Source organism: Vitiosangium sp. GDMCC 1.1324 (genome assembly GCF_003044305.1).
Classification (GTDB): domain Bacteria; phylum Myxococcota; class Myxococcia; order Myxococcales; family Myxococcaceae; genus Archangium.
In genome coordinates this window covers 1-57671 of record NZ_PZOX01000003.1, presented here as the reverse complement: position 1 = coordinate 57671, position 57671 = coordinate 1, and the positions used below count along the sequence as shown (strand labels likewise).

36 protein-coding genes, 1 pseudogene and 1 riboswitch (1 of these 38 running past the window's edge) are annotated in these 57671 nt (G+C 69.5%); of the genes and pseudogenes, 13 read left to right on the top strand and 24 right to left on the bottom strand.

Annotated features, from left to right (window positions below):
- The 4 genes in view from DAT35_RS08765 to DAT35_RS08750 are tightly spaced (each overlapping or abutting the next) and all read right to left on the bottom strand, a layout consistent with a single transcriptional unit that may run on beyond the window.
- Nucleotides 1-1678, bottom strand: the 5' end (the start) of a protein-coding gene (locus tag DAT35_RS08765) for a condensation domain-containing protein (RefSeq protein WP_108066492.1). Its footprint begins 1805 nt before the window's first position; the window shows 1678 of its 3483 coding nt (coding positions 1-1678); the start codon lies at nt 1676-1678; the stop codon falls past the left edge of the window.
- Nucleotides 1671-12221, bottom strand: coding sequence for a hybrid non-ribosomal peptide synthetase/type I polyketide synthase (locus tag DAT35_RS08760; protein WP_108066491.1), 10551 nt, complete (start codon nt 12219-12221; stop codon nt 1671-1673). The genes DAT35_RS08765 and DAT35_RS08760 overlap by 8 nt, the downstream gene beginning before the upstream one ends.
- The gene (locus DAT35_RS08755) at nt 12211-20085 is read right to left on the bottom strand and encodes a non-ribosomal peptide synthetase (RefSeq protein ID WP_146209640.1); all 7875 of its coding nucleotides are present in this window, start codon (nt 20083-20085) and stop codon (nt 12211-12213) included. The genes DAT35_RS08760 and DAT35_RS08755 overlap by 11 nt, the downstream gene beginning before the upstream one ends.
- Nucleotides 20082-24578: an amino acid adenylation domain-containing protein gene (locus DAT35_RS08750; protein WP_255415174.1), complete on the bottom strand. Its 4497-nt coding sequence runs from the start codon at nt 24576-24578 to the stop codon at nt 20082-20084. The genes DAT35_RS08755 and DAT35_RS08750 overlap by 4 nt, the downstream gene beginning before the upstream one ends.
- Before the next feature lie 227 nt (nt 24579-24805).
- Between DAT35_RS08750 and DAT35_RS08745 the strand changes: the two genes are divergently transcribed.
- Genes DAT35_RS08745 through DAT35_RS08735 form a run of 3 tightly spaced genes read left to right on the top strand, consistent with a single transcriptional unit; the run spans nt 24806 to nt 27764 of the window.
- On the top strand, nt 24806-25993 hold the full coding sequence (locus DAT35_RS08745; RefSeq protein ID WP_108066488.1) for an ArsA family ATPase: 1188 nt from the start codon (nt 24806-24808) through the stop codon (nt 25991-25993).
- Nucleotides 25994-26013: 20 nt separating this feature from the next.
- Nucleotides 26014-27117 carry an ornithine cyclodeaminase family protein gene (locus DAT35_RS08740; protein WP_108066487.1) on the top strand — a complete coding sequence of 368 codons (1104 nt, stop codon included), beginning with the start codon at nt 26014-26016 and terminating at the stop codon, nt 27115-27117.
- Nucleotides 27105-27764 carry a hypothetical protein gene (locus tag DAT35_RS08735; protein ID WP_108066486.1) on the top strand — a complete coding sequence of 220 codons (660 nt, stop codon included), beginning with the start codon at nt 27105-27107 and terminating at the stop codon, nt 27762-27764. The genes DAT35_RS08740 and DAT35_RS08735 overlap by 13 nt, the downstream gene beginning before the upstream one ends.
- Before the next feature lie 4 nt (nt 27765-27768).
- On the opposite strand, the gene DAT35_RS08730 is transcribed toward DAT35_RS08735, so the two are convergent.
- Entirely contained in the window at nt 27769-29067 is a 1299-nt protein-coding gene (locus DAT35_RS08730; RefSeq protein WP_108066485.1) for a tuba protein, read from the bottom strand.
- 143 nt (nt 29068-29210) lie between these two features.
- A complete protein-coding gene (locus DAT35_RS08725) occupies nt 29211-29996 on the bottom strand; it encodes an alpha/beta fold hydrolase (protein WP_108066484.1) in 786 nt (261 codons plus the stop codon).
- A gap of 172 nt (nt 29997-30168) precedes the next feature.
- Between DAT35_RS08725 and DAT35_RS58860 the strand changes: the two genes are divergently transcribed.
- Nucleotides 30169-31359, top strand: a complete 1191-nt coding sequence (locus DAT35_RS58860) for a hypothetical protein (protein ID WP_158501617.1) — start codon at nt 30169-30171, stop codon at nt 31357-31359.
- On the opposite strand, the gene DAT35_RS08720 is transcribed toward DAT35_RS58860, so the two are convergent.
- A complete protein-coding gene (locus DAT35_RS08720; RefSeq protein WP_158501616.1) occupies nt 31252-32178 on the bottom strand; it encodes a DUF2381 family protein in 927 nt (308 codons plus the stop codon). The two genes, DAT35_RS58860 and DAT35_RS08720, sit on opposite strands and share 108 nt — an antisense overlap.
- Before the next feature lie 241 nt (nt 32179-32419).
- Between DAT35_RS08720 and DAT35_RS08715 the strand changes: the two genes are divergently transcribed.
- Complete coding sequence (locus tag DAT35_RS08715; RefSeq protein WP_146209639.1) at nt 32420-33031, top strand: hypothetical protein; 612 nt, start codon at nt 32420-32422, stop codon at nt 33029-33031.
- A 124-nt stretch (nt 33032-33155) separates the two neighbouring features.
- Here DAT35_RS08715 and DAT35_RS08710 read toward each other — a convergent pair whose 3' ends face one another.
- Nucleotides 33156-33899, bottom strand: coding sequence for an AAA family ATPase (locus tag DAT35_RS08710; RefSeq protein ID WP_108066481.1), 744 nt, complete (start codon nt 33897-33899; stop codon nt 33156-33158).
- Between the two features lie 593 nt (nt 33900-34492).
- On the opposite strand from DAT35_RS08710, the gene DAT35_RS08705 reads away from it, so the two are divergent.
- The gene (locus DAT35_RS08705; protein ID WP_108066480.1) at nt 34493-35005 is read left to right on the top strand and encodes a hypothetical protein; all 513 of its coding nucleotides are present in this window, start codon (nt 34493-34495) and stop codon (nt 35003-35005) included.
- Between the two features lie 10 nt (nt 35006-35015).
- On the opposite strand, the gene DAT35_RS08700 is transcribed toward DAT35_RS08705, so the two are convergent.
- Nucleotides 35016-36671, bottom strand: coding sequence for a hypothetical protein (locus DAT35_RS08700; protein WP_108066479.1), 1656 nt, complete (start codon nt 36669-36671; stop codon nt 35016-35018).
- Nucleotides 36668-37489, bottom strand: coding sequence for an ABC transporter ATP-binding protein (locus tag DAT35_RS08695; RefSeq protein WP_108066478.1), 822 nt, complete (start codon nt 37487-37489; stop codon nt 36668-36670). The genes DAT35_RS08700 and DAT35_RS08695 overlap by 4 nt, the downstream gene beginning before the upstream one ends.
- Before the next feature lie 101 nt (nt 37490-37590).
- Here DAT35_RS08695 and purU point away from each other — a divergent pair, with 101 nt between their 5' ends.
- Nucleotides 37591-38466, top strand: coding sequence for a formyltetrahydrofolate deformylase (purU, locus tag DAT35_RS08690; protein ID WP_199242848.1), 876 nt, complete (start codon nt 37591-37593; stop codon nt 38464-38466).
- 5 nt (nt 38467-38471) lie between these two features.
- Here purU and DAT35_RS08685 read toward each other — a convergent pair whose 3' ends face one another.
- From DAT35_RS08685 to DAT35_RS08675, 3 genes are all read right to left on the bottom strand, one after another.
- Nucleotides 38472-38849, bottom strand: coding sequence for a response regulator (locus DAT35_RS08685; protein WP_108066476.1), 378 nt, complete (start codon nt 38847-38849; stop codon nt 38472-38474).
- A 97-nt stretch (nt 38850-38946) separates the two neighbouring features.
- A complete protein-coding gene (locus DAT35_RS08680) occupies nt 38947-39891 on the bottom strand; it encodes an amidohydrolase family protein (protein ID WP_108066475.1) in 945 nt (314 codons plus the stop codon).
- Nucleotides 39892-39905: 14 nt separating this feature from the next.
- Nucleotides 39906-40136, bottom strand: coding sequence for a hypothetical protein (locus tag DAT35_RS08675; protein ID WP_108066474.1), 231 nt, complete (start codon nt 40134-40136; stop codon nt 39906-39908).
- A gap of 344 nt (nt 40137-40480) precedes the next feature.
- Between DAT35_RS08675 and DAT35_RS08670 the strand changes: the two genes are divergently transcribed.
- Nucleotides 40481-40753 carry a hypothetical protein gene (locus tag DAT35_RS08670; RefSeq protein WP_108066473.1) on the top strand — a complete coding sequence of 91 codons (273 nt, stop codon included), beginning with the start codon at nt 40481-40483 and terminating at the stop codon, nt 40751-40753.
- Here the strand turns inward: DAT35_RS08670 and DAT35_RS08665 are convergent, their stop codons facing one another.
- The 3 genes from DAT35_RS08665 to DAT35_RS58855 form a co-directional block, all read right to left on the bottom strand.
- The gene (locus DAT35_RS08665) at nt 40754-41536 is read right to left on the bottom strand and encodes a TatD family hydrolase (protein ID WP_108066472.1); all 783 of its coding nucleotides are present in this window, start codon (nt 41534-41536) and stop codon (nt 40754-40756) included.
- A 21-nt stretch (nt 41537-41557) separates the two neighbouring features.
- Complete coding sequence (gene ggt, locus DAT35_RS08660) at nt 41558-43324, bottom strand: gamma-glutamyltransferase (protein ID WP_108066471.1); 1767 nt, start codon at nt 43322-43324, stop codon at nt 41558-41560.
- A gap of 200 nt (nt 43325-43524) precedes the next feature.
- Nucleotides 43525-43749, bottom strand: coding sequence for a hypothetical protein (locus DAT35_RS58855; RefSeq protein WP_158501615.1), 225 nt, complete (start codon nt 43747-43749; stop codon nt 43525-43527).
- Between DAT35_RS58855 and glmU the strand changes: the two genes are divergently transcribed.
- Nucleotides 43739-45184 (top strand): bifunctional UDP-N-acetylglucosamine diphosphorylase/glucosamine-1-phosphate N-acetyltransferase GlmU, encoded by a 1446-nt coding sequence (gene glmU / locus DAT35_RS08650; protein WP_369945538.1) that lies wholly within the window; start codon nt 43739-43741, stop codon nt 45182-45184. The genes DAT35_RS58855 and glmU overlap by 11 nt on opposite strands.
- 106 nt (nt 45185-45290) lie before the next feature.
- Nucleotides 45291-47126: a glutamine--fructose-6-phosphate transaminase (isomerizing) gene (gene glmS / locus DAT35_RS08645; protein ID WP_108066468.1), complete on the top strand. Its 1836-nt coding sequence runs from the start codon at nt 45291-45293 to the stop codon at nt 47124-47126.
- An 82-nt stretch (nt 47127-47208) separates the two neighbouring features.
- On the opposite strand, the gene DAT35_RS08640 is transcribed toward glmS, so the two are convergent.
- The 7 genes from DAT35_RS08640 to DAT35_RS08610 form a co-directional block, all read right to left on the bottom strand.
- On the bottom strand, nt 47209-48168 hold the full coding sequence (locus DAT35_RS08640) for a ribonucleotide-diphosphate reductase subunit beta (protein WP_233261438.1): 960 nt from the start codon (nt 48166-48168) through the stop codon (nt 47209-47211).
- A 146-nt stretch (nt 48169-48314) separates the two neighbouring features.
- Nucleotides 48315-50753 carry a ribonucleoside-diphosphate reductase subunit alpha gene (locus DAT35_RS08635; RefSeq protein ID WP_108067193.1) on the bottom strand — a complete coding sequence of 813 codons (2439 nt, stop codon included), beginning with the start codon at nt 50751-50753 and terminating at the stop codon, nt 48315-48317.
- Nucleotides 50754-51023: 270 nt separating this feature from the next.
- Nucleotides 51024-51230, bottom strand: a riboswitch (cobalamin riboswitch).
- 82 nt (nt 51231-51312) lie between these two features.
- Nucleotides 51313-52281, bottom strand: coding sequence for a serine/threonine-protein kinase (locus tag DAT35_RS08630; protein WP_233261371.1), 969 nt, complete (start codon nt 52279-52281; stop codon nt 51313-51315).
- A gap of 20 nt (nt 52282-52301) precedes the next feature.
- A complete protein-coding gene (locus tag DAT35_RS08625) occupies nt 52302-52583 on the bottom strand; it encodes a hypothetical protein (RefSeq protein ID WP_108066467.1) in 282 nt (93 codons plus the stop codon).
- On the bottom strand, nt 52580-53140 hold the full coding sequence (locus DAT35_RS08620; RefSeq protein WP_233261370.1) for a DUF3106 domain-containing protein: 561 nt from the start codon (nt 53138-53140) through the stop codon (nt 52580-52582). Before DAT35_RS08620 ends, DAT35_RS08625 begins: the two co-directional genes overlap by 4 nt.
- On the bottom strand, nt 53140-53610 hold the full coding sequence (locus tag DAT35_RS08615; protein ID WP_108066466.1) for an anti-sigma factor: 471 nt from the start codon (nt 53608-53610) through the stop codon (nt 53140-53142). Before DAT35_RS08615 ends, DAT35_RS08620 begins: the two co-directional genes overlap by 1 nt.
- The gene (locus DAT35_RS08610) at nt 53607-54206 is read right to left on the bottom strand and encodes an RNA polymerase sigma factor (protein WP_233261369.1); all 600 of its coding nucleotides are present in this window, start codon (nt 54204-54206) and stop codon (nt 53607-53609) included. Before DAT35_RS08610 ends, DAT35_RS08615 begins: the two co-directional genes overlap by 4 nt.
- Nucleotides 54207-54420: 214 nt before the next feature.
- Between DAT35_RS08610 and DAT35_RS08605 the strand changes: the two genes are divergently transcribed.
- Nucleotides 54421-55206 carry a hypothetical protein gene (locus DAT35_RS08605; protein ID WP_158501614.1) on the top strand — a complete coding sequence of 262 codons (786 nt, stop codon included), beginning with the start codon at nt 54421-54423 and terminating at the stop codon, nt 55204-55206.
- Nucleotides 55207-55315: 109 nt separating this feature from the next.
- Nucleotides 55316-56407: a recombinase RecA gene (recA, locus tag DAT35_RS08600; protein WP_108066463.1), complete on the top strand. Its 1092-nt coding sequence runs from the start codon at nt 55316-55318 to the stop codon at nt 56405-56407.
- 106 nt (nt 56408-56513) lie between these two features.
- On the opposite strand, the gene DAT35_RS08595 is transcribed toward recA, so the two are convergent.
- Entirely contained in the window at nt 56514-56888 is a 375-nt protein-coding gene (locus DAT35_RS08595; RefSeq protein ID WP_108066462.1) for a hypothetical protein, read from the bottom strand.
- Between the two features lie 436 nt (nt 56889-57324).
- Here DAT35_RS08595 and DAT35_RS08590 point away from each other — a divergent pair.
- Nucleotides 57325-57671: pseudogene (locus DAT35_RS08590) on the top strand (DUF2380 domain-containing protein); the annotation flags it as partial.

Genomic DNA, 57671 nt, shown 5'->3' with positions numbered 1-57671 from the left:
CCAGCACGAGCCGGTCGCCCGGCACGAGCCCCCAGCCCCGCATACCGGCCCCGAGGCGCCGCGCCCGCTCCACCAACTCTGGAAGGGACCAGGCCGTGTGGCCTCCCTGCGCGTCCAGGAAGCGCACGCCCGAGCCGGGAAAGCGCTGGGCCGTCTGGAGCAGGGCCTCGGCCAGGGTGCGAGGGGCGTCCCCGGCGCGCACGAGCGCGGGTGTCTCCACGAGCGCGGGCGGCGCCGCGGGCCCTCGCGCCAGTGCTTCCCACGTGAGCTCGGGGTCCTCCGTCACGCGCTCCAGCAGCCGCTCGTAGTCGCGCAGGAAGCGCGCCACGGTGGCCTCGTCATACAGGCCCACGTCATAGATGAGCGTGCCCTCCAGTCCCTGGGCGGACTCCCAGACGTGCAGCTCCAGATCGAACCGCGCGACGCGGCTGCGGAAGGGGAACTCCGACACCGCCAGGCCCGGCGGCGGGGCGCGCCGCAGCGGATGCTGCTGCATGGCGAAGAAGACCTGGAAGAGCGGATGACGATCCATCCGGCGCTCGGGCTGGAGCACGTCCACCAGACGCTCGAAGGGCACCTCCTGGTGCTCGAATGCGCCGTGCAGCTCCTCGGCCACGTGGAGGAGCCAGGTGGAGAACGACGCCGCTTCGGAGAGACGGGCGCGCACCACCAGGGTGTTGGCGAAACAGCCGATGAGCCCTTCCAGCTCCGCGTGGTTCCGGTTCGCGATGGGGATGCCCACCGCCACCTCGGACTGACCGGCGCGGCGGGCCAGCAACCACTCGAAGGCCCCCAGCAGCACGGTGAAGAGGGAGACCCGGTGCTTCTGCGCGAGCGCACGCACCACGCCCACCAGCCGCGGTGGCAGCGAGAAGTCCAGCAGCGCGCCCTCCAGCCGGGACAGGGGCGGCCGGGGACGATCCGGTGGGAGGGTGCTCGACTCGGGCAGTCCCTCGAGCCGCCGCCGCCAGTACTCCAACAGCTCGCGCTCGCGCCCTCCCTCCAGCCGGCCGCGCTCCCACTGCGCGAAGTCCACGTACTGCACCCGCAGCTCGGGCAGCGCGGGCGGCTCCGAGCGCAGGAAGGCCGAGTACAGCGCCGTCAACTCCTGCACGAAGATGCCGAGCGACCAGCCATCCGCCACGATGTGGTGCGTGGCGAAGGTGAGCACGTGCTCCTCGGGCCCCAGGCGCACCAACTGGAAGCGGCAGGGCGGCTCGTGCTCCAGGTCGAACGCGCCGAGGCTCGCGCGCTCCACCGCTGCGTGCACCTCGGCCTCGCGCGCCTCGGCGGGCAGGGCGCTCAGGTCCAACCGCTCGAGCACCGCCGGCGCGGGCGCGAGGATGCGCTGGCGGGGCTGTCCCTCGTGGGAGGGAAACACGGTGCGCAGGGGCTCGTGGCGCTGGACGAAGGCGTCCAGGGCGCGCACGAGACAGGCCGTGTCCAGCGCTCCGGTGAGCCGCAGGGCCGCGTAGACGTTGTAGAAGGGACTGCCGGGCCGCAGCTGCTGCAGGAACCACATGCGCTGCTGGGCCGACGACAGCGGCAGCCCCTCGGGTCGGCGCGCCACTGGCACCAGGAGCGCACCCTCGTCCAGGCCCCGCTCGCGCAGGAGCACGGAGAGCAGCTCCCGCTGCTCGGGTGACAGGTCCGCCAGCTCGTCGTGCAACTCACTCATCTCGATCTCCGGAAGGCCCGCGGCGCGCGTCGAGCAGCTTCCGGGCCGCCTCGGGGCTGAGCGCCTTCACCTGTCGCAAGAGGTCCGCCACCTGCCGCGACGGCGCACCGGGTCCCTGCGTGGGTGCTTCTCCCTGCGTTCGTTGGGGCGGAAGCCCTCCGCCCACCAGGCTGTGCAGCAGCACATGGTCCTCGTCCAGGTGCAGCAGCGGGCGCACGGGGGCGAAGTCCAGCTCGCCGATCTGGCACAGCCCGAGCCCGTGAGTGGCCGCTTCCAGCTCCATCCACTGCGTCATCAACCCCGCCTCCAGGGTCGCGAAGTGCAGCGAGTGCTCGGCGTAGATGGGTTCGATCGCGCTCATGCGGCCCACCAGGAAGATGGAGAAGGCGGCCGCGTCGAAGGTGGGACGGTTCTGGTACGCGTCGTGGATGCGGCGATCCAACTCGGCGCCCATGGAGAGCGGGACGAGCCGGTGCGTGCTCGGATCGTGGTACCAGGTGCCCGCCACGAGCCCCTCCACCCGGCCGGGCTTGACGTGCAGATAGGTCTGCACCGGGTAGAGCCCGCCCGCGGAGCCATAGAGGTAGCGCATGGCGTCCCCCTCGCGCAGCTCGCGCAGTGGCGCCAGCAGGCGGCCCAGCTGCTCCCGCTTCACCGGCTCGAGCCCGTAGGCGCGGATGCTGCGGCGCCGGGGCGGGGTGGACGTGCCCGCGTCCAACGCCACCGCGGCGGTGTTCTCGGGGAAGCGGCGCAGGCCGGGACGGCTGGCCTTGAAGGCCTCGCGATCCTCGACGAGGCGAGGGGCGGCGCGTGGCGCCTCACTCCGGACGGGCGCCCTCGGTGTCTCTCCCGCCATGCGGCCGTGCAGCGCGAGCAGTCCCTTCACGGAGGCATGGGAGTAGAGCTCGGCGAGCCTCGGCCGGAAGCGCAGCTCCGTGTCCAGGCGGTTGATGAGCCGGATGAGCGCCACGGAGTCGGCACCCAGGTCCAACAGGTTGTCGTCGGGCTCGAGGCGCTCCAGCCGCAGGGCTTCCATGACCAGGGCCGTCATCCGCTGAGAGAGCGCGTCCTGGCGCGTCGAGGGGGCCGGAGCCGTCGGCGTGGCGGTCTGCTCCCGAGGCTCGGGCAACTGGTCCCGGGCGATCTTCCCGTTGCGGCTGCGGGGCAGGGACTCCAGCGTCACGAAGGTGGAGGGCACCATGTAGGCCGGGAGCCGTTCCGCCAGGAAACGTCTCAGCTCGCCCACCGAGGGGCCGTGGCCCGGACGGGGAACCACGTAGGCCACCAACCGCCGCTCTCCTCGGGGCTGGCCCCTCGCCGCTACCACGCTCGCCGACAGCGCCGGGTGCTGCGCCAGGGCGGACTCGATCTCCCCCAGCTCCACCCGGAAGCCCTGCACCTTGACCTGCGAGTCCTCCCGGCCAAGGAATTCGATGACCCCCTCGGGCAGCATCCTCCCGTGGTCTCCGGTGCGGTAGAGCCGCTCGCCCGTGACGGGGTGGTGGATGAAGCGCTCCGAGGTGAGCGTGGGAGCCGCCCAGTACTCGCGCGCCAGACCCACGCCGCCGATGTACAGCTCGCCCGGCACGCCCACCGGCCGGGGCATGAGCCGTGCGTCCAGCACGTGGAAGCGCTGATTCGCCAGCGGGGTGCCATACGGAATGCTCTTCCAGGAGGGGGACACCTCGCCGATGGGATGGAAGATGGACCAGATGGAGGCCTCGGTGGCTCCGCCCAGACTCACCACCTGGACGTGCGCGCCGAGCGCCCGGATGCGTCCGGGCAGATCCACGGGAATCCAATCCCCGCTGAGCAGGACCAGGCGCAGCGCTGGGGGCAGGGCGAGTCCCCGGCCCTCGGCGTACTCCACCAGCAGCCCCATCAGCGCCGGCGTGGAGTTCCACACCGTCACGAGGCCCGAGACCAGCCGCTCCCACCAGTGGGCGGGATCCTTCTCCTGCTCGGCGAAGGGCAGCACCAACGCTCCGCCCAAGCGCAGGGGCCCCAGGATGTCCTGGACGGACAGATCGAAGGTCAGCGCGGACAGGCCGAGGATGCGGTCCTCGGGGCCGAAGCCGAAGCGGGTGTTGATGTCGACGACGGTGTTGAGCGCCGCCCGGTGCTCGATGGCCACGCCCTTGGGCCGGCCGGTGGAGCCCGAGGTATAGATGACGTAGGCCAGTTCCTCCGGCGAGCCCCGGGGCGGAACGGTCTCGTCCGTGGGGGCCACGCGATCCACCTCGAGCACCTGGACGCCCGAAGGCCAGGACACGCGCGCCTCGAGCGCCGACTGGGTGAGCACCACGCGCACGCGGCCCTCCTCCAGAATCTGGTGGAGCCGGGACGAGGGCTGCTCGGGATCCACCGGCAGGTAGGCCGCGCCGGCCTGGAGCACGCCGAGCACGGCGGCGGCCTGCTCCCAGCCCTTGCGCATGGCGATGGCGACGAGCTCTCGAGGTTGCACCTCGCGCTCGACGAGGCGCGCGGCCAGCGTCCCGGCATGCCGGGCCAGCTCGCCATAGCTCAGCGTGCGATCCGCCGCGAGCAGTGCGGGGCGCTCGGGAGTGCGGCGGGCCTGGGCGAGGAATCCCTCCTCCAGCCGTCCCGGGGGAAGGGCGGCACGGGTGTCGTTGTAGCGCGCGAGCAGCTCGCGCTGGGTGAGTGGCAGCAACTCCGGAAGTGCGCTCGTCCAGGCCTCCTCGGTGGCGAGCCCCTCCAGCAGGCGCTGGTAGGCGGAGAACATGTCGTCCACCATGCCCGGAGGAAAGAGCGCGTCGACGGCGTCCCACGACAGCACCAGGGCGCCCGCGTCCTCGTGCACGCCGTGGTCCAGCCACACCTGGGGCGTCTGGCTGGCGCTGTACACCAGCTCGCCCTCGAAGAAGGACAGGCTGCCCGAGGGGCCTCGTGCGTCCAGGCTGAGCACGCTGGTGAAGACGACGGGGACGATGGCGCCCGGCGCGCGGCGGCCCGTGCGCACCAACTCGCGGATGAGCTGCACGGCGCTGATGCCGCTGTGCTCCAGGTCGCGCCACAGCTGCGCCTGGAGGCGGGTCGCGCGCTCGGCGAAGCTCGGAGCGCAGTGGGCATCCACCTCGAGCAGCACGAGCGAGGTGAAGTCACCCACCAGCTCGTCCACCTGGGCGTGCAGGGGCAGGCGCTGGAAGAGCGTGAGGTTGAGGGTGAAGCGCGGCGAGCGGCTCCAGCGGGCGAGCACCTCGGAGAAGGCCGCCATGCAGGCCGCGGACGGCGTGAGTCCATGGGCTCGGGCATGGGCCTGGAGCCGGGTCCAGAGCGCCGGGGCGAGCTGCGCCTCGCGGTGCGTGAAACGGGCGTTCACCAGAGTGGAGGGCTCCCGCACCAGGGGCAGCTCGGGCGGGGGCGGCAGCGAGTCCAGCCTCGCCCACCAGTAGGCCCGGGCCCGCTCATGGGCGGCACCCTCGCGCTGCTTGCGCTCGGCCAGCACGTAGTCGCGGAAGGTGAGGGCCAGCGGCTCCAGGGGTTGCTCGGGCGAGTGGTACAGCCGCGAGAAGTCGCGCCGCAGCACGGCCGAGCTCCACGCATCCAGCACCAGCGCGTCCATGCTCATGTGGATGCGCGGGCCTCCCGAGTCCAGACAGAGGACGATCTCGAACAGCGGCCAGCGCTCGCTGTCGAGCACCTGATGCGCCATGCGCTCGCGCAACGCGAGCCGGCGGGCCTCGGCCTCTTGGGGCGGCAGGCCGCGCAGGTCGATCACCTCGGGCTGGTACTCGGGCACCCGCGCGAGCACCTGCTGACGGCCATCCGGCAGGACGATCATCCGCAGCATGTCGTGACGCTCGATGAGCTGCCGCCAGCAGTGGATGAAGCGCTCCACGTCCAGGCCGGGGCTCTCGATCTCGAAGTAGCCGTGGGCCGCGACGCCGCCCAGCTCGAACGCGGACCGGCGGCCGACCCAGTAGGCCTCCTGCACGTCGGTGAGGGGGAAGGGCTCGAAGCGCGCCGAGGGCTCCGGCACGAGCGCCGGTACGGAGGAGGCCGGGGACACAACGGAGGGCGCGTCCACCTTCGGTGCCTGGCGGGCCCGAAGAGCCTCGGCGAGCGCGGACAGGGTGGGGTGGCTGAACAGGGTGGAGACGGGCAGCTCCAGATTCAGTTGCTTGCGGAGATCCGCCACCACCTGGATGCCCAGGAGCGAGTCTCCGCCGAGCTGGAAGAAGCTGTCGGTGGGCAGCACCCGCTCCACGCCCAGGTGCTTCTTCCACACGTGGATGATGACCTGCTCCAGCGAGGACGGAGGCACCGGCGAGGAGGGCGACGAGGCGCCCGCGGTGACGAGGCGTTCTTTCTCGCGCACGCCCCGCTCCCCGCTCTGTCCGCGCAGCCACGCGCCGAAGTCCTGCGGAGAGATGAGGAGCCGGGCGCCCGGCGACGCGAGCGCGCGCAGGAAGATCTCCGCGCCCTCCTCGGAGGAGATGCCCTCGGCGAGCTGGGGGTCCTCCCACGGGGGACGCGGCGCCTCCTCGGACGAGGGGAGCGCGGCGGGTGCCAGAGCCACTCCGTCCATGCTCACGGCGATGCGGCCGATGTGCCGGGCGCGGGCCATGTACTGGAAGGCCTCGGCGGCGCGCTCGGCGGGGAAGAGCCGGGTGGGCAGCGGCTGGAGCTCGCCCCGGGCCAGTCGCGCCGTCACCTCTTCGAGCACCGCGCGGAAGTCCGGATGGTGGGGGCCGAAGTCGATGGCCGCGAAGGTCTGTCCCCGGGAGAGGGCGCGCAGGCCCACGCGGAGATCCGCGTGGAGATCCCTCTTGCCCAGCTCCAGGAAGCGGCCATGCGGAGCGAGGACGGACAGGCCCGCGAGCAGCAGCTCGCCCGCGAGCGAGTTGAGCACCACGTCCACGCCCCGCCCGTGGGTGCGCTCGCGGATCTCCCGGGCGAAGGAGGCATCGCGCGAGTCCAGCACATGGGCAACGCCGAGCGAGCGCAGGTGCTCGCGCTTGGCCTCGCTGCCCGCGGTGGCGAAGATCTCCGCGCCCGCGCGCTGGGCGAGCTGCACGGCGGCGAGCCCCAGTCCTCCGGCCGCCGCGTGGATGAGGACGCGCTCCCCGCGCCGCAACCGGCCCACGGGGAACAGGGAGTAGTACGCGGTGGCGAAGGGCACGAGCTGGGCCGAGCCCTCGGACAGCGACAGGGTGGAGGGCTTGAGGACGACCTGGCTCGCGTCGACGAGCACGTGGGCGCGAAAGCTGCCCGCGGCCATGGCCAGCACCTCGTCGCCCACGCTCAGACCGGTGACGCCCTCGCCCACGGCGCTGATGCGCCCCGAGCACTCGCGTCCCAACACCTGCTCCTCCGCCTCGAGCGCGGGCAGCATGCCGAGCGCGCCCAGCACGTCCAGGAAGTTGATGCCGGTGGCGGCCACGGAGATCTCCACCTGACCGGGGCCGGGAGCGGGACGGGCACACGCGCGCGTGCCCAGGCTCTCCAGGAGCCCTGGCGTGCCGAGCGTGAGCTCCACGTTGTCCCGCGCCGGAGCGGGGGATGCGGCGGGCTTGTCGTAGGGCCGCAGCAGGTAGCCGTCGATCCGCACCCGCTCCCCACCCTCGAGATCGAGCAGGCGCACCTGCAGGCGTAGCTCGCGAGCTTCCGCGCCCGTGTCCTCGGGAAGGCTCACGTGGCTGAGCACCCGGGCGGGCAGTGGGCCCTGGATGCGCACGCGCTCGTAGCCGAAGGCGAGCCACGGCGTGCCCCCGGGAATCGCGTAGCTCGTGGCGATGTCCATCAACGCTGGATGGAGCTGGAAGCGCGCGAGGTCGCCGTGGAATGCCTCCGGCAGATCCAACCGTGCGAGCTTCTGCCGGGGACCCCGGCGCACCCACTGAAGCAGACCGTGCCAGCGGGGACCCGCGTCGACGGGGCCCTGCTCCAACGGTGCCCCGGGCACGGGCTCCTCCTGGTCACAAGCGGCGCGCAACAGCTCGGGCTGGACCTGCTCGACGACCGGGGGAATGGCCCGCACGTGTCCCCGGGCATGCTCCCGCCATGCGCGAGCGTCTGGAGCGCGGCTCTCCACGTGCAGCTCGAAGCCCTCGCCCCGGGGTTGGAGGACGACGCGCACGTGACGGGATTCGGACGATGGTACGGCGAGGGGGACGAGGAACCACAGCTCCGAGACCTCCACCGTCTGGGTGCCCGTCACCTGCGCGCAGGCGGCACGCGCCAACTCCAGGTAGGCCACGCCCGGCAGGGTCGGCACACCGCCCAGCCGGTGCTCGGCGACGAACCAGTCCGCGCTTCCTCGGAGCGTCAGGCCGAAGGCGCGCTCCCCCGAGGGGCCGTGCCACTCGCTGTCGAAGAGGACGTGCTCGAGGGGACTCGGGGCGGGCTCACGGGAAGCGCCCCGGGTCCGCGCCACCAGCCGCATGGCGGCCCCCGTGTCGCGCCACGTTCCCCAGTCGAGCGCCTTGGCACCCGCGAGGCCTCCGATGCGCAGGGCGTGCGCATAGGCATCCTGGAAGGCATTGGCCGCGCAGTAGTCGGCCTGGCCGAACGAGCCCATCACGGCCGCCAGTGAGGAGCACAGGACGAACCAGTCGAGCGGCTCGCCCGCGAGCACGTCGTGGAGCACCACGCTGCCGAGCACCTTGGTGCGCAGGGCGCGCTCGGACTGCTCGCGGCTGCGCAGTGGGATGACGCCATCGTCGAAGGTGGCGGCGGCGTGCAGCGCACCGTGGATGGCGCCGAAGCGGGCACGCACCTGGCCGACCACGGCCCGCATCGCGGACGCATCGGCCACGTCCACCACGTACACCTCCACCTCGGCACCCAGCCGCTCCAGCTCCCGCCCACACCGGATGCGGTGTTGCACCCGGCGGCGCTCGGACGGGTCCGCCTCGTCCCGCCACGAGGGCACCGCGTCCTCCGCGGCCCCTTCCATCCACTTCGCCCACTCCTCCCGGGGCGGGAAGGCGGAGCGGGTGAGCAACGCCAGCCGTGCCCGTGCCCGCCGCGCCAGGGTCCTCGCCAGGACCAGACCGATGCCCCCGAGGCCGCCCGCCACCAGGTAGACGCCGCGCTCGCGCAGCGGTGGCTCCGGAGCGGATGCGCCCGGCGCCTGACGGGTGAAGCGCCGCACCCACCGTTTTCCCTCGTGCCAGGCCACCATGGCCGAGGCCTCGTCCGGAGCGGTACCGAGCTCGGTGGCGAGGGCACGCACCAGGTCTTCGCTCCACGTCCCGTCGGCGCGCACGTCCAGGCTCCGGCACGTCCACTGGGGATACTCCAGCGGGAGCACCGTGCACGCGCCCAGCAGGGTGGCCTTGAGCGGCTCCACGGGCGCCTCGGGCGTCACCGCCTGCATGAAGCTGGAGAGCACCTCGAGCCGCACAGAGGTCTCGGGTGCGTGGGTGCCCAGGGCACGGGCGAACTGCAGCAGGCCGAGGAATCCCTGGTCCAGGAGTCCTGGAGCCAGACGGACCTGAGAGCCCGGCGCCGGAGTCACCGTCCAGGCGTGGAGGATGTGTCGGGGCAGCCGCCCCGAGTCCCGGAGTGCCTGGACGAGCGCGTTCCAGTCCTCCTCGTGCGCGGGACGGATGCGGAAGGAGTCCTCGCCGAGCCGCGAGAAGTCCGTGCCTGCCTCGACGCGGGTGATGCGCGGGGAGGAGCCCGGAGGAATCCATCGGGCCAGCACCCGCTCCGCGAGCCCCAGGGCATCGCCGAACACGAGCACGGGGCCCTCGGGGGGCGCGCTCACGGAATTCTCGAGCGCGGCCGGCTCCCAGCTCGGCTGATGGATCCACTCCTCCAGGGGCCGCCGGGCCTCGGACGTCGGAGCCTCGGACGTCGGAGCCTCGGAGGCCGGAGCCTCGGAGGCGGACGCGAGAGGAGGAGCCGCGATGGGCACCTCCGGTTCGATCCAGTAGCGCTGTCGCTCGAAGGGATAGGGGGGCAGCCGCACGCGCTGGCGGCGGCCCGCGTGCAGGGCGTTCCAGTCCAGCTCGAGCCCCGCCCGCCACAGCTCCCCCATGGCGTCCTCGAGGCACGAGGGCCGGGACGAGGGGCGGGTGGGCAGACTCTCCACCTCGCGGGTGGAGGCGGGGCGCTCGGGGTGTCGCCGCGCGAGCGAGGTGAGCGTGGCGCCCGGGCCCACCTCGAGCAGCACGGGATTCTTCAGGCTCCAGAGCGTGCCGAGGGCACGGGAGAAGCGCACGGGCTCGCGCAACTGCCGGGCCCACCAGGAGGGATCCGTGGCCTCCTCGGGGGTGAGCCACTGGCCGGTGACGCCGGAGAGGCAGGGGATGCGAGGGGCGTTGAGCGGCATGCGCCGCAGCAACGTGGTGAGAGGCCCCAGACACCCGTCCATGGAAGGCGAGTGGAAGGCATGGGAGGTGTCCAGGCGGCGCGTGGCCACACCGCGCGTTTCCAGGGTGGCCGCGAGCACGCGCACGGCCTCGTCCGGGCCCGAGACGACACAGGCCCTGGGCCCATTCTCCGCGGCGAGGCACAGCGACGGGCCGAGCAGCGGCGTCAGCTCGGACTCGGGCAGGGGCACGGCGAGCATGGCTCCCGGTGCGCACTCCTGCATGAGCCGGCCGCGGGCCACCACGAGCCGCAGCGCGTCCTCCAGGGAGAACACCCCCGCGACACATGCCGCCACCAGCTCGCCCAGGCTGTGGCCGATGAGCGCGGCGGGCTCGAGTCCCCAACCCCTCCACGTCTGGGCCAGCGCGTACTCCAGGGTGAAGAGCGCGGGCTGGGCCACGCGCGTCTGGGAGGCCAGCCGGCGCGCCTCGTCCTCGCGCCCGGGCGCGGGGAAGAGCACGTCGCGCACGTCCAGCTCCAGCGGGACGCGCAGCAACCGGGCGCAGCGCTCCACCTCCTCACGGAAGCGGGGCTCCGAGTCATGGAGGGCGCGCGCGGTGTCGACCACGGGAGTGCCCTGGCCTGGGAACATCATCACCAGGGGAGGCTGGCCGCCCTCATGCGACACGGGCTCTGCGGGCCGGGGCTCGGGTGTCTCCAGGAGCCGTACGGCCTCGTCCAGGTCGCGGCAGACGAGCGCCCGCCGGTAGGCGAAGCGGCTCCGGCCCACGTGCGAGGTATAGGCGACGTCGGCCAGCGCCAGGGTGGAGTTGCGGCGCAGGTGGGCCGCGAGCCGGGACGCCATGGCCTCCAGGGCGTTGGGGCTCCGGGCGGACAGCAGCAGCAACTGGTGGGGCCGCGCGGGAGCGGTGGGGGCCGGGGCGGGCGCCTCCTGCAGGAGGGCATGGGCGTTGGTGCCGCCGATGCCGAAGGAGCTCACGCCCGCGATGCGGGGACCCCGGGGGCTCTCCCACGGGAGCGCCTTTGTGCGCACGACGAAGGGGCTCTCTTCCAGGTGGAGCGCGGGGTTGGGGCGCTCGAAGTGCGGGGTGGGAGGAAGGACGCGGTGGCGCAGTGCCTGCACCGTCTTGATGACGCCGGCCACGCCCGCCGCGGCATCCAGGTGGCCGATGTTCGACTTCACCGCGCCGAGCGTGCAGAAGCCCACGTCTGGGGTATTGGCGCGGAAGGCCCGGGTGAGCGCCGCCACCTCGATGGGGTCGCCGAGGGGCGTGCCGGTGCCGTGCGCTTCCACATAGGAGATGTCCCGTGCGTCGACTTCCGCCGCCGCGTGGGCCAGGGCGATGACTTCCGACTGCCCCTCGACACTGGGAGCGGTGAAGCCCGCGCGCGCGGCCCCATCATTGTTGAGGGCCCAGCCCCGGATGACGGCGTGGATGGGGTCTCCATCCCGGAGCGCGTCGTCCAGGCGCTTGAGCACCACCAGCCCCACGCCGTCGCTCGCCACGGTGCCGCCCGCGCTCGCGTCGAAGGGGCGGCAGTGCCCATCCCTCGACGCCACGCCTCCCTCCTCGTACACGTAGCCCGAGCTCGACGGCAGCCGCAGCGAGACACCTCCCGCCAGCGCGAGATCGCACTCGAAGCCCCGCAGCGCGCTCGCCGCCAGGTTGATGCAGACGAGCGATGTGGAGCACGCGGTGTGGATGCCGAGCGCGGGGCCGCGCAGGTTGAGCTTGTAGGCCAGCCGGGTGGCGAGGAAGTCCGGGTAGTTGCCGAAGAAGCCCGCGGGTTCCTTGGAGCCCCCGAGCGGATCCACGTGCCCGCGCAGCAGGTGGAAGCGGTAGCTGGTGTCGCCCGCGCCCACGTATACGCCCACCCACTCGGGCAGCTTCGTCGCGTCCAGGCCCGCGTCCTCCAGGGCCTCCCAGGCGCACTCGAGCATCAGCCGCTGTTGGGGATCCAGGTGCTGGGCCTCGCGCGGCGAGTAACCGAAGAAGCCCGCGTCGAACTGCTCCACGCCCGCGAGCACGCCCTTGGCGGGGACGTAGTCGGGGCGGCGGCGCACGGACTCGGGCACGCCCGCCGCCTTCAACTCCGCGTCGGAGAAGAAGGAGATGGACGCGGTGCCCGCCACCAGGTTGGCCCAGAAGGTGTCGACGTCGGGCGCGCCCGGGAAGCGGCCGGCCATGCCCACCACGGCGATGCCAGACAGGGGCGCTTCGTCTGCACTACGCGTCATGGGCGGATCCTCGGTTCAGCCGGGCCCGGCGCTGCTGGGCGGCCTGCTGTTGCCGCGAGGCGCGCTCGGCGGCGTTGCGTTGCACCTGGGCCAGCTCTCCTCGCGGCGCTTCGGAGGCGGCGAGGTGTTCCGCCAGAGCGGCGATGGAGGGGAAGCGGAAGAGCGTCACCAGCTCGATGCGCCGGCCCAGCCGGGCCTCCAGACGGCTGCAGACCTGGACCAGCAGGAGCGAGTGGCCTCCCACGTCGAAGAAGTTGTCCTGACGATCCACGGCCTCCAGCCCGAGCACGTCTCGCCACACCTCTGCGATGAGCCGCTCCAGCTCGTTGCTGGGAGGCACCAGGGCGGCCGAGCCCGTGCGGGCCGGCTCGGGGTGAGGCAGGGCGGCGCGGTCTACCTTGCCGTTGGGCGTGAGCGGCAGCGCGTGCAGGATGACGAAGCGCGAGGGCACCAGGAAGTCCGGCAACCGGGCCTGGAGGTGGGCACGCAGGGTGCTGCCCAGTCCCAAGGAGAGGCTGGCCCGCCGGGGCTCGGACGTCAGGCGCCGGCTCGCCCAGGCCTCGGGCGGGAGCTGTCCGAGCGGAGTGGGCCCCAGCCACCGGGGCATCTCCCGGGACGCGGGTAGGAAGAGCACGTCGAAGGCCCCATCCTCCCGCCCGGGAGACCAGCTCACCCCGGCCACGTAGCCGAGCGACTCGGCCAGCTCCCAGAACAGATCCGGATCCTGCGCCTCGGGCTCGGGCTGGGCCACGCGCCGTCGCAGGTCCTCCATGCGCCGCACGCCTCCGGTCGGACGGAGTGCCTCGGCGGCCTGGCTCGCGGGCAGCACACGCGCGTTGGGGATGGAGGCCACGCCCAGGGGCCGGGGCTCGCGCCGCAACCGCTCCCGGAGCGCTTCCAGGTCCACGCCCGGCGAGCTCCACGTCAACCACTCCACCGGTGCCTCGGACGGCGCGGGCCGCGAGCCGATGTGCAGCACGGCGTTGTAGCGGAAACGCGACATCTCATTGGGATGCGTGCCGCGCGTCAGCTCGATGTCCACATGCCGCACGCGGGGGTGCGCGTGGGCCAGCGCCACGAAGAACGCCGGATCGATGACCAGCTCGTTGTCCTCCAGCACCGCGCGCCGCACCCGTTCGCGCCACTCGCCGAGCGAGGCGGTGGGCCCCACGCGCTCCAGCTCCACGGACGCATGGAAGGCCTCCAGCAGGGGCAGGCTGCGCACGTCGCCCACGAAGACACTTCCGCCCTCCGTGGTGGCGTCGATGCAGTGCTCGAGCACCTGCCGCAGGTGCTCCTCGGAGGGGAAGTATTGCACCACCGAGTTGATCACCACCGTGTCGAACGAGCGGGGGGCCATGCCGCTCCAGTCATCCGCCGTGCGGCACAGCAGCTCCACGCGGGAGCGCGCCTCCGTGGGCAGGTGCTGGCCGACGTAGTCGATCGCGGACTGGGAGAAGTCCGTGCCCACGTAACGCTCGCAGTGGGGCAGCAGCGCGAAGAGCATGAGTCCCGTGCCGCAGCCGATCTCCAGGAGGGAGCGGGGCGCCAGGTGCCGCACGCGCTCCACGCGGTGGCGCAGCCAGTCGCGCATCTCCCCGGCGGGTACGGGCTCGCCGGTGTAGCTGCTCTTCCAGCCGACGATGTTGAAGGTGGGCGAGCCACCCACGGCCTCCTCGCGGTACAGGTGGCGATCGAACACCGACTCCCACTCGCGCACGAGCCGCTGCTCCTGCTCGGACCCTTCGCCCGCGTTGGGCGCATCCACCCGGGGCGTGGCGTAACAGACCAGCTCCTTGATGCCTCCGGGGCCGTCGCGGCCCACCACCACGGCGGACTGCACACAGGGATGGGTGAGCACCGCGGCCTCCACCTCACCGGGCTCGATGCGGAAGCCCCGCACCTTGAGCTGCTGATCCACCCGGCCCAGGAACTCGAGCGTCCCCTCGGGCCGCAGCCGCACCCGGTCTCCCGTGCGGTAGACGCGTGCGCCAGGAGCCCGGCCGAGAGGATCCGGAATGAAGCGCTCGGCGGTGAGCGCCGGATGGTCCAGGTAGCCCCACGCGAGGCCGGGTCCACCGATGCACAGCTCGCCCGGTGCGCCCTCGGGCACGGGCTCCAGCCGCTCGTCCACCACACAGGCCTGGCCTACGTCGATGGGCGTCCCGATGGGCACCGAGTTGCCCGGCGACGTCAGCTCCTCCACGGTGTGGCAGCACACGAAGGTGCAGCACTCGGTGGGGCCGTAGCCGTTGATGAGGCGGCAGCCGGGCAGGGTGGCTCGCAGGTGGTTGACCTGGGGGACTGGCAGCACGTCGCCGCCCGCGAGCAACTGGCGCACGCCGCGCAGACTCTCCAGCTGCTCGTCCACCATGAGCCGGAAGAGCCCGGCGGTAAGCCACAGGGTGGAGACCTGCTCGGAGCGGAGCTCCCGGCCCAGGCGCTCCAGGGATTGCTGACCCGGCGGCATCAACACGAGCCGTGCCCCGTTGAGCAACGCGCCCCAGATCTCGAAGGTGGAGGCGTCGAACTCCAGGGGCGCGTAGTGCAGCACCACCTCCTGCTCGGACAGCTGGACGTAGGAGGGCGCGTGGACGAGCCGCAGCACGGCGCGGTGGGGGACGCAGACGCCCTTGGGCTCGCCCGTGGAGCCGGAGGTGAAGAGGACGTAGGCGAGCGCGTCTCCGCCCGGAGCACGGCCGGGCACGAGCGCCGGGGCGTCGGGAGGCACCGCTTCGGCATCCACCAGGGTGAGCGGGCGGCCCAGGGCCTCAAGCTCGGCCAGGGCGGCTCCTGTCGCGAGCACGCACCGCACGCCGGCGGAGTCGATGAGGCGGCCGAGCCGGGCCGCGGGCTGACGGAGATCCAACGGCACGTAGGCGGCACCGGCCTTGAGGATGGCGAGCAGGCCGATGATGCGCGCCATGCTCCGCTCGGTGACGAGGCCCACCCGGTCTCCCGGATGCACGCCCACGGCCACGAGCCTCCGGGCCAGCCGCTCCGAGCGCTCCTCGAGCTCGGCGTAGGACATGTGCCGTCCGTCCTGGGTGAGGGCGATGGCGTCGGCGCGCCGCCGGGCCACGGAGGAGAAGCGGGCGCCCATGGACTCCTCGAGCGCGGAAGGGAGCGCGGGGGGAACCTCTCGCGGCAGCTCACGGCGGGACACCAGGGGGAGCTCCGTCACGCGCGTGGCGGTGCTCCGGGCCACGCCCTCCAGCAGCGTGCGCCAGGCTTCCACCAGCTGCTCCACGGTGCGGGCGCCGAACAGCTCGCGGTCATAGACGGCGATGCCGCTCAGCTCCTCGCCCTCCTCCCACAGGTGCATCTCCAGGTCGAAGCGCGTGGTGGCCACCAGGTACTCCAGGTGCTCGCCCTCCAGGCCGCCCAGGCGCAACGGCTCGCGGGGCGAGTTCTGGAGCGCGAAGATGACCTGCACCAGGGGGTTCTGATTGGCCTGCCGCTCCGGCTGCAGCTCCTCGACGATGCGCTCGAAGGGCACGTCCTGGTGGGCATAGGCCTCCAGCGTGCACTCCCTCACTCGCGCGAGCAGCTCCCGGAAGGAAGGGTCATCCTCGAAGCGGGTGCGCAGCACGAGCGTATTGACGAAGAAGCCGATGAGGCCCTCCACCTCGCCGCGCGTGCGGTTGGCGATGGGCACGCCCACGGCGATGTCCCGCTGTCCGGAGTAGCGCGACAGCAGCGCCTTGAAGCCGGCCAGCAGCACCATGAAGAGCGAGGCGCCCTGCTCGTGGCCGAGCCCCCGCAGGGCCCGTGTGAGCGAGGACGGGAGCGTGAAGCGGTGGGCCGCGCCGTTGAAGCCCTGGACCTCCGGGCGGACGTAGTCGGCGGGCAGCCGCAAGGGGGCGAGTCCCGCGAGCCGCTCGCGCCAGTGACCCAGCTCCGCCTCCAGCACGGTGCCGCGCAACCAGTCGCGCTGCCACAGGGCGAAGTCCGCGTACTGCACCAGCGGAGGCGGCAGGGGGTCAGCGGTGCCGTCGAGCGCGGCCTCGTACAACCGGGACAGCTCGCGGCTCCAGACGCCCAGGGACCAACCATCCGCGATGATGTGGTGCAGCTCGAGGAACAGCACGTGCTCGGTGTCCCCGAGCCGCAGCAGGGACACGCGCATGAGCGGCCCCTCGGTGAGCGGCAGGGGCCGGAGCGCCTCGGTGCGCATCCACCGCACGGCCTCCTCCCAGGCGCGTGGGCCATGGGAGCGCAGCTCCACCCGCGCCAGAGGCACCTCGGCCGGGGCGTGGATGTGCTGTTGGGGCGAGCCGTCGTGGACATCGAAGGTGGTGCGCAGCGACTCGTGCCGGTGCGCGAGCCAGGTGAGTGCCCGCGTCAGGGCATGGGCATCGGGGGCGCCGTGGAACCGCCAGGCATCGAGGATGTGGTAGGCGGTGCTCTGGGGCGCGAGCTGCTGGAGGAACCACAGCCGCTGCTGGGCGAAGGACAGCGGGAGCCGAGAGGGCCGGGAGGCCGCGAGCAGCTCGGGCCGTTGTTGCCCGCTGCCGAGCAGGCGCTCCACCTGGGCGGCCAGCTCCGAGAGCAGGGGCGCGTCGAAGAAGGCGCGCAGAGGCACCTCGACCCGGAACGCCTCGCGCAGGCGGGAGACGACGCGCGTGGCCTGGAGCGAGTGGCCTCCCAGGGTGAAGAAGTCATCGTGCGCGGACACGCGGGGCACGCCGAGCACGTCGCGCCAGATGTCCACCAGCAGGGACTCGATGGGTCCCCGGGGAGGCACGAGCGGTGCCTGCTCCGGGCCGGAACCGGTGGGGAGGAGCTCCGGCAGCGCGGCGCGGTCCAGCTTGCCGTTGGGGGTGAGGGGCAGCGCGTCGAGCAGGGAGAAGCCCGCCGGAATCATGTACTCCGGCAGACGGGTGCGCAGGAAGGCGCGCAGCTCGTCGGTCCCGGGACGGTGGCCCGGATGAGGGACGACGTGGGCCAGCAGTCGCCGCGCCGTGCCCTCGCCGTGCAGCTCCACGGCCACCGCGGCCACCCCGGGATGCTCGCGCAGGTGGGCCTCGATCTCCGCGGGCTCCACGCGAAAGCCCCGCAGCTTCACCTGCCGGTCCACGCGGCCCACGAAGAGCACGGCCCCATCCTCGCGCAGGCGCGCCAGATCTCCCGTGCGGTAGAGCCTGCCGCCGGGCACGGGCCCGTGGGGATCCGGCACGAAGCGCTCGGCGGTGGCGTCGGGACGGCCCAGGTAGCCGAGCGCCACGCCATCCCCTCCGAGGTACAGCTCGCCGATGGCGCCCACCGGGACGGGCTGGAGCCCTTCATCCAGCACGTACAGCCGGGAGTTGGCGATGGGCCCGCCGATGGGCACCGTGTGGCCCGGAAGGGGCGCGGACGTCACGAGGTGGAAGGTGGAGAAGGTGGTGTTTTCCGTGGGCCCGTACACGTGTAGCAACCGGCGCGGGGCGCCCCGCTCGAGCACGTGCCGGACACTGACGGGGTCCACGGCCTCGCCGCCGAAGAGCAGCGAGTCCAGGGGGGCGAACGCCTCCGGCTGCTCGCGCGCCACGTGGTTGAAGAGCGCGGTGGTGACGAACAGCACGGACACCCGCAGCTTGCGAAGGGCCTCGGCCAGCCGGCTCGGGGAGACGGCCTGCTCCGAGGACAGACCCACGAGCAGGGCCCCATTGAGCAGCGCGCCCCAGATCTCGAAGGTCGCGGCGTCGAACGAGGCGTTGGAGGCCTGGGCCACCCGATCCTCGAGGGTGATCCGGACATAGTCGGTGCCGAGCACCAACCGCGAGATGGCGCGGTGGGAGACGGCGACACCCTTGGGCTGTCCCGTGGAGCCGGACGTGTAGATGACGTAGGTGAGATCGTCCGCGGAGCCCTCGGGGAGCACGGCGGCGCCGGGGACGTCGGACGAGGAGTCCCAGACCCCCAGGTCCAGCGTGGAGCAGGAGGGAGTGAACGGCAGGGGCCCGAGGTGCAGCAGCAGGCGCGCACCGCAGTCGCGGAGCATGAATTCCTGGCGCGGAACGGGGTAGGCGGGATCGAGCGGCACGTAGGCCGCGCCAGCCTTGAGCACGGCCAGCATGGAGACGATGAGCTCCGGCGAGCGCTCCAGGCGCAGGGCCACGAGGTCCCCCCGGCGCACGCCTCGCGCGGCGAGTCCCCGGGCGAGCCGGTGGGCGCGTGTCTCCAACTCCTCATACGTCAACGTCCGGTCGCCGTAGCGCACCGCGGGAGCCTGGGCGCATCGCCGGGCGCGCTCCTCGAACAGGGCGTGGACGGTGGCCTCGCGGGGATAGGTCCGCTCGGTGCGATTCCACGCGAACAATTGGAGCTCGCGCTCACGCTCGCCGAGCACGGACAGCGCGTTGATGGGACGATCCGGGGCCTCCACCACGGCCTCCAGCACCTGGCGGAAGCCCTCCAGCAGTCGCCGGGCGGTGGCTTCCGAGTACAGGTCCACGGCGTACTCGAGCCGGCCCGTCATCCCATCCTCGGTGTCGTAGACCCAGAGGTGCAGCTCCAGATCCAACACGCCCCGGGGGAAGTCGAGGGGCTGGGACTCGAGCCCCTCCAGCTTCAAGCCATGGCCCGGCATCCACGGGGTGTCGCTGACGGCGAGCGCCACGCGGTAGAACGGACTGTCCCCGCGCTCGCGGCCGGGCTGGAGCACGTCGACGAGCCGGTCGAAGGGAAGGTCCTGGTGGGAGTAGGCCTCCACGCAGACCTGGCGGACACGCCGCACCAGCTCGCGGAAGCGCGGGTTGCCGCCCACGTCCACGCGGAGCAGGAGCACGTTGATGAAGAAACCGAGGATGCCCTCCAGTCCCGGGCGGTGGCGGTTGGCGGCGGCGCCGCCGATGACGAGGTCCTCCTGCCGGGTCCAGCGCCGCAGGAGCACGCCCAGGGCGGCGAGCAGCACCATATAGGACGTGGCGCCCTCGTCATGGCCGAGCGCACGCAGCCGTCGGGCCTGGGGACCGGAGAGCAGGGGCAGGCGCACCTCCGCGCCGCGCATCGACGAGGCGCGCTGCCGGGGAAGATCCGTGGGCAGCTCCACCGGAGAGAGCCCCGCGAGCTGGCGCTTCCAGTAGCCAAGCTGGGCGGGGTACTCGGGGCCTTCCACCCACTGCCGCTGCCACGCGGCGAAGTCGGCCACCTGCACGGGCAGCGGGGGCAACGGGGACGAGGTGCCCGAGCGCGCCGCGCGATAGAGCACCGCCAGGTCATGTTCGAGCACCTGCAGGCCCACACCATCCGCGGCGATGTGGTGCAGGCTGAGCACGAGCACGAAGCGTTGGGAGTCCAGACGCAGCAGGCGCACGCGCAGGGGAGGCTCGCGCCCGAGGTCGAAGCGGCGCGCGGACTCGTCCCGGGCCACCTGACGCGCCTGTTCCAGCCGCTCGTCGGCGGACGGGCCTGGAAGCGCCTCGGGCTCGACTGGGGGCCGCCAGGGGGCGCCCACGAGCTGATGGGGAACGCCATTGGCCGCTCCCAGGGTGGTCCGCAGCGACTCGTGCCGCGCCACCAACGCCGCCAGGGCCTCGCCCATCGCGGCGACCTCGAGCGGGCCCGAGAGCAGGACCGCGCCCGTCAGGTTGTTGGCGGGAGCCTCGGGGTGCAACTGCTCCTGGAACCACAGCCGCTGCTGGGCGAAGGAGAGCGCCAGCGGACCCTCACGCGATACCCGGGCCATGGGGGCCGAGGCCGTCTGGGGGCCCTGGAGTTGTTGCAGCAGGGAGATCAACTCGCCGCGCGAGGCGGCCAGCCGGGACTGCAACTCGGAGGTCATCACTCCGGTGGGCGCCTGGAACCGCAGCCGTCCGTTCTCCACCCACAGCCTCACGCCCAGCCCCGAGGCGTGTGCGAGCAATTCTCCCGGGGTCAAATCTCGCCCTCCTCGGTCGCCTGGGCGGATGAGGGTTGTTGGGTGGACCAGCCGCGCGCGTCCATGCAGCCCGCCATGGTGGCCAGGGTGGACTGCTCGAAGAGCACCCGCAGGGGCAGCTCCAGGCCCAGCTCGCTCCGGATGAGCGACAGCAGACGGGTGGCGAGCAGCGAATGGCCCCCGAGCTGGAAGAAGTCATCGTGCGCCCCCACGCGTTGCACCCCGAGCACGCGCCGCCAGAGCTCGGCGAGCTTGCGCTCGGTGGGGGTGCGCGGCGCGAGATGGCTCGCCGCGTGCTCGGCCTGGGTGGGCTCCGGGAGAGGCAGGGCCGCCACGTCCAGCTTTCCGGTGGGCTTGCGCGGCAGCTCGGGGAGCAGCACGAACGAGGAGGGCACCATGTACTCAGGCAGCGTGCGCTCGAGCTGGGCACGCAGGCCGCCGAGGAGCTCCCGGCGCTGGCTCGCCAGCAGCGGGGGGTTGGCGTAGTCGCGCCAGGGCCGGGTTGGCCGTGGCGGATGCGTCCACCGGACCCAGCCGAGGTGCAGCAGCGCGTCGAAGCGACCGTCCTCCGCCTCGGGGCTCCAGTCGAGCTGACACCCATAGCCCAGGGACTCCGCCAGGCGGCACAGCGCCTCCGGCTCACAGGACGCCACCGCGGGCAGCGCCATCAACCGGCCCACGGTGAGGGGCGAGCCTCGGTAGCGCAGGAGCGCAAGGCGTGCCGCGTCCTCGGCCGTGCGGGCATTGGGCACCTGGCGCAGGAGCAACCCCGAGGGCCGCTCCTCCAGCATGCGCCGCACGCGCTCCAGGGACAGTCCGTCCCGCTCCCACTCCAGCGTGGGCACTTCGGATGCGGGGGCCTCGGCCACGGGCGAGCGCCGCAGCACCACGTCGTAGCGGAAGCAGTTCATCTCGTTGCCGCCGCTGCCACGCTTGAGCCGCACGTCCACGGCGCCGAGCGAGGGCACCTGGCCCACCAGGGCCGGGAAGAAGGCGGGGTCCACGTACAGACGCTCATCGAGCAACATCCGTTGATGCACGCGCCCGAGCAGTGGGGCCGCGTCCAGCTCGGCCGGGGACTGGGCCAGGACCACCGAGAAGTGGAACAGCTCGAAGAGCCGCAGGTTCTGCACGTCACCGACGAACAGGCTCCCGCCCGGGCGCAACAGCCGCAGGGCGCCCTGGATGACGCGCAGCAGGTAGTCCACGCTGGGAAACAACTGCGTCACCGAGTTGAGGACGACGGTGTCGAAAGCCGCCTCGGACAATCCGGAGAAGTCCTCGGCTGGCCGCGTCTCCAATCGGACCCGTTGCGCGAGCGCGGGCGGACCGGCCCGGAGCTGCTCTTCCAGCCGGCGGATGGTGACGTCCGAGAGATCCGTGCCCCAGTACAGCTCGCACTCGGGAGCCAGCCGGTGGAGCAGCAGTCCGGAACCGCAGCCGATCTCCAACACGCGCCTGGGCTCGAGCGCGCGCACCCGGGCCACCGTGGACTCCACCCACTCGCGCATCTCCTCGGGGGACAGGGGCTCACCCCGGACGCTGTCGTTCCAGCCGGCGAGGTCGAACGTCCCCTCGGCGCGCGCCGAGCTCCGGTAGGTCTCGTCCCAGACGGAGCGCCAGCGGCCCACGTGCTCGGCCTCGGTGACCTCCGCCGCGGGAGCGTCCAGCCGAGCCGCCACATAGGCCACCAGCCGCCGCTCGCCGGTGGAATCCAGGTAGGGCCGCACATGGGCCTGCTCGACGGCGGGGTGCTCGCTGAGCGCCACCTCGATCTCTCCCGGTTCGATCCGGTATCCGCGGATTTTCACCTGTGCGTCCACGCGTTGAAGGAACTCGAGCTCTCCGTCCTCGCGCAGCCGCGCCAGGTCTCCGGTGCGGTAGAGCCGGGCGCCGGGCTCGAAGGGATGGGGAACGAACCGCTCGGCCGTCTGGGCGGGGCGGCCGAGATAGCCGCGCGCCAGGGCGGGGCCACCCAGGAAGACCTCTCCGGGTACGCCCTGGGGCACGGGCCGTCCGCTCCCGTCCAACAGCAGCAGGCGCAGGTTTCCCAAGGGCCTTCCAATGGGCGGCAGCCGGGGCCAGGCCGAGGGCTCTCGCGCCAGATCATGGCTCGTCACCACGTGGCACTCGGAGGGGCCGTACTGGTTGTGCAGCGAGCACTCCGGCATGCGCGCGAGCAGGCGCTGCAACTCGGGCGTGGCCTGCAACTGCTCCCCGGCGGTGATGAGCTGGCGCAGGGAACGGGGGGCGGCGCCTCGCTCGTCCGCCACACGGGCCAACTGTTGCAGGGCGATGAAGGGCAGGTACAGCCGGGAGACCTGCTCCTGCTCCAGCACGTCCAGCAGACGCGCCGCGTCCCGGCGCACCTCCTCCGTCACCATGAGCACCGTGCCGCCCACGGCCCAGGTGGTGAAGAGCTCCTGGTAGCAGATGTCGAAGTTGAGCGAGGCGAACTGGAGCGTGCGCGACACGCCACCCAGCCGGGGGTGGGTGAGCTGCCAGGCCACCAGATTGGCCAGACAGCGGTGCATCATGGCGATCCCCTTGGGCGTGCCCGTGGAGCCCGAGGTGTGGATGACGTAGGCCAGATGATCCAACCCGGCGCCGTGCGCGGGATTTTCCTCGGGCTCGCGGGCGATCCGCTCCGCGTCGCGGTCCACGCACAGCACCGCGGCGTCCGTGACGGGGAGGCGCGAGAGCAGGTGCTCCTGGGTGAGCACCACGCGGACCCCCGCGTCGGCCAGCAGGAAGGCGAGCCGTTCCCGGGGATTGTTCACATCCAGCGGGAGGAAGCCACCGCCCGCCTTCCAGATGGCGAGCAACGCCATCGGCAATTCCAACGAGCGCTCCACGCACAGGGCCACGAGCGTGTCGGGGCCCACGCCCATGCGCCGCAGGGCATGAGCGAGCTGGTTGGCCTGGCGGTTGAGCGCGTCGTAGGAGAGCACCTTCGGCCCGAAGCCGAGCGCCGGGGCGTGGGGAGTGCGCCGCACCTGCTGCTCGAAGCGCTCGAGCGCCGCCACCTGCGAGCCCTCCACGGCCGGACCGAGGGCCGTCTCCTCGAGCAGGGTCCGCTCCTCCTGGGGCGAGAGCAACGGCAATCCGGAGAGCGGCGCCTGGGGCTCGGCGGCGAGGTACTCCAACAGGTGGAGGTACTGGGCGCCCAGACGCTCCATGCGCGCCCGGCCGAACAGATCCGCGTTGAAGTCCAGCGCGCCCACCAGCCCGCCGTCCCGAGGCTCCAGCAGCAGGGTGGCGTCGTACGCCACCAGCCCGGAGAACACGTCCAGGGGCGAGAAGGTACAGCCTCCCGCGCGGCGGGTGGGCTGGGCGGGCAGCAGCTCGAACATGACCTGGTAGAGCGGATGGCGGCTCGGATCCCTCTCCACGCCCAGCAGCGTGACCAGCCGCTCGAAGGGGAGGGTGGCCAGGGCATTGGCCTCGCGGACCTCCTGGTCCATCCGCCGGGCCGCGTCCAGGCCCCGCGTCCGGGGCTCCAGCCGGGAGCGCAGCGCAACGGGATTGCCGAAGTAGCCGATGAGCCCCTGCAATTCGGGGCGGAAGCGCAGGGGCGCGGGCCAGCCCACCACCAGCTCCTCCTGGCGCGAGTGGCGATGCAGCAACGTGGTGAAGGCCGTGAGCAGCAGGGAGAAGAGCGTCACCCCTTCCCGTGCCGCCAGCGCCTCGAGCGTCTGCTGCAGGGAGGGGGGCACCGTCACGTCGACGCGGCCCGCGCGGAATGTCTGTCGGGGCGGCCGGGGCGCATCCGCGGGTAACTCCAACACGGAGGGGACTCCCGCCAGCCGCCGCCGCCACGCGTCCTCCTCGGCGGGCCCGGGCATCACATGCCGCTCCGCCCAGTTCACATAATCGCCATACTGCACGGGCAGGGGGGGCAGCTGGGGAGCCTCGCCCTTCACGAGCTGGTCATACAGGCTCGCCAATTCCTGCAGGAAAACCTCGCCGGTCCAGGCTCCATCCGAAAGGATGTGATGAATGGTCAACACTAAAGCATGCTCATCCGGCGCGAGCCGCGCCAACCTCAGACGCAGCAGGGGTCCTCGCTCCATCTGGAAGGGCTCGCGGGCGTCCTGGCGCACCAGCTCCGCCAGGGCCTCCCGCGGGTGGGCCGCCGCCGACAGGTCACTCGATGTCAACACCAGTGAGCGGGCCTCTCCGAGCCGTTGCTGGGGCCCGGCCGCGCCCGGGAGGATGACCAGCCGCAACGCCTCGTGACGCCAGAAGAGCGCGTCCACGGCCCGTTGTAACAATCCTGGCTCAATAGAACCTCGCACGCGCCACGCCTGGAGCAGATGCTGCGAGGCATTTCCCGGCTCGAGCTGCTCCAGGAACCACATTCTTTGTTGAGCAGCGGACAAAACCCAGACATCACCGCCGCCGGGCCGCACCTCGGGCAGGGATTCATCCGCCGCGGGAATTCCCTTGGCCCGCAGTGACTCCAAGGACTGCTTCACCACCGATTCGACCATCACCCGGAACCCCCCACCACGAGTGCTTGATTCTCGAGCCGTCTGGACGCGTCCCACGGAGGACATCACCTACGGACTATGGGGTCGTATCAATCGCGGCTTTGACAGTGTATTTTCTAGGACGCGAGCGCCGAGCGAGTCAATGCTTTTGGTGTGTATGGGTCTTGCTGCCAGTGAAGTCCACTGTTAGGGTTCCGCGCCGGACCGGATTGGACTGACGGGGGCCCATGACAAGAGTCATTCTGATTTCAGGCAAGGGCGGTGTTGGAAAGACAACTGTCTCGGCGGCCACCGCCGTGGCTGCCGCGAAGCAGGGCTACCGCACGCTGGTCATGTCTTTCGACATCGCGCACAGCTTGTCGGACAGCTTCGATCTCGACCGCAAGCTCTTCGACTTCAACGAAGGGCTGCCCCACGAGGTCGCGCCCAATCTGGAGGTGCAGGAGATAGACATCCAGCACGAGCTGCGGCGCCAGTGGAGCGAGGTCTACGACTATATGTCTGTCCTCCTGTCTTCCTCGGGCGTCTCCGACATGGTGGCCGAGGAAGCGGCCATCCTCCCGGGCACCGAGGACGTCATCTCGCTCATGTACCTGAACAAGTACGTGAAGGAGGGACGCTACGACTTCATCGTCGTGGACTGTCCCCCCACGGGCGAGTCCTTGCGGTTCGTGAACATCACCAGCACGTTGCAGTGGTACATCCGGCGGCGCTTCAACGTGGACCGTACGCTGGTGAAGCTCGCGCGGCCGCTGGCCACCAAGCTCACCAATTACGATCTGCCGGAGGACACCTACTTCGCGGCGCTCGAGCGTCTGTTCGGGCAGATCCAGGGCATCGAGGCGCTGCTCACCGACGCGAACCACACCACGGTGCGTCTGGTCTCCAGCGCGGAGAAGATGGTGATGCGCGAGACCCAGCGCGCCTACCTCTACTTCAACATGTACGGCATGACGGTGGACCAGGTCGTGGTCAACCGCATCCTTCCGGCGATCCGGCACCTGGAGCAGTGGAACCAGGCGCAGACCGCCTACGTCGAGCAGATCAAGGACTACTTCGAGCCCCTGCCGGTGGCCCGGTTGCCGCTGTTCGAGCAGGAGGTCGTCGGCCTGGAACGGCTGGAAGCGCTCGCCGACAAGCTCTTCCAGGGTGGAGACCCCACCGAGCGCTACGTCCATTCGCCGCCCTACCAGTTCACCAAGAAGCAGGGAGGACGCTACGGGTTGAGCATCCGCATGCCGGGCGCCGGCCGCGAGGAGATCGTCCTCGACCGGCAGGGGGATGATCTCATCGTGCGCGTGGGGAGCTTCCGTCGGCACATCATGCTGCCTCGCTCGGTCGTGCCGCTGCAGGCCGTGGACGCGGTCCTGGTGAAGGGGACCCTGAAGATCGATTTCGCCCACCCCAAGAAGTAGCGGGAGCGAGGAAAGCGGCCATGTTGAACACAAGGGTGCTGGGGGAACAGGAGATGCGGCGGCTCGTGGCCTCCGTGGGCTTGCATGTCCTGCTGGACGAGACGATCGCCGCGCTGGAGCGCACCCTGGCGCGCTTCGACCCCTCGCACACGGAGCTGCGCAAGCGCGATGGCTTCCAGTACCAGCATCCGCATCCGGGCGTGCTCGAGTGGATGCCGGTGATGGAGGTGGGCCGCCAGGCGGTGGTCAAACTGGTGGGCTACAACCCGGCCAATGTGGAGGGCGTGGGCCTGCCCACCATCCTCTCCACCATCAGCCTGTATGACGTGACCACGGGGCATCTGCGTGCCCTGTGCGATGGCACCTTTCCCACGGCCCTGCGCACGGGCGCGGCCTCCGCCGTGGCGAGCCGCATCCTGGCCCGTCCGGACAGCCGGGTGCTGGGGTTGGTGGGGTGCGGCGCCCAGGCCGTGACCCAGACCCACGCGCTCTCCCGCCTCTTTTCCCTCGAGCGCGTGGTGGTCTACGACCGGCGCCCCGAGACGGCACATGACTTTGCCCGGCGCGTGGACTTCCTCGGCCTGCCGGTGGAAGCCGTCCCGCTGGAGCAGGTGGAGCGCGAGGCGGACATCCTCTGCACCGCCACCTCCGTGGAGGTGGGCGCGGGACCGGTCATCTCCGGCACGCACCTCAAGCCCCACGTCCACATCAACGCCGTGGGCTCGGACCTGCCGGGCAAGACGGAGCTGCCCCGGGACTTCCTGCTCCGCGCCCTCGTCTGCCCGGACTACCTGCCCCAGGCCCTGGTGGAGGGCGAGTGCCAGCAATTGCAGCCCGGGGACATCGGCCCCTCCCTCTTCGACCTGGCCCGCACCCCGGAGCTGGGACGGCGGCACCAGGGGCGCCCCACGGTGTTCGACTCCACCGGCTTCGCCCTGGAGGACCAGGTCGTGCTCGAGGTGCTGCTGACGCACGCGCAGAACCTGGGCATCGGCCGGATGTTGCAGTTGGAGTCCCTGGCGGATGATCCCCGGGATCCCTACAGCTTCCTGCGCGCGCAGGGCGTGCTCCCGGAAGCCGCTCGAACCGACTACCGCGCACAGGTAACCGCATGCGAATCGTGACCGACGCGTTCCTCCCCAAGCGCCAGACAGACACAGTGGCCCGCGAGCGCTCCCTCTCGGACGAGGCCCGCAACAAGTTATGGCTGGTCCTGGGCCTGCAAGGCTTCCTGGCCGCGGCCTACATCGAATACTTCACCGGCCTGGTGGGCCTTCCCCGGGGCGAATGGTATTGGAACCTCTACGACCGGCTGCGCGATCGCAACGAGCAACCGGACCTGGGCGAGCGTTTCAAACGTCTGGAGCATCTGCCCGAGGGCACCTTCGGGCGCGAGTTCTGGAACTACTGTCAGTCCCGGGGCATCTCCATGCCGGGCCACCCTCGGGCCCTGCCGGTGCACTCCACGGTGCACGACTTCGTTCACATGCTGTCTGGCTACGACATCAGCATCTGGGGCGAGATGCTGACCACCACGTTCAGCCTCGGCTTCATGTTCAGTCCCCATGCACGCAACTACGACCCCTCGCGGCACAAGAGCGTCGTCCCCGTGCGCCTGCTGGTCCAGCTCATCCCCATTGCGCGCCTTCAGCGGGCCCTGGAGCGGGGCAGCGTCATGAAGGTGGATCTCTTCGGCGATTGGGATCCCTGGAAGGTCATGGAGCTGCCGCTCGAGGACGTGCGGCGGTTGTACAACATCCATCCCGAGTGAGGCGCTAACGCGCCGTCTCCGCGAGCACCTCGCAGGTGCGCGAGGCGATGCGCTCGGCCAGCTCCGGGCGCATCAGGGGTGGGTTGTAGAGGAAGCTGATGTCCAGGTGCTGGGCGAAGGTGACCGCCGCCAGGACGATGTCGAAATGAGACGCCACCGAGCCCGAGAAGATGACGCCCTCGAGCTTCAGGTCGCCATAGCGGTCGTCCAGGTTCAGCCGGCCCAGGTTGCTCAATCCGAGCATGGAATCCAGTCCGAGCCGGGTGCAGCGCTGCATCCATGGCTGGGCCGCCAGATCCACCGTGCGCGAGGACATCTCGATCGCCGAGCGGAACAAGCGCAGGTGACTGGCTTTCTGGCGCGCGGCGACGAGGGGGGCACGGAGCCGGCGTGACAGGCCCCAGATGTCCTCTCGTCTCCGCACGCGCATCAGATGCGTCTTGCCGGTGGTGAACAGGCCGAAGTCCTCGCCCACGCCGAAGCGCTCCCGGGCATCCAGGGCGGAGGTGAGGGTGACGACCGAGGCCTTGTTCGCGGACAGGGACTCGGCGCGCGCCAACAGCAGCGCGGCGCCCAGCAGCCCGTGCAGGGAGGATTTCTGCTCGCGGCAGAGATGCAACAGCCGCTCCGTCTGGTCGGGGGTCAGACGGCGGTGGGCGAAGCCCGAGCGGACCTTCTCGGCGGGGGTCTCCAGGGAAGAATGGGAGTCGAGCCGGGCCGAGAGCCGGTTGAGCGCTGGTGACACTCGCAGGAGCGTGGACGAGCTCCGGGAGACCACCGCATTGAGCAACCGGGTCCCCATGAGAGGGGGACCAATCAAATCCTCGTAGGCCGGCCGCGCCTGGAGCGCCGTCGGACGCTCGCCTCCCGGCACCATGGCACGCAGGAGATCCCTCAGGACGAAGCAGCCCGACAAGGCATCACCAATCAGATGGTCATATCCGCAGATCAGCTCCGAATGGGAATCACCCCGGACGAGAACGAATCGCGCGAGGGGCCCGCGAGAGGCGTCGAAGGGGAGGTTGATCTGCTGGTCCACCTGCTCGCGCCAGGAATCCTCGCGCTCGCGAGGTACCACCTGGAGCGGAAGCTCGGGGACGGAGGCACGTGAGAAGCGAGGAGGAGATTCATCGAGAATGTTGGCCTGGAGGAGGGGGTGTCTGCGCTGCAACGCGGGAAGCGCCTCGCGAACCTGGGCCTCGGTCACCTGACCCGAAACCCTGGCGGTGAGGGCAACGTTGAAGGGGCGCAGCCGCCGCACCTTGTAGAAGACTTGCTCCGTCGGTCCGAGAACCCGTTCCATGCATATGGGTTTAACAGACTTCACCGGAAGCGTATATCCGAATGGCTTTGATTCGAGCCAAGACGGCACGAGTTGCCCCGAGCCGTTTGCAAGGCTTTATCTGAAAGGTGTCGGCCACAATACAAGAACAGGTCGGCCCCCCTCTATCCGAGGGTGCGCAGGAACTCCACGAGCGGAGGGTTGACGACCTCGGGATGTGTGAGGTTGGCCGCGTGGGCGGCGCCAGGGACGGAGACGAAGCGCTGGCTGCCGGGGAGGGTTTTGTGGAGGAACTCGCCCTCGGAGTGGGGAATGCCGGTGTCGTCGGTGCCGTGGAACACGATGGCCGGACAGCGGATGTCGCCCAACCGGTTCCGGATGTCATCGCGGTCGATGAGGTTGTTCATGGCGGCGACGAAGTGGTCCTTGGGCGTCTGGCGCCAGCGCTCGAGCCAGGGCGAGTAGAAGCGCGGATCGCCGATGATGCCGCCGGCGAGGCTCTGGAGGATGTTCTCGGTGGCGCCCGGGGTGCCATACAGGTCGCGCACCTGGCGGTAGCCGGCGCGGACCTCGTCCTCGTCGATGGTGCCGCGGGTGCTCATGAGGACGAGGGCGCGAACGCGCTCGGGGTAGCGGATGGCGATGCGGAGGGCGCAGTAGCCGCCCTGGGACATGCCACCGACGATGGCTTTCTGGATGCCGAGGCGGTCGAGCAGGGCGATGCAATCGGCGGCCGAGTCATAGAGGTTGAAGGGCTTGCCGTCCCAGCGGGTGCGGCCGAGGCCGCGAGCGTCCCAGCGGATGACGCGGAACTCGGGGGCGAGCACCTGCACCTGCGCGTCGAACATGCGGCCGTCCATGAGGAAGCCATGACCGAGGATGACGGCGGGACCGGAGCCGCCGGAGTCCTCGAAATAGAGACCTTGATGGTTGAGTTCGGCGATGGGCATGGGGGGGATTTCTAGCACGGGGGGCGGCCCGGGCAGGCTCCGGGTGACGGCCCTGGGAGTCGGCCGGCGAGGAGACATCCGAGAGCAGGTCTCGACAGGAGAGCGACGAGGTGGGTTATGCTGCGCGAGGGAACCTCGGGAGTAATATCTGCCGGAAGGGAGGTTGGGCTTGATGGCCGCGCGTCTCCGGATGGGAGTGCTGTTGATGTTGGGAGGGGTGCTCATGGGCGTAGGCCTCGAGCGGTTCCTTCGAGAGGATGACAGGCCCGAACGGGGGCGCCCGGTAGGATGGCCTCGGGAAGAGGTGGACGCACCGGAGGCCCTGGATGAAGGCTGGGCGGAGGAAGCGGAGGTCGCGGGCGACGCAGCGCGGACCTGGGAGGGCGTGAGCTGGGATGATGAGGATGAGGTTCTCTGGAAGGAGGGCAGCCTGGTGTGGGGCCCGAAGCTGAGGCTGTGGGGTCCATGGAGGGACGGACGGCGGTCGTTCGCGGGGGGCGTGAAGTTCCTGGAGGAAATGCCCCATGGGCTCTACGAGCCGGGCATCTTTTGGCTCTGGATGGACCTCCACAAGCAGTCACACATGGGGAGGGGAGATGCCTGGGCCATCCTGGAAAGACCCAGGATGCTCAAGGACCGACTGAAGTTCGAGAACAACTACTTCAATCGCCCGGAGATCGACCTCTACGGGCCTCGGGACGAGGAGAAAGGAAACAAGCCCGTGTCGTTCAAGAGCAGTAATCCGCCGACGGCGGAGGTGAGTGTGAAGATGAAGCTGCTGACGCTGTGCATCGGCCTGTCGGCGAGCGCATGCGCTGCGGTGCAGGTGCGTCAGGTGGATACGGAGTGGCTGGAGGACTGCCCGAAGGAAGCGCGGGTGGCCATCGAGGCGCTGGGGCTGGGCACGGGCGAGCCATATGACGTGGAGGTGCAATTGGAGCCGGGGAGGCGCAACGAGACTCCGGCCTTCATGAAGGAGGGGCCTTTGGTTGCACACTGGGAGGGACTGCACCTGGGACCCGACTTTTCCCGCTCCGATGTGGGACGCCGCATGAAGGGGTCGAAGCTGTACGGTCGTGGGAAGGTGTACGGCAACCGCATGTCGATTCACTTCAATCGTCTGGTGTTGGCGGATGGCCGCGAGCTGCCTGTCTGTGCCGTCGGTTATGACGTGTGGGGAAAGGAACCGGGCCTGGAGCGATGGGGGCCCGGCTCACACAAGGGCGTTGGCGTTCTCAATGATGATCCGCGGCGCCTAGCGGCGCTCCAGGACTTGCGTCCGGGAGAGTTTCCCACTCCGGGTCCCACCATCTGGATCAGCTTTGGCTCCCTCTTCAAGCGTGAATGGCTCACTCGGCGTTGAGGCCTGTGGTGCGGGCCATGGCACCACGTTCTCGGCGATGAGCTGGCGCAGCCCGCCCTTTTCCGTCACTGTCAGTGAGTAGGCGGTGCCGTCGGCTTCTCCCGGAGGGCGGCTGACGACGAGCTGGATGTTGCCCTCTGCGTCGGGTCGTGCGCCGAGTACCTTCAGGCGCCTGGCTGCATTTGCCAGGTGAGCGCGATCGAATAGGAAGGGCGTTCCGCTCGATTCGATACTCAAGCTGACGACGGACAGCCGAGACATGGGGAGCGCCCCCCATACCCTCATCTTCACATCATCGACTTGCGCCCATGCATAGAGCTGCCGGAACGACAGCTGGCGGATGGTGCGCACGGGCTCGCGGAGCAACAGCTCCGCTGCGGCCGCGTCGAGGTCCCCTGTTTCCGATGTGACGCATTGGCCACGTTGGACGCGCACCACCACGTCCAGCTCGTCGGGGTCCACGACGAGAGTAAAGACGTGTCGCACGCCATCCTCGGCCGTGACTTCGAGCGTGGGTCTCTGCCAGGAGGGCAGGTTCTTCGCGGGGCGGACGACGACGGCATCCTCACCGAGCCGCTGGGCGGCGATGTGTTCCGCTCCGGGTCCGGAGATCGTGACGGAACGAACGAGCAACTCGAACTGGAGCGTCGTTACCATCAGCTTGCGGACGTAGATGGGGGGCGCGGGAGCATCGTCCTCGGGTGGAGCCGGAACGGTGAGCGTGCGCGTCAGCTCGGATGCGGGAATCTGGGCCGAGGCACTCCTGGCCAGCATGTTGAGCACGAGGATGGTGGCCCAGATGGGGGTGGATGTTCGCATGACTCCTCCCGTAGGAATCGCCACCTTACGGCAGAGGTCATGCCCTCCGTCAACGGGAACGCTCGACGTACGTGCGAGGCCGGACGAGACGGCAGGACGTCGGGCGCCTTCCTGGGCGGAGCGCCGCGCCATGAGGAGATGACATGCGGGGATGGGTCCGTACACAAAACCGGGGAAGTGGGTTATCGTCCGTGAGGTGACCGCTGGAGGCGGGTTACGAGAAAGGACGCTTGAGAACGCTATGGATAGGCGAGACCGGAAATGGCTGGGGGCGTTGGGCGGGATGCTCGTGGTCGTGAGCCTGGGCGGGTGGAGCTTGTGGAAGTGGGGCCGTCCGACACTGGAGACGGGTCGGCCCGGAGAGTTCAGGTGGGCAGCGGTGGGCGCCCGGGATGGGGAACCGGCGGCCGGGGATGAGGAGGGCGCCGTGGACGCGGAACTGGGCTGGGACGAGGATCTCGGGAAGGAGGGGTATCTGCTGTGGCGGCCGAAGCTGGCACTCCAGGGCCCGTGGACGGATGCTGCGCGAGCCCTCACAGGAGGGGTGAAGCTGCTGGAGGAGCTTCCCCACGGACTCTGTCATCCGCGCGTCCAGGAGCTTCTCGTGGAGCTCTTCACGGATGAGTCCCACATGGTCAAGGCAACGGCTCGAGTCATCGCGGACAATCCCGCCAAGGCGCTCGAAGTGCTCCTGCCCCGATTCAAGAGCGCCTACTTCAAGACCCTGGAGATCGACCTCTACGCGCCCCGGGACGAGAAGAAGGGGGGCAAGAGTGGAGCGTCCAGGAGAGCCCCTCCGCTGGAGGGGGCGGAGGCGGGAGGCTATCGAAGAGGTGAGACCGGGCAGGGGTGAGAGCGCCGCCTTGAGGCGGAGGCCATGCCCGCCGTCCAGTGGGGGCCCGGGCTCGAGACCGACCTGGGCCCAGTGGGAGGATGATCAGCTCGCCATGGATTGGGGCGGCACAATCCATTTCGCCTCAATCTTCGTCGTCATCGCTCATCAGATCGCGCAGGTAACGCTCGCGATGGAGCAGGAAATCGCGGGTGAGGCGGTAGTGCTCGGTGTCTTCGTAGGCGATGGGGGCCAGACCCTGTTTGGACAACCAGTAGATGCGTGCGTCCGGGTAGGCGAGCAGGATGGGCGAGTGCGTGGCGATGATGAGTTGCGAGGACTTGCGGCGCGCCAGGTCATCGATGTGCCGCAACAGGGTGAGTTGGTGCTGGGGTGAAAGGGCGGCCTCGGGCTCGTCGAGGATGTAGAGACCATTGGCCCAGAAGCGGTTGCGCACGAGCATCAGGAAGGACTCGCCGTGCGACTGGTCGTGCGGGGATACGCCTCCGTATGCGTCCTGGAGAATGTCGGGCATCTGCTCCAGGACGGTGCCCACGTTGAAGTAGCTCTCCGCGCGCAGGAAGAATCCGGTGCGATGGCGGCGATAGCCGCGGACGAGCCGGAGGAAGCGGTGCAACTCGGACTCGGAGTTGCGGGTGGCGAAGTTGAAGCTTCGCGTGCCTCCTTCGGGGTTGAATCCCGCGGCCACGGCGATGGCCTCGAGCAACGTGGATTTTCCGCTGCCATTCTCCCCCGCGAAGAAGGTGACGCGTGGGTGCAGTTCCAGGGTGTCCAGGTCGCGCACCACGGGCAGGTTGAACGGATAGTGATTGAAGTCCGGTACCTGCTCGCGCAGGAGGGTCACGGTGCGGATGAAGGTCGGGTCCATGTCAGTTGCCGTATCGTGAGCACCCTATCTGGTCGGAACACATCGAGTACATGCAACAGCGCTCGGTTCAGGTCGGGCGGGACCGGCAGAGTTGGTTGACGCGCCAGACGCACGGCTGTAGAGTTGTAAACCGTGAAAAACCAGATTTCGAGCCTGATGCTCGTCGTCTTGTGCTCGTGTGTTGGTGGGTCATTCCCAGTGGTGCAGGGTACTGTGCCCCATGGGGGACGATTCGCACAGAGCCTGGACTCCGCTTCGAGCGCCTGCCGGCAGAACCCGGCGTATTGCACTGCTATGGCTGGGGAAGAGACGATTGTACCCATTCCCGTCAGTACGACCTCGACGCCTGTACCTCCGCAGACATCAGCCCCAGCAAAGGACAAGGCCCCGGAAGGTTCGAAGGACAAGACGGCGGAGCTGACATGGCAGGAGTTCAAGAAGATTTGCGACGAGAAGTACACGAATTGCTTGGATACTGCAGTGGAAGGTATTGACGGCCCCTTGTATAAACACAGTCAGTGTGTTGGCTGTAGAGATGTATGCATGCAGAACAAGGGAGTCTGGCCCCCCAAAGCCAATGGAAAGCCCTGTCCATGAGCCAGGAGCACGACGAAGAGGCATTCCATCGGCGGTGGAAGGAAGGGGCAAGGGCCATCGCTCAGCTCTACGTATCGCTGCGAGATGCCCCGTTCGAGCAATATGAACGTGAGTTCCTGTCACTCCAGCGACGATTGCTCGCCCAGGACAAGACGGACTGGGAGCGGCGGGAGACGCGCCGCCGTATCGCCGAAGAGATTTTTTTGGGCGCATGGGGAGCGAACTCGCCCTGGAAGGACTTCGGCCGCGCGCTTCGTCGTATCCAGAGACTCGGCTATACGAATGTCGAGCGGCGAGTCCATGTGGCCATCCTCTTCGCTCGATGGGCGAAATTCCACCCGGAGCACCTGCCTGTGGCGCGGCGCATGCTGGATCTGGCCGAGCGCCATTTTCAATCCGTCTCGCCAGAGCACACTCAATACGAAGACATGAAAGGAAGTCTGGAGTTGATCCGGCAAGAGAAGGAGTTCAGCCCGGAGAGCTCCTCCACTCCGGGGCAAGGGCCTTGAATGCCAGGGCTCACTCCCGCGTGACTGCCCGTAGGACAATCTCCCTCCGCTGGTCGAGCAGCCGCAGGGCCAGAGGCAGCAGCGCGCGGTACAGGACCACATTGAGCGCCGCGCACAGGGCGATCATCACGAGCGTCTGCCCTTCGGGCCCGTTCTTCCCGGCGAACCGCAAGGCCCACGCGAAGGGGGCGCACCCCACGCTCGCCGCGACGATGCCGAGCATGGACGCGGTGAGGGGCAGCTTGTCCCGGCGCTTGAGGCTCGCGTGGAACTTCACCGGGAAGTACAGGGACAGGAAGTTGCCCGCCGCGAGCAGCACGGGAATGACGGCCGCCACGGCCGCCATGGCACACAGGAAGTCCAGCGCCGAGCCCCTGCCGAAGTACACCCGGTAGAAGAGTCCTATCAGCAAGGCCATGCCGCTCGCCGCCACGCCCTGCACCACGTTCTTGGCCCGCAGCACGTCGCCCAACTCCACGGGCGCGGCGATGAGCAGGGCCAGTCCGTGCCCGTCATAGGCGAACGTGTTCTGCGAGAACGTGGAGGCCATCACCACCGCGCCGTAGATGCACAGGCCGCCCATCAACCACGCATCGGCGCTCGCGCCCAGCAGGTACTCGAAGAGCGAGCGTCCCGAGGTCAGCTTCAGCAGGATGGCCAGCACGAAGGGCACGGACGCGAGCAGGCGGGCGCGTGGGTTGCGCCACAGGTCCAGCGCCTCGCGCACGAGCATCGTGGTGTACCGGGTGCGCGTCCGGGCGAACGGGTCGCTGTCTCCGGACTCCTTCACCGAGGGGCCCGCGCGGCCCACGTTGCGGTGGAAGCGCAACAGCAGCGCATAGGCGATCCCCAGCCCCATCAGCGTGAAGAAGAGCATGCCCACGCCATTGATCAGGGCATTGCGCCGGTAGCCGTAGGTGAGCTCCAGCAGCGCGTCTCCGAAGAGGCCCGGAGGCACCCGCCCGAGCGCGATCGTCGCATCGACGATGAGCGTCATGTCCAGCTTGTCCACGCCTCCCTCTCCCACGGCGGTGAGCCACGAGGTGTCGATGGGAGGAATGAAGGACGCGCCCACCAGGAAGAGCACGAAGCCGCCGCCGATGATCTCCGCGCTGCGCTTCTCACGCAGCACGTTGAGCACCAGGTGCAGGCCCACCCGGCTCCAGGCCGCGTTGAGCAGCGCGAACAGCACGTAGAGCAGCACCGCGAACCACCGCACGCGGAGCGGGTGCACCGAGGCGAAGCCGAGCGCCGCTCCCGTCAGCGGTGCGTAGAAGACGAGCGCGCGAGGCTCAAAGAGGCTCGCCACGGTAGAGGCGATGAGCAGCCGGAAGGGGGAGATGGGGAAGGGCGCGTAGCGGCTCAGCTCCGAGTGGTCGTCCACGCCCGCGTTCATCAGCGGCCAGGCCACCCACCCGGCCGAGGTGACGAAGCACAGCAGGTTGAGGATGAAGAAGGGCCAGACGTCGCTCTCGGCGATGGGTCGCAGGCGCATCAGCCCGTAGAACGTCACGCCCAGGCCCCAGGCCGGAGCGCTCGACAGGAGGAAGGCGCCCACCGCCAGGAGCCGGTTCTTCCCCGACCCGTGGTTGAGCCCGATGCTCAGGCGCAGGCCCCACAACAGCCACAGGTGCCGGAAGAAGCCCGGCGCGGCTGGCCGGTTCACGCGGACCCCCGGCGCAGCGACACCACCTCGGCGGGCGGCGCGTCCCCGTAAAAGGACAGCTTCGCGTTGCGCGCGGCTGGTACGGAGATGAGCTTCTCGAAGACGGCCTCCAGTGAGGGAGCGTCGTAGCGCTCCATCAACTGCCGCACCGTCCCCTGGTCCAGCATCCTCCCGCCACGGATGACGCCCGCGTGCGTGGCCAGCCGCTCGGCGATCTCCAGCACGTGCGTGGTGAGCAGCAGCGTCACCCCGCGCCGGCTCAGCTCGCGCAGCAACTCGCGGATGACGCCCGCCGCCAGCACGTCGATGCCCTCGAAGGGCTCGTCCAGCAGCACGAGCTCCGGCGCGTGGATGAGCGCGGCGGCAATTGCGAGGCGGCGCCGCATGCCCTTGGAGTACTCGGCCACCAGCGCGCCGGCCTTGTAGGTCAGCTCGGTGAGCTCGAGCAGCTCCGTCGCCCGTGCCGCCGCCTCGTCCCCGGACAGCCCGTACATCCGTCCGCAGAAGGTGAGGTACTGCCGCCCGGTGAGCCGCTCGAAGAGGCTCAGCTCCTCGGGCACCACGCCGATGTGGCGCTTGACCTCCAGGGGCCTGGCCACCGCGTCCACACCCAGCAACGAGATGCGTCCGGCGTCTGGCGCGTACACGCCGGTGAGCAGCGCGATGGTGGTGGACTTGCCCGCACCGTTGGGGCCGAGGAAGGCGTAGAAGGCGCCCCGGGGGATGGACAGCTCCATGCCGTTGAGCGCGGTGAAGTCGCCAAAACGCTTCACGAGCCCGTGGGCGTCGACGGCCAGGTCAGTGGGTGGGGGGGACATGTGCGGGCTGGATCTCAGCCGACTCGGCCACCCTCCGGCAATCCCCCTGATAGCCGAGGGGTTGTCTCCGGCGCGCCCGCCCCTGGCGTAGGATGGCCCCCATGGAATCCCCCTCCCAGACGAACGCGGATCGCGCCCGGCTCCTCATCACCTGCGCGGACCGGCCCGGTGTCGTGGCGGCCGTGTCCCAGCTCCTCTATGAGCAGGGGGCCAACGTGGTCGACTCGGATCAGCACACCGAGCCCGATGATCTGCGCTTCTTCATGCGGCTGGAGTTCGATCTCCCGGGCCTGAGCGAGCGCCTCCCCGCGCTGGAGCAGGCCTTCCGTCCGGTGGCCGAGCGCTTCGGGATGCAGTGGCAGCTCACCCCCGCCGCACGCGTCAAGCGCATGGCCGTTTTCGTGTCCAAGCAGGACCACTGTCTGCAAGAGCTGCTGTGGCTGTGGAAGAAGGGCGAGCTGGCCGCGCACATCCCCCTGGTGGTGAGCAATCACCCGGATGCGCGCGAGGTGGTGGCTCCCTTCGGCGTTCCCTACCACCACGTCCCCGTCACGGCGGCGACCAAGGCCGAGGCCGAGGCGACCGTGCTCGAGCTCATGAAAGCCCACCAGGTGGACCTCATCGTCCTCGCCCGCTACATGCAGATATTGAGTGCGGACTTCATCGAGCGCTTCGGCCGGCCGGTCATCAACATCCACCACAGCTTCCTGCCGGCCTTCGTGGGCGCCAACCCCTACGCCCAGGCGCATGCCCGAGGGGTGAAGCTCATCGGCGCCACGGCTCACTACGTGACGGCCGAGCTCGACGCCGGGCCGATCATCGACCAGGACGTCCATCGGGTGGGGCATCGGGATGCGGTGGCGGATTTGGTCCGCATCGGGCGCCGGGTGGAGCGCACTGTGTTGGCGCGCGCGGTGGCCTGGCACCTGGAGGACCGGGTCCTGTTGCACGGAAACAAGACCGTCGTCTTCGCGTGAGAGGTTCAGTGCACCATGGCCACCTCCGGCGGGCCGATGATGCGCTGTACGGTCATCCTGACCTTGTCCAGGTCCACCGGCTTGGAGATGTAGCCGGCGGCGCCGACCAGCTCGGCCTCCCACTCGAAGCCGTAGCCGGAGATGATGATGATGGGCAGCCCGCGCGCCCGCGGCATCTTCTTGAGCGCATCCAGCAGCCCCCAGCCGCTCATCACTGGCATGCGCAGGTCCAACAGCACCGCCTGGGGAATGTCTCCCTCCAGGATGTCGAGGGCCTCTCGGCCGTTGGCGGCCTGCTCGGTGCGGTAGCCCATCTCCTCTAGGGCATCGCAGATGAGCGTGCGGTGGCTCGCGTCGTCATCGACGACCAGGATGTAGGACATGGCGGGGCCTCGAAAGCGTCTTCCGGTGGGGAAGGCAGATTCTATGGGGGGCAAGATGGGAACGGCCTCTCCGTTCCGGAAGGGGTCTGCCAGCTTTTCAACACCCGTCGAATAGTCCCAGGGCGTTCTGGCCCAGGATGCCTGCCTCCACCTCGTCCCCGAGCTTCAGGGCCAACAGCTGCTTGAGCTCGCGGTCCCAGGCGTAGGGCAGGTTGGGAAAGTCCGTGCCGTAGAGGATTCGCTCGGGGCGCACGTGCAGCAGGCGGAGGGGGAGGGGAATGGGGAAGTAGCCGGCCACCGCCATGGTGGTGTCCAGCCAGAGGTTGTCGTAGCGCTCCAGCAGCCGCTCGTAGGCGTCGAACTCGTCCGCTCCCAGGTGGGGAATGCACAGCTTCAGGGTGGGATGGTCCTTGAGCACCCGCTCCACGCGCTCGGCCGAGCAGAGGGCATGCACGTCGCACTTGTACTGGGGGCTGGCGGGCTCGCGGCCCGCGTGCATCACCAACGGCCGCCCGGCCCGGGCACAGGCGGCGTACACCTCGTGCAGCGCGGGGGCGTCCGGGGCGAAGCATTGCACGTGGCAGTGCAGCTTCACGCCCTTGAGTCCCGCGGCGAAGGCCTCGGCCAGTATCTCCGCCGCGCCCTCTTCGCCCGGCAGCACGGTGGCCAGCCCCAGCACGCGCGGCTCGGCCCGGGCCACCTCGGCGACGTAGGCGTTGAGGAAGCGCGCCATCCCCGGCTTGTGCGCGTAGTGCAGCGCCACCACGCGGTGCACGCCTCGCGACAGCAGGAAGGACACCACCTGCGGGGTGTGCAGCTTGTAGCGGATGGGCCAGCCGTACTGATCGAACCAGCGCCACACCGCCTCGAAGACGCCGTCCGGGAAGAGGTGCACGTGGGCATCCACCACGGGTGGCAGCCCCTCGGGCAGGCGCGGCCCTTCCTCGTCATTCAGTGCTGGTAGGGGGAGCGTGGAGCTTCCAGGCGCCAGCCAGCCAGCAGCGGCGCCCAGGCAGACGGGTGAATCGTCGGGATGAGCCATGCGGAAGCGGAGGTCTACTCCTTCTTCCGCTCCACGTCGCCCGGCGGGTTGTCCAGCCGCCGCAGGTAGGTGTTGTGCGAGTAGCCGGCCCGCTCCAGCCGCTGGGTCTCGATGAGGTCCGCGACCTTGGTGCACACCTGGCTCAGCATGCGCAGGGACTCGGCCAGCACCTTCTCGGCCTGGTCCTGCACGTCCGCGCGCTTGATGACGGTCCGATCGCGTCGAAACAACAGAGGCAACTTCATCCCCGTCAATCTAAGGGATGGCGCGGCCTCGTGCTACCGGCTCGTGCTCCCCGAGCGGGCGCCTGCCCGATGTGTCAGGTCCGCACGCCCGGGACGATGACGCAGCCGGTTGACGCGCGGGGACGCGAAATCAACAAGTTAACAGTTCAGCAAATTTACAGGACGAACCCCGCTCGGCTGGGGTGATGGGCCGCTCCGAGGGGAAGCGTCCGGTAAACGACCAATATCAGGGCGCTTTCACGAATTTTCAGCTGGGGGGGTGACGCGCGGAAAATTTGTGCTTAGAGTGCGTCCATTCACTTCCCGACTTCGCTGTATCAAATGTCGAAAGGGGGACTGCGCATATGGCTTACGACGGCGAGCTGGTGAAAATGGCGAATGGCCGCTGGGCGCGGTTCCAGCGCTGCCAGGTGTACCGCCCGGGCGTCCAGGACGCGGGCGAGACGATGATGTTGATCGCAGTAGAGCTGGATGAGCGCTACCAGTTGTTGCTGAACGAGGTGGCGGACTCGCTGGCGCAGTACCGGCACCGGGGCATTCCGGTGCAGGCGAAGCTGGACGATGGGGCGCAGCGGCTGACGCTGCATCCCGAGTCGGAGTCCAGCGCGCTTCACTAGTCAGCGGGGCCGGTAGAAGCGCGCGGCGTTCTCATAAGCCACGCGCTTCACCACTCGCTCGGAGAGCTTTGCCTTGGCCATCAGGTTGGCCACGCGCGCGAGCCCCAGGATGTCACCGGCGCCATCGCCGGCATCCGAGTTGAGCACCAGCCGTTCACTGCCGAGCCGACGAACCAGAGCCACAGCGCGTTCGGCCCGCAGCGCTTCGGGGTGCAGGGTCAATCCCGCCCAGTGTCCACAGCCGAGGATGTTGCGCACGGTGCGCCCGTTGGCGTGGTCCACGAGCACGCGCGAGGGATGCACGCCGGACTCGCGGATGAGGTTGAGGATGCGCCGGGTGTGGCGCTCCTTGTCCTGCACGGGGGTGTGCACCACCACCTTCAGCTTGAGCTGGCGCGCGAGCGCGAGCTGCTCGAGGAAGGCCTCCTCCTCCTCGATGCCGCCCGCGTGCAGCCCCGTCTCGCCCAGGGCCACCACGCGTCCGCCCTGGAAGTAGTCGGGGAGGCTCGCGAGCACCTCGGACAGGCCGCGGCGGGGGATGCAGCGCGGGTGCACTCCCAGGGCGGCCCAGGCGCGGATGCCCAGCTTCTCCAGGCGCGGCAGCTGCCGGTACACCAGGTCGTCGAAGTGCTTGCGCAGCGCCTTGGGCGTGGGCTCGGGGAGGTGGTGGGCCACCACCAGCGCGCGCTCCACGCCGAAGAAGCGCATGGACTCGAGGTCCTGGTCGCTGAGCGCCTCCGGGTGGAGGTGCGCGTCGAAGAGATGGAGGAGCTTCTCGGGCACGGTGCGCTCCGGTCCTGTCCGTCAGTCCTGGCCCAGCGCGGCGCCTTCGTTGCGCGGGTCGCTCGCGGAGTAGCGCAGGTTCGTCTTCGGGTCGCTGTAGACGGCCTCGGCGTCACCCCAGGCCTCCTGCTTGCGAATCTTGTGACCCTTGGCCTCCAGCGCCGCCTGCGTGGCGGGCTCCAGGCCCCAGCGGTCCACCCAGAGCTCATCCGGCAGGTACTGGTGGTGCAGCCGGCCCTCGCCCACCGCGCGTGTCACGTCCATGCCGGAGTCCACCATGTTGGAGATGACCTGGATGACGGTGGTGGGGATGGTGGAACCGCCCGGGCTGCCCACGGCCAGCATCACCTTCTTGGGGTCGTCCTTGGAGAAGACGAGGGTGGGGGACATGGAGGACAGCGGCACCTTGCCCGGGGCGATGGAGTTGGCCTCGCCCGTCACCAGTCCGTAGGCGTTGGGCACGCCGGGCCGCGCGGCGAAGTCGTCCATCTCGTCGTTGAGGAGGATGCCGGTGCCCTTGGCCACCAGGCATGAGCCGAAGGCGTAGTTCACTGTGGTGGTGAGGGCCACCGCGTTGCCGTCCTTGTCGATGACGGAGATGTGCGTGGTGTTCTTCTTCTCCGGTGTGCTGGATGGGTCGTACCAGGAGTTGTTCGGGTTCTTGAGCGTGGAGCCTCCGGCGCCCTCCACCGGGGGCAGCAGCGAGGCGCTGGGCGTGGCCTTCTTCGGGTCGATGCTTCCCGCGAGATCCGCGATGTAGCCGGGCGAGGTGAGGCTCTCCATGGGAATCTTCACGAAGGCCGGGTCGCCCAGGTACTTCACCCGGTCCACGTATACCCGGCGCACCGCCTCGACGTAGAGGTGGAGGTCCTCGGGGTTGCGGTAGTCCAGCCCCTTGGGGCGCAGCCGCTCCATCGCGCCGAGCACCTGCACCACCGCGAGCCCTCCCGCGCTCGGGGGCGGCATGGTGAGGATGCGGTAGCCGCGGTAGCTGCCCTCCAGCGGCTCATGGGCGCGCGTCTTGTAGTCCTTCAGGTCCTCCAGCGAGAGCGTGCCGCCGCTGGCCTTCACCGTGTCCACCATCGCCTGGGCGAGGGGGCCCGAGTAGAAGGGCTTGGCGCCGCTCTTCGCGAGCGTCTGGAGCGTCCGGGCCAGCTCCGGCTGGCGCACGAGGTAGCCGATGGGCGGCACGTCCGGCTCTCCCTGCTCGTTCTTCGCGAGGAAGATGCGCGAGGCCTCCGGATCCTGCCGCAAGCAGTCGCGCCGCAGGGTGGCCAGCGCCTGGTACTTGGGCGTCACCCAGAAGCCGTTACGCGCGGCCTCGATGGCGGGTTGCAGCACCACTGCGCGCGGCAGCTTCCCGTGCTTCTCCAGCAGCTCCAGGTAACCGGCCACCGCGCCGGGCACCGCCACGCTCGTCGCGCCGTCCGTGGACAGCCCCGGCACCACCTGGCCGTCCTTCAAATACATGTCCCGCGTGGCTCCCTTAGGCGCCACCTCGCGGAAGTCCAGCACCTGCGTCCCGCCCGTCTTCGTGTCGTGCACCAGCGCGAAGCCGCCGCCCCCAATCCCCGAGTGATAGGGCCCCACCACTGCCAGTGTGAAGGCCGCCGCCACCGCCGCGTCCGTCGCGTTGCCGCCCTTCTGAAGCATCCGCAGCGCGGCCTCGCTCGCCATCGGGTGGGCCGTGGCCACCGCTCCGCCCCGGTAGGGCCGCGCCGCCCACGCGGGCCACGCCACCATCAACGCCACCAGTGCCGTGCCCCACCAGTTCCGGTGAGTCCGCATCTTTACCGTCTTCACGTGCAAGGCCTCCCTACGGGCGCTCAACTCACACTTCCCTGGGTCAGGGTTCTGGAGTATCCCGGCGGCCGCCCGGACTCGCCACCAATCCGTTTACTCATCTAGAAGTGTCCGGCGGACACCATCATGCCCGGCCTGGAGTTTGACCGGGGCGCAGGCAAGGGCATCCTGTGCAGGACGCTCCGTCACGCCGGGGGGATCATGACCAGCAACCTGACGACATTGAAGCCGACGTCGACCCCGGCGGAGGCCCCTGTGACGACGGTCTTCCTCAAACCGACGTTCGGTATCACCGTGCAGAGCAATACGTTGGCCGTGTCCGTCAGGGCCCGCCCGGAGGGCATGCGGCCCACGCGCTCGCCCGCTCGTGGTTGACGGGCCGCGCGGGCGTCCCTAGTAATCGCCGCCATGACAGCTCCTCTGGCGGCGGTGGTGTTGTGCGCGGGCAAGGGCACGCGGATGAAGTCGGAGAAGGCCAAGGTCCTTCACCCCATCCTCGGCAAGCCCCTCTGTGCCTATCCCCTCATGCGAGCGCTGGAACTGGGCGCCTCACCCGTGGTGCCGGTGGTGGGCCACCAGGCCGAGGAGGTGGAGCGCTCCATCCGTGCCCACTTCCCCGCCGCGCCCCTGCGCTTCGCGCTCCAGAAGGATCAGCGGGGCACGGCGGATGCGGTGCGCTCGGCGGAAGGGGCGCTGAAGGACTTCAACGGGCGCGTGCTCATCCTCTACGGGGATGTGCCGCTGGTGCGCGGCGAGACGCTCTCGGCGCTGGCCGCCGCGCATGAGAAGGGCGGGGGCGTGCTCTCCCTGGTGTACACCGTGCCGGCGGATCCGACGGGCTACGGCCGCATCATCCGCGAGCTGGGCAAGGTGGTGCGCATCGTCGAGCACAAGGACGCCACTCCCGAGCAGCGTCAGGTGCGCGAGTGCAACGCCGGCATCTACCTGGTGGAGTCGTCCTTCCTGTGGAAGGCGCTGGCCAACATCCGCCCCGCCAACGCGCAGGGCGAGTTCTACCTGACGGACCTGGTGGAGATGGCCGCGGCCCAGGGCCCGGTGGCCGCTATCGAGGCCGAGTTCGGCGAGACGGCCGGCGTGAACGACCGGGTGGAGCTGGCGGCGCGCGCGAAGGAGCTCCAGGCGCGCATCAACGTCCAGCACATGCGCGATGGCGTCACCCTGGCGGACCCGGCCACCGCGTACATCGAAGAGGGCGTGGCCATCGGGGCGGACACGGAGATTGGCCCCATGGTGACGCTCTCGGGCGCCACGGTGGTCGGCCGCAACGTCTCCATCGGACAGGGCTGCGTCCTGCACGCCTCGTCGGTGGCCGACGGGACGACCGTGAAGCCGTACACCGTGCTGGAGGAGGCCCGGGTGGGCGAGCGCTGCATCCTCGGGCCCTTCTCCCGGTTGCGGCCCGGCACGGACCTCGCCGAGGAGGTGCACCTGGGCAACTTCGTGGAGACGAAGAAGGCCCGCATCGGCCGTGGCTCCAAGGCCAACCACCTCGCCTACCTGGGCGATGCGAAGATCGGCTCCGGCGTCAACGTGGGCGCGGGCACCATCACCTGCAACTACGACGGCGTGAACAAGCACACCACCGAGCTGGGCAACAACGTCTTCATCGGCTCGGACTCCCAGCTGGTGGCCCCTGTGAAGGTCGGGGACGGTGCCTATGTCGGCGCGGGCACCACGGTGACGAAAGATGTGCCTCCGGGCAGCCTCGCCGTGTCTCGGACGCCACAGGTCAACATGGAAGGCTGGGTGGAGAGGAAGAAGGCACGCATGGCCAAGTCCTCGGAAACCGGCCCCTCCAAGTCGGACAAGGCCTCAGCGGGCTAGTGGGCCCGCCTTTTGCTTGTCGTCCGGGCGACAGGTGTCGCCCGGTGTAGGTGGACCTGCTTCCCGCATTTGCCTGCGGGGGCTCGGGCGTGAGAGGACGGACAACATGTGCGGCATTGTTGGGTATGTCGGGGACAAGGAGTCGGCGCCCATCCTGGTGTCAGGGCTGAAGAAGCTCGAGTACCGGGGGTATGACTCCGCGGGCGTGGCGGTGGTGAACCGCAACGTCCTCAACGTGGTTCGTGCCACGGGCAAGCTGAAGAACCTGGAGAACCGGGTTCAGAGCGATTCGCCCCAGGGCACCATCGGTATCGGCCACACGCGCTGGGCCACGCACGGGCGTCCCTCGGACGAGAACGCCCATCCGCACACCTATGGCGGTGTGGCGGTGGTGCACAACGGCATCATCGAGAACCACCTGGCCCTCAAGGAGGAGCTACGCGCCAAGGGGCACCACTTCTCCTCCGAGACGGACTCCGAGGTCTTCGCCCACCTCATCTCCGATGAGCTCAAGGGCGGCTTGGATCTGCCGGCGGCGGTGCGTGCGGCCATCACCCAGGTGAAGGGCACCTACGCCCTGGCGGTGGTGACCACCAGCGATCCGAACCGGATTGTCTGCACCAAGGACTCCTCGCCCATGGTGCTCGGTCTGGGCCAGGGTCAGAACTTCGTGGCCAGCGATGTGCCGGCGCTGCTCGAGCACACGCGCGACTTCGTCTACATGGAGGAGGGTGACCTGGCCGTCATCACCGCCACCGGCGTGGACATCTTCAACCGCTCCGGCCAGAAGGTGAACCGGCCCACCCGCCGCATCGACTGGACGCCGATGATGGCGGAGAAGGGCGGCCACAAGCACTTCATGCACAAGGAGATCATGGAGCAGCCTCGCGCCGTGGCGGACACGCTGCGCGGCCGCATGCTCCTCTCCGAGGGCGACGTGCACTTCGAGGGCTGGAACCTGAGCCCGGAGAAGGTGCGCTCGCTCACCAAGGTGACGATCCTGGCGTGCGGCACCTCGTGGCACTCGGGCATCGCCGGCAAGGCGATGATCGAGTCCCTGGCCCGCATCCCCGTGGAGGTGGAGCTCGCCAGCGAGTTCCGCTACCGCGACCCCATCGTGGAGTCCACGCACCTGGCCATCGCCATCAGCCAGTCCGGCGAGACGGCGGACACGCTGGCGGCCTTCAAGGAGGCCAAGGCGCGGGGTGCCACGGCGCTCGCCCTGTGCAACGTCATCGGCAGTGCCATGACGCGTGAGGCGGACATCACCATCCTCACCAACGCGGGCCCCGAGATTGGCGTGGCCTCCACCAAGGCCTTCACCACGCAGCTCGTGGGGCTCTACCTGCTCGCGGTGAAGCTGGGGCGCATGCGCGGCACGCTCACCGTCAAGGCGGCCCAGGAGCACCTGACGCTGCTCACCGAAATCCCGAAGATGATCGAGGACGTGCTCAAGTGCGAGGCCTCGGTCAAGCGCGTGGCGCGTGAGTTCATGAGCTCGCAGGACTTCCTCTTCCTCGGCCGCGGCCCCATGCACCCGGTGGCGCTCGAGGGCGCGCTCAAGCTGAAGGAGATCTCGTACATCCACGCCGAGGGCTACGCTGGCGGCGAGATGAAGCACGGCCCCATCGCGCTCATCGACGAGAAGATGCCGGTGGTGATCATCGCGCCCAAGCAGCCGCACGTGGCCTACGAGAAGATCATCGGCAACATCGAGGAGGTGCGGGCGCGCGGTGGCAAGGTCATCGCCATCATCGACGAGGATGACGCGCACGTGGCCTCGCTCGCGGACCACGTCATCCGGATTCCCGCCGCCAGCGCGCTGCTCGCGCCGGTGGTGGCCACCATCCCGCTGCAACTGCTCGCCTACCACGTGGCCGATCTGCGCGGGAACGACGTGGATCAGCCGCGCAACCTCGCCAAGAGTGTGACGGTGGAGTAGTCGCTCGGATCGGTCTTCCGGTCCAGCCCGCCCGGGGATGCCTCGCTTCGAGGCCCCCGGGCGTTTTCATTCGCGCGTGCCGTCAGAAGGCTGCGTCGAAGGTGACCTCGCCCTCGACGCCGACCTGGTAGGCCGAGACTCGGCGCTCGAAGAAGTTCGCCAGCTCCTGCACGTCCTGCAGGTCCATGAAGCCGAACGGGTTCTTCGCGCCGTAGCGCTTGGGCAGCTCGAGCATCGCCAGCCGTTGGTCGGCGACGAACTCGAGGTACTGCCGCATCTCGCGCACGGAGAGGCCCGCGACGCCGAGCCCCAGCAGGTCCTCGGCGAACTGGAGCTCGCACTCCACCGCCTCCTCGAGCATGGCGGCAACCTCGCGCTCCATCTCCGCGTCGAAGAGGCCGGGATCCTCGCGGCGCACCGTCTTCACCACCTCGAAGGCGAAGGCCATGTGCGCGCTCTCGTCGCGAAAGACCCAGTTCGTCCCCGCCGCCAGTCCGTGCAGCAGCCCCCTCGAGCGCAGGAAGTAGACGTAGGCGAACGCCGCGAAGAAGAAGAGTCCCTCGATGCAGGCCGCGAAGCAGATGAGGTTCAGCAGGAACTTCCGCCGCTGTTCCCGCGTCTCCAGCCGCTCGAGCTCTCCAATCGAGTCGATCCACTTGAAGCAGAACTCGGCCTTCTTGCGGATGCTCGGGATGGTGTCGATCGCCGCGAAGGCCGTGGCCCGCTCGTTGGGGTCCGGCACGTACGTGTCGAGCAGCGTGAGGTAGAACTGCACGTGCAGCGCTTCCTCGTAGAGCTGGCGCGAGAGGTACATGCGTGCCTCGGGCGCGTTCACGTGCTTGTAGAGGTTCAGCACGAGGTTGTTCGCCACGATGGAGTCACCCGTTGCGAAGAAGGCGACGAGGCGCTGGATGAGGTGGCGGTCCGCGGCCGTCATCTTCGAGCGCAGGTCTCCCACGTCCGTCGAGAAGTCCACCTCCTCCACCGTCCAGGTGTTCTTGATGGCGTTGCGGTACATGTCGAAGAAGACCGGGTACTGCATCGGGCGCAGCGTGAGGTTCAGCCCCGGGTCCAGCAGGCGCGCCCCCGTTTTCGGCGTCGCGTGAGACACCTTCGAGGGCACCACCGGGGCTGCCTCGTGCACGGGCGGGAGGCTCATCGGAGCCCAGGTGTCGTTCGTCGGGGGATTCACTGGCATGCCTCGCAGGCCTCGGGGTTCTCGAGGGAGCAGGCCACGGCCTGCGTGTCGGTGGGCTTCGGCTCCGCTTTCGCGATCTCGCCTCCGCCGTTCATCCGGGTGTCTGTGCCGGTCCGGGCTGCGTCGACGGTGGCCTTCGCGATGCGCGTGGCCGGACGCGAGCGCAGGTAGTAGGTCGTCTTCAGCCCCTTCTTCCATGCGTACATGTACATGGAGCTGAGCTGGCCGATGTTCGGCGACTCCATGAACAGGTTGAGCGACTGGCTCTGGTCGATGAAGGCACCTCGGTCCGCCGCCATGTCGATGAGCGAGCGCATCGGCAGCTCCCACGCCGTGCGGTAGATGGCTCGCACGTCGGAGGGAATCTCCCCGAGCGACTGGATGGAGCCCTCCGCGAGCTTGATGCGTACCCGCATCTCCTCGTTCCAGAGCCCGAGCCTCTTCAGTTCCTCGACGAGGTAGCGGTTGACCTGGAGGAAGTCACCCGAGAGCGTCTCGCGCTTGAAGAGGTTGGACACCTGCGGCTCGATGCACTCGTAGCAGCCGGCGATCGACGCGATGGTCGCCGTCGGGGCAATGGCGATGATCAGCGAGTTGCGCAGCCCCACCTCCCGGACCCGGGTGCGCAGGGCGTTCCAGCGCGCCGTGTCCTCGGGGACCACGTTCCACGCGTCGAACTGGAGCTCGCCCCGCGCGGCTCGCGTCTCGGGGAAGGACGGGTGGGCTCCACGCTCGGCCGCAAGGTCCACCGAGGCGGAGAGGGCATGGAAGTAGATCTCCTCGGAGATCTTCCGCGAGAGCGTGCGCGCCTCGGGGCAGTCGAAGGGCAGGCGCATCTGGAAGAACGCGTCCTGCAGGCCCATCAGCCCCAGTCCCACCGGACGCCAGCGCAGGTTCGAGCCCTTCGCCGTGGCGAGCGTGTAGTAGTTCAGGTCGATCACCCGATCCAGCTGCCGCACCGCCGTGCGCACCGTCCTCGCGAGCTTCTCCCAATCGAAGACCACCCGGCCGGACTCGTCCACGGACGTGTGCCGCCCGAGGTTGATGGAGCCGAGGTTGCACACCGCCGTCTCGTCCTTCGAGGTCACCTCGAGGATCTCCGTGCAGAGATTCGACAGGTGCACCACCCGGCCCGGCAGCGCCGTCTGGTTGCAGGCCCGGTTCGACTTGTCCTTGAACGTCATCCACCCGTTGCCCGTCTGGGCGAGCGTCCGCATCATCCGCCCGTACAGCTCGCGCGCCTTCAGCGTCTTGAACGCGAGGCCCTGCTTCTCCGCCTGCTCGTAGGCGCGCTCGAAGTCCTCGCCGTAGAGGTCCGTGAGGTGCGGGACGCTCTTCGGGTCGAAGAGGGACCAGTTCCCGTCCGCCTCGACGCGCTTCATGAAGAGGTCCGGAATCCAGTTCGCCAGGTTCAGGTTGTGCGTGCGCCGTGCCTCGTCGCCCGTGTTGTCACGCAGCTCGAGGAACTCCTCCATGTCCGCGTGCCACGTCTCCAGGTACACGCAGCACGCGCCCTTGCGCTTGCCTCCCTGGTTCACCGCCGCCACCGACGCGTCCAGCGTCTTCAGCCACGGCACGATGCCGTTGCTGTGCCCGTTCGTGCTCCCGATGAGCGAGCCGCGCGAGCGCACCCGGTGGTACGCCAGCCCGATGCCCCCCGAGAACTTCGAGAGCATCGCGACGTCGGTGTAGCGCTGGTAGATGCTCTCGAGCTCGTCCTCGGGCGAGTCCAGCAGGAAGCACGACGAGAGCTGCTCGTGGCGCGTGCCGGAGTTGAAGAGGGTGGGGGAGCTCGGCACGTACTCCAGCATCGAGAAGAGCCGGTAGAGCTCGAGCACCTCGGGCACCGTCTCCCCGAGCGCTACCGCGATGCGCATGAAGAAGTGCTGGGGCGTCTCAAGCACCTCGCGTGTCGTCGGGTGCTTGAGCAGGTAGCGGTCATAGACGGTGCGCAGCCCGAAGTACTCGAAGAGGCGGTTGCGCGAGGGATCGATCGCGTCGTTCAGCTTGCGCGCGTTCGTCGTGACGAGCTTCGCCACCCGCTCGTTCACCAGGCCGAGCCGGTGGCCCGCGGCGATGGACTGCGAGAAGGAGTGGATCTCCTGTCCGGAGACCTCCTTGTCGATGTACGTCGCGAGCAGCCTCGCCGCGAGCTTCGCGTACTCGGGCTCCTCCAGGGTCAGCGAGGCCGCGGTCTGGATGGAGAGCTGATCGAGCTCCTTCGTCGACGCGCCGTCGTAGAGTCCGGCGATCGTCTTCGTCGCCACTCGGATGGCGTCCACCTGGCGCAGCCCGTCGCAACAACGGCCGATCGCCCGGACGATCTTGTTCAGGTCCGCGGCCTCCAGGCTCCCATTGCGCTTGCGCACCCTCATGGTGGTGGGGGGCGTGGGCGCGGGGGCCGTCTCCAGCATGCCGTGGGCGGACATGGGGCGCGTTCCCTGCTCGCGTCCCGCGGTGTGGCTTCCGTTCAGCATTCTCCTCCTCCTCCGTTCGCGACCGTGGTGAGCCGAGAGGAGAAGGTCTGCCCGTGTCGCGTATGCGACGTGCGATGACTCGCCAGGCCGACCCTCGCCCCCTCGGGCGGCTGGATCACGACGGGAGGAGACAGGGCGGCCGGGACGACCGCGAGGAGCCCGCGGCGCTCGGACCTTCCCGCCTCCCCTCGAGGCGTCCAGGTCGAGCTGCCGCTGGATTTCTCCCCAGTGGCAGGTGCTGGCAGGTCTTCGGGCTCGCGAGCCTCCGGCACGGGGCCGGTTCCTAATACCGCCTACTTCCCAGCCTTCCGGCCAGTGTGTCGTGGGCGGATTCGTTCTCGCTTACCGCTGCGGGGCAGCTCCGGAGTTTCACCGGATTCCCTTTCAAGCCAGAGCGGATGCTCGGGCACCAGCGACGCGCGCCAAGGTACGGGGGGGTCCTGACGCTGTCAACGATCAGAACTGGAGCCACGGATCACGAGAAGTTCTTCCGTTCGCTTTCGTTTCCGCTCTACCTTGGGCGGTCCTTTTCCCGCTCCCACAGGGCCAGGGCGAGGGCCTGTTGCAGCGAGGGCTGGAGCTCGCGCGGGCCGAAGGGTTGGCCCGTGTCCAGCGCCCAGGTGAAGAGCGCTCCCGCGAATTCTCCCGCCGTGCGGTAGCGGTGATTCACGTCCGGTGCCAGCGCCTTGCGGAGGATGGCGCCGAGCTGCCGATCCAGGGTGTCCGGCAGGTTCAGCTTCGCCGCCCGGATGGCCGCCATCACCACGTCGGGGTTGTCGCTGTCGCGCTCGAAGGGATGGAAGCCCAGCAGCAGTTCGTGCAGGACGATGCCCATCGAGAAGAGATCCGAGGCCTGCGTCAGTGTGTCTCCGCGCGTCTGCTCCGGCGACAGGTAGTGCAGCTTGCCCGCTGTCACTCCATCTTCCGGGCCCACGTCCAACCCGCGCGCCTTGGCCACGCCGAAGTCGCCGAGCTTCACCTCGCACTGTCCGGAGAAGAAGATGTTGGAGGGGTTCACGTCGCCGTGGATGAGCCCCAGCGGACGGCCGCTGCGCGTGCGCGCCTGGTGGAAGTAGGCCAGTGCCCGTAGCACCTCGATGCCCACGTGCACGCCCACCGCCACCGGCAGGGGCCGGCCCTGGCTCTCGTGCGCCCGGAGCAGTCCGTCCAGGTCGCCGCCCACCAGGAACTCCATGGCGATGAAGTAGCGCCCGAAGGCCTCGCCAATCTCCAGCCGGCTCACCAGGTTGGGGTGCTCCAGCAGGCCCATCAGGTCCGCCTCGTCGGCGAAGGCGTCCGCCGTGACGTCCTTGCGCATCAGCTTCAGCGCCACCTTGAAGGGCGCTCCCTTTTCGTCCTTCGCCTCCGCGAGGAATACCTCCGCCATTCCCCCCGAGCCCAGGCGCGAGCGGAGCACGTAGCGCCCATGGCGGCGCGACGGAATCTCCACGGTCTTCGGGGACGGGGGGGCGGACGCCAAGGTGCCGCCAGTCTAACCCGTCACTGCCCTTCCGTGCTGTCTTCCTTGCTCAGCTCGAGCAGGAGCTCCAGGTCCTCCATCGTCTCCATGCTCTCCAGCAGCTCGAGGTTCTCCACCACCTCCTTGTCCTCCTGGGTCAGCTCCGGAGCGGTGTCCTGGGGGGCGGAGGCCCGTTGGTTCGTGGAGGCCCTCTGGTTCGCGGGGGGCCGTTGCTCCCTGGCGGGAGGAGGCGAGGGCTCGGAAGCCGCGGCCGTCCCGGAGCCCAGGACGGCGGCCAGCAGCAGTGTGTGGCGCCAGCTCACGGCCGCCGCCTCTCGCGCATCCGCTCACGCATCCGCTCGCGCTGCTCGGGCGTCATCTGCCTCCAGCGGCGCATGTTCTCCATCATCTGCTCGCGCCGCTCCGGGTTCGCTCGCAGCCAGGCCCGCATCCGCTGGCGCAGCTCCGCCTTGCGCTCGGGGCTCATCCCCCGGAACTCGCCGAAGCGCTCGCGCAGCTGCTTGCGCTCCTCGGGCGTCAGCCGCTGGAACTCGTGCAGGTTGGCCTTGACGCGCTCGCGCTCCTCCGGCGGCATCTGCTTCCAGCGCTCCAGGTTGCCCCGGATGCGCTCGCGCTCCTCCGGCGGCATCGCCTTGAGCTCGCGCAGCTTCGCCCTCAGCGCTTCCTTCTGCTCGGGAGAGAGCTGCTGGAAGCGCTCGGCCGCCGTCTTCACCTGCTGCGGTTCCTGCTTCTGGAGCTCTTGCTTCTGCAGCTCCTGCTTCGGAGGCTCCGGCTGCTGGGGCTCCTCCGCTCGGCCCATGCCTCCCAGGAACAGCGCCGCCACCAGCGCGGCCCGTGTCAGGTTCTTCCGGCCCCTCATCACTGCACCTCCAGCTCGTGGAGGTTCGCAATCACCTCCAGGTCGTCGCCATTCTCCAGGCCGACGACGTCGTAGTCCTCGACCTCTTCCAGGTTCATCGCCAGCTCCAGCGTGCCCGCGTCCGTCACGTCCAGCGCCGGCTCGCGCGGAGCGGTGGTGTAGAGCGCCAGCCCCGTCACCGCCGCCAGGCCCGCCGCCGGCACCAGCACCGAGGGCCGCAGCAGTGCCCGCAGCCGCTCGGCCAGCGTCGGCGGCAGCGCGTCCAGCTTCGCCAGCACCTCGCGCCGCGTGTCCGGCGAGGGGGTGAACTCGGGCAGCTCGGCCATGAGCGCCACCGTGCGCTTCAGGAGCGCCTCCGTGCCCTGGCACCCCGCGCAGCCTCTCAGGTGCGCCTCCACCTCGGCGCGCCGCGCGGGCGGCAACTCCGCGTCGACGTAGGCCGTCAGGTCTTCCTCGAATGGACAACTCATGCCCTGCTCCTCACGGGCTCGGGGCCCGCCTGCAGCTCCTCGACCTTGCGCGCCACCGCCAGCGTCGCCCGGTGGATGAGGCTCTTCACCGCCGCCTCGCTCGCCTCCAGCGCCTCCGCGATGTCCCTGTACGCCATCCCCTCGAAGCGGCACATGGTGAAGGCCGCCCGCTCGCGCTCGCTCATCGATTTCAGCGCCTCGCCCACCGCCCGCTCCAGCTCCCTCCCCGCCAGCGCCTGGTCCGGCCTGTCCCCTTCTCCTCCCGCCACGTCCAGCCCGCTGTCCTCCTCCTCCGTCTCCGACGTCGTCGTGTGCGCCACCCGGTACTCCCCGCGCCGCACCTCGTTGAGGCAATGGTTGGAGGCCACCCGGAAGAGGAACGTCTTGAACTTCGCCGACGGCTTGTAGCTCTTCGCGTTGCGGTACAGCTTCACGAAGATGTCCTGCGTCAGCTCCTCGGCCCGCTCCCGGTTTCCCACGAAGCGGAACGCGAAGCGCGCCACGCTCGCGTGATACCGGTCGAAGAGGAGCGCGAACGCCTTCCGGTCGCCCGCCGCCACCTTCAACATCATCTGTGCGTCCGAATCCGCTTCCACGCTCACGTCGAACCCAGGACCCCAAAAGAAGTTGCGGGGGAAAATCGCGCGCCGGAGCCTACTGGAGTCCCCATTCGCTCCTCCCGAGGTGTGGGATGGACACCCACGGGCCTCCCTGGAGGGCGGGGGAGCTGTCGTCCGGAGGCAGAGGGGGGCGGTCGCGTCGGTTGCCGGAAGCTCCGGCGCACGGCGGGGCCTGGATGCTTTGAAGGCGGTGGGCACCGGTCGTTACAGTCCCGCCGTGCCTGGAACCACGCATACACGTCCCCCCGGCTCGGGCTCTCGCCGGGGCGAGCCGGCCGAAGGGGAGGGCGCGGAGCTGCCGTCCCTGGTCCCCTGGGAGGAGCCGGTCCTCCCGTCCGAGCCGGAGGCACGGCTGGCGGTCCTGCCCCTCGTGGAGGATGCGCGGGAGGCCACCACCGACGCCGAGCGCACCGCGCTGGCGGCGAAGATCAACGGCCAGTTGGAGGGCCTGGCGGCCGGTGGGGGCTCGCGGGAGGTCGCGGACCTGCTCGAGCAACTCCTGGAGAGTGGCCAGCTCGAGGGACTGGTGGACGGCGAGGGGCGGTCATGCCGGGCCGCGGCCACCGAGGCGCTGACGCGGCTCGGCTTCCCCTTCGCGCTGGAGGTCCGCCCGGAGGACCTGGCCCACCTGCGCGGCCAGGACGGGGATTCCCCGGGCTTCCGGTGGGCGCCCCTGGCGGCCGGGGGCGTCCTGGGCGCCGGCATCGTCGGGCAGTGGCTGCTCCTGCTCCAGCAGGGGCTGCCGGAGGCCGGGACGTTGCAGCCGCTCGTCCTCCTGATGGGGCTGTCGCTGATGGCCCTGCTGACGGGGGTGTTGGGTCCCGAACGCTCGAGCTCCCGGCGAGCGGGCCTGCTGGTGCTGGCCGTGGTGTCGCTCCTCCAGGTGTTCCTCAGTGTTTTCGGGGGTTACCACGGGGCGGTGAGCGGACTGGCGGGAGTGTTGGCCTGCCTGCTGCTCTTGCTGCCTCGACGCTGAACGTTGTGGGTCATGTCAGAGGGATGGACTAGGGTCATCCTATCGCGTACTAAACGCGGGTTCAGGTGAGCCGGGGTGGCTCGCCGCATACGCAAGGAGCAATGACGAAATGGCCGTGAATCCAGAGAAGGAGAAGGCGATCGAGTTGGCGATGTCCGCTGTGGAGCGCCAGTTCGGTAAGGGGTCCATCATGCGGCTCGGCAACGAGGAGCCGCTGGTTCGTGATGTTCAGGCCATTTCGACGGGAAGCATCTCGCTCGACATCGCCTTGGGCGTCGGCGGCGTGCCCAAGGGTCGCATCGTTGAAATCTACGGGCCGGAGTCCTCGGGTAAGACGACCCTGTGTCTGCACATCGTGGCCGAGGCGCAGAAGCGCGGCGGCGTGGCCGGCTACATCGACGCCGAGCACGCGCTGGACATCGGCTATGCGCGCAAGCTGGGCGTGCGCACCGATGACCTGCTGCTGAGCCAGCCGGACACGGGCGAGCAGGCGCTGGAAATCGCCGAGATGCTGGTGCGCTCGGGCGCCATCGACGTGCTGGTGGTGGACTCGGTGGCGGCGCTCGTGCCGAAGGCCGAGCTCGAGGGCGAGATGGGCGATGCGCACATGGGCGTGCAGGCCCGCCTGATGAGCCAGGCGCTGCGCAAGCTCACGGGCACCATCAGCAAGAGCCAGACGTGCGTCATCTTCATCAACCAGATTCGCATGAAGATTGGCGTGATGTTCGGCAACCCGGAGACGACGACGGGCGGTAACGCGCTGAAGTTCTACGCGTCGCAGCGCCTGGACATCCGCCGCGTGGGCGCCATCAAGAACGGCGAGAACGTGGTGGGCAGCCGCACCCGCGTGAAGGTGGTGAAGAACAAGGTGGCGCCTCCGTTCAAGGAGGTCGAGTTCGACATCATGTACGGCACGGGTATCTCGAAGGAGGGAGACCTGATCGACCTGGCGTCGAACGACGGCATCATCGAGAAGAGCGGCAGCTGGTTCGCCTTCAAGGGTGAGCGCATCGGCCAGGGCCGGGAGAACGCGAAGGACTACCTGCGCGACCACCCGGAGGTGCGCACGGACGTGGAGAAGCAGGTGCTGGAGAAGTACGGCATCGGCAAGCCCGCTGGGGCGGCCGCTGCTCCGGCCGAGCCCGAGGCTCCCGCCGAGGGCACCACCGAGAAGCGCCCGCGCGTGAAGGCCGTGAAGTAGTCCGGGCCTCTTCTGCGTGAAGCGTCAGGGGCTGTCTCCCGCGAGGGGGGCAGCCCCTTTCTTCTTGCGGGACCGGAGGCCCGTGCGGTGGAAACGCGAGAGGCGCTCAGGTCGAGGGTGGGGAGTAGCGGAAGGCCTGGAGGATGTCGGCAGCGGTCGTCGCCGACTCGAGTGCCAGGGTGCCACTCATGCTCTCGTCGCAGAGGGTCAGGGATTCGGAGGGGGGGGCGATGGAGCGGCACCACAGGGCGAACTCGGCGCAATCCCGGAGGTCGCCGATGAATGCAATGGCGCTGCCTGCCCGGTTGAGTGAGCCATCCACATGGGAGTGCGCCATGGGGATGCGGAACTCCAGCGCGTAGCTGCTGGCCGGATCGGAGACGGGCTCCACGGTGGCCTGGGGCCAATGGGCGCACAGCAGGCGAGCAAAATCAGGAGCCAGGACAAGATCATCGGACTCGGTGATGACGAAGTATTTCATTCCGTGCTTCCTCGCTCAGAGGGTGTTGAACCACGGCAGTCAGGCAAGGCGGCCCAGCATCAGTCGGATCATGCCCACGGAGACGAACGCTTCGGAGGACTCCTCCTTTCGCTCAATGGCAGGCGCAAGGGCAACGAGAGCATTATGGGGGGGAGTCGGGGCTGCGAAGGGGCCAGAGGGCGCGAGGGCCATGCGCTCTCCTTCTGCACCGGGGGTTCATCGAGTTGACCCGGGTGACCCGTGCGGTTGGGTTATGGACCCTACGACGCGAGGTACCTTTTGCCTGTGCTGTCCAGACTGTCCGGATTTGTCGGAGGCGCCCGATAGAATGGGAGTCACCCATCGGAGGCGCTGATGACATCCACGCTGCTGTTTCCGGAAGGCGAAGGCGCGCTGCGCCCGGGTGCCTTCGCTTCCGTGGGCCTGGGGGTGGACAATGCGCGCTGACTCGTTCCGGGCCCTGTGGGCGGGCCTGCTGCTCGCCATGGCCCTACTGTCCACCGGCTGCGCGTCGCTGACTCCACCGCCCGGCAGGGAGATGAACCTGCGCTACACGCCGGGCGATGCTGCCGTGTCCGCGCCGGCCGAGGGGCCGGGCTTCGAGTTTCCGCGCACCGTCGCCTCAACGCCTGAGCCCGAGGCACCGGAGCGGCTGCACCGGCGCCGGGCCTCCCGTGAGGAGGTGACGGCGGCGGGCCCGGACAGCGCGGAACGAGAGGTGCGGCAGAAGACTCGCGCGGCCCAGTTGGCGTTTCGCGGTGCCATTCGCGAAGTATCAGGCTC

Excerpts from the sequence above, each read along its gene's own strand:
- DAT35_RS08680 (WP_108066475.1), bottom strand. The coding sequence starts at position 39,891 with ATGGCTCATCCCGACGATTCACCCGTCTGCCTGGGCGCCGCTGCTGGC.
- DAT35_RS08760 (WP_108066491.1), bottom strand. The coding sequence starts at position 12,221 with ATGACGCGTAGTGCAGACGAAGCGCCCCTGTCTGGCATCGCCGTGGTG.
- DAT35_RS08740 (WP_108066487.1), top strand. The coding sequence starts at position 26,014 with ATGTTGAACACAAGGGTGCTGGGGGAACAGGAGATGCGGCGGCTCGTG.
- DAT35_RS08675 (WP_108066474.1), bottom strand. The coding sequence starts at position 40,136 with ATGAAGTTGCCTCTGTTGTTTCGACGCGATCGGACCGTCATCAAGCGC.
- DAT35_RS08715 (WP_146209639.1), top strand. The coding sequence starts at position 32,420 with ATGGATAGGCGAGACCGGAAATGGCTGGGGGCGTTGGGCGGGATGCTC.
- purU (WP_199242848.1), top strand. The coding sequence starts at position 37,591 with ATGGAATCCCCCTCCCAGACGAACGCGGATCGCGCCCGGCTCCTCATC.
- DAT35_RS08620 (WP_233261370.1), bottom strand. The coding sequence starts at position 53,140 with ATGAGGGGCCGGAAGAACCTGACACGGGCCGCGCTGGTGGCGGCGCTG.
- DAT35_RS08710 (WP_108066481.1), bottom strand. The coding sequence starts at position 33,899 with ATGGACCCGACCTTCATCCGCACCGTGACCCTCCTGCGCGAGCAGGTA.
- DAT35_RS08725 (WP_108066484.1), bottom strand. The coding sequence starts at position 29,996 with ATGCCCATCGCCGAACTCAACCATCAAGGTCTCTATTTCGAGGACTCC.
- DAT35_RS08730 (WP_108066485.1), bottom strand. The coding sequence starts at position 29,067 with ATGGAACGGGTTCTCGGACCGACGGAGCAAGTCTTCTACAAGGTGCGG.
- DAT35_RS08745 (WP_108066488.1), top strand. The coding sequence starts at position 24,806 with ATGACAAGAGTCATTCTGATTTCAGGCAAGGGCGGTGTTGGAAAGACA.
- DAT35_RS08685 (WP_108066476.1), bottom strand. The coding sequence starts at position 38,849 with ATGTCCTACATCCTGGTCGTCGATGACGACGCGAGCCACCGCACGCTC.
- glmS (WP_108066468.1), top strand. The coding sequence starts at position 45,291 with ATGTGCGGCATTGTTGGGTATGTCGGGGACAAGGAGTCGGCGCCCATC.
- DAT35_RS08750 (WP_255415174.1), bottom strand. The coding sequence starts at position 24,578 with ATGGTCGAATCGGTGGTGAAGCAGTCCTTGGAGTCACTGCGGGCCAAG.
- DAT35_RS08595 (WP_108066462.1), bottom strand. The coding sequence starts at position 56,888 with ATGAAATACTTCGTCATCACCGAGTCCGATGATCTTGTCCTGGCTCCT.
- DAT35_RS08735 (WP_108066486.1), top strand. The coding sequence starts at position 27,105 with ATGCGAATCGTGACCGACGCGTTCCTCCCCAAGCGCCAGACAGACACA.
- recA (WP_108066463.1), top strand. The coding sequence starts at position 55,316 with ATGGCCGTGAATCCAGAGAAGGAGAAGGCGATCGAGTTGGCGATGTCC.
- DAT35_RS08705 (WP_108066480.1), top strand. The coding sequence starts at position 34,493 with ATGAGCCAGGAGCACGACGAAGAGGCATTCCATCGGCGGTGGAAGGAA.
- DAT35_RS08635 (WP_108067193.1), bottom strand. The coding sequence starts at position 50,753 with ATGTCCGCCCACGGCATGCTGGAGACGGCCCCCGCGCCCACGCCCCCC.
- DAT35_RS58860 (WP_158501617.1), top strand. The coding sequence starts at position 30,169 with ATGGCCGCGCGTCTCCGGATGGGAGTGCTGTTGATGTTGGGAGGGGTG.
- DAT35_RS08670 (WP_108066473.1), top strand. The coding sequence starts at position 40,481 with ATGGCTTACGACGGCGAGCTGGTGAAAATGGCGAATGGCCGCTGGGCG.
- DAT35_RS08640 (WP_233261438.1), bottom strand. The coding sequence starts at position 48,168 with ATGCAGTACCCGGTCTTCTTCGACATGTACCGCAACGCCATCAAGAAC.
- ggt (WP_108066471.1), bottom strand. The coding sequence starts at position 43,324 with ATGCGGACTCACCGGAACTGGTGGGGCACGGCACTGGTGGCGTTGATG.
- DAT35_RS08615 (WP_108066466.1), bottom strand. The coding sequence starts at position 53,610 with ATGAGTTGTCCATTCGAGGAAGACCTGACGGCCTACGTCGACGCGGAG.
- DAT35_RS08720 (WP_158501616.1), bottom strand. The coding sequence starts at position 32,178 with ATGCGAACATCCACCCCCATCTGGGCCACCATCCTCGTGCTCAACATG.
- DAT35_RS58855 (WP_158501615.1), bottom strand. The coding sequence starts at position 43,749 with ATGGCGGCGATTACTAGGGACGCCCGCGCGGCCCGTCAACCACGAGCG.
- DAT35_RS08695 (WP_108066478.1), bottom strand. The coding sequence starts at position 37,489 with ATGTCCCCCCCACCCACTGACCTGGCCGTCGACGCCCACGGGCTCGTG.